The sequence below is a fragment of the Steroidobacteraceae bacterium genome, assembly GCA_041395505.1.
GTDB lineage: Bacteria > Pseudomonadota > Gammaproteobacteria > Steroidobacterales > Steroidobacteraceae > JAWLAG01.
On sequence record JAWLAG010000001.1, the window covers coordinates 1 to 57,671 of the forward strand.

General features: G+C 63.9%; 51 protein-coding genes and 1 pseudogene (1 of these 52 running past the window's edge). 21 read left to right on the forward strand and 31 right to left on the reverse strand.

Going from position 1 to position 57,671, the window contains the following annotated elements; all coding sequences use genetic code 11:
• The first annotated feature begins 135 nt into the window (after window positions 1–135).
• Window positions 136–1,122: pseudogene (locus R3E77_00005) on the forward strand (integron integrase).
• A gap of 25 nt (window positions 1,123–1,147) precedes the next feature.
• Here R3E77_00005 and R3E77_00010 read toward each other — a convergent pair.
• From R3E77_00010 to R3E77_00030, 5 genes are all read right to left on the reverse strand, one after another.
• The gene (locus R3E77_00010) at window positions 1,148–1,678 is read right to left on the reverse strand and encodes a GNAT family N-acetyltransferase (protein MEZ5497785.1); all 531 of its coding nucleotides are present in this window, start codon (window positions 1,676–1,678) and stop codon (window positions 1,148–1,150) included.
• Window positions 1,675–2,058, reverse strand: a complete 384-nt coding sequence (locus tag R3E77_00015; protein ID MEZ5497786.1) for an MAPEG family protein — start codon at window positions 2,056–2,058, stop codon at window positions 1,675–1,677. The genes R3E77_00010 and R3E77_00015 overlap by 4 nt, the downstream gene beginning before the upstream one ends.
• Window positions 2,059–2,159: 101 nt before the next feature.
• Window positions 2,160–5,576, reverse strand: a complete 3,417-nt coding sequence (locus R3E77_00020) for a M20/M25/M40 family metallo-hydrolase (GenBank protein MEZ5497787.1) — start codon at window positions 5,574–5,576, stop codon at window positions 2,160–2,162.
• A gap of 9 nt (window positions 5,577–5,585) precedes the next feature.
• Window positions 5,586–6,851, reverse strand: coding sequence for a ChaN family lipoprotein (locus R3E77_00025; protein MEZ5497788.1), 1,266 nt, complete (start codon window positions 6,849–6,851; stop codon window positions 5,586–5,588).
• A 4-nt stretch (window positions 6,852–6,855) separates the two neighbouring features.
• On the reverse strand, window positions 6,856–9,285 hold the full coding sequence (locus R3E77_00030) for a TonB-dependent receptor (GenBank protein ID MEZ5497789.1): 2,430 nt from the start codon (window positions 9,283–9,285) through the stop codon (window positions 6,856–6,858).
• Window positions 9,286–9,533: 248 nt separating this feature from the next.
• Between R3E77_00030 and R3E77_00035 the strand changes: the two genes are divergently transcribed.
• From R3E77_00035 to R3E77_00050, 4 genes are read left to right on the forward strand one after another with little or no spacing between them, the layout of a single operon-like run.
• The gene (locus tag R3E77_00035; GenBank protein MEZ5497790.1) at window positions 9,534–10,637 is read left to right on the forward strand and encodes a hypothetical protein; all 1,104 of its coding nucleotides are present in this window, start codon (window positions 9,534–9,536) and stop codon (window positions 10,635–10,637) included.
• 41 nt (window positions 10,638–10,678) lie between these two features.
• Window positions 10,679–11,563, forward strand: coding sequence for a TauD/TfdA family dioxygenase (locus R3E77_00040; protein MEZ5497791.1), 885 nt, complete (start codon window positions 10,679–10,681; stop codon window positions 11,561–11,563).
• Between the two features lie 12 nt (window positions 11,564–11,575).
• The gene (locus R3E77_00045) at window positions 11,576–12,868 is read left to right on the forward strand and encodes an MFS transporter (protein MEZ5497792.1); all 1,293 of its coding nucleotides are present in this window, start codon (window positions 11,576–11,578) and stop codon (window positions 12,866–12,868) included.
• A gap of 26 nt (window positions 12,869–12,894) precedes the next feature.
• On the forward strand, window positions 12,895–14,310 hold the full coding sequence (locus R3E77_00050; protein MEZ5497793.1) for a hypothetical protein: 1,416 nt from the start codon (window positions 12,895–12,897) through the stop codon (window positions 14,308–14,310).
• Here the strand turns inward: R3E77_00050 and R3E77_00055 are convergent.
• Complete coding sequence (locus tag R3E77_00055; protein ID MEZ5497794.1) at window positions 14,288–14,863, reverse strand: class I SAM-dependent methyltransferase; 576 nt, start codon at window positions 14,861–14,863, stop codon at window positions 14,288–14,290. The genes R3E77_00050 and R3E77_00055 overlap by 23 nt on opposite strands.
• 220 nt (window positions 14,864–15,083) lie before the next feature.
• Here R3E77_00055 and R3E77_00060 point away from each other — a divergent pair, with 220 nt between their 5' ends.
• Window positions 15,084–15,590, forward strand: coding sequence for a fibronectin type III domain-containing protein (locus R3E77_00060; GenBank protein MEZ5497795.1), 507 nt, complete (start codon window positions 15,084–15,086; stop codon window positions 15,588–15,590).
• Here the strand turns inward: R3E77_00060 and R3E77_00065 are convergent.
• Complete coding sequence (locus R3E77_00065) at window positions 15,580–16,008, reverse strand: DUF3592 domain-containing protein (protein ID MEZ5497796.1); 429 nt, start codon at window positions 16,006–16,008, stop codon at window positions 15,580–15,582. The two genes, R3E77_00060 and R3E77_00065, sit on opposite strands and share 11 nt — an antisense overlap.
• A 125-nt stretch (window positions 16,009–16,133) precedes the next feature.
• On the opposite strand from R3E77_00065, the gene R3E77_00070 reads away from it, so the two are divergent.
• Complete coding sequence (locus R3E77_00070) at window positions 16,134–17,360, forward strand: DUF937 domain-containing protein (GenBank protein MEZ5497797.1); 1,227 nt, start codon at window positions 16,134–16,136, stop codon at window positions 17,358–17,360.
• Here R3E77_00070 and R3E77_00075 read toward each other — a convergent pair.
• The gene (locus R3E77_00075) at window positions 17,344–18,519 is read right to left on the reverse strand and encodes an FAD-dependent monooxygenase (protein ID MEZ5497798.1); all 1,176 of its coding nucleotides are present in this window, start codon (window positions 18,517–18,519) and stop codon (window positions 17,344–17,346) included. The two genes, R3E77_00070 and R3E77_00075, sit on opposite strands and share 17 nt — an antisense overlap.
• A gap of 90 nt (window positions 18,520–18,609) precedes the next feature.
• Here R3E77_00075 and rimO point away from each other — a divergent pair, with 90 nt between their 5' ends.
• Complete coding sequence (rimO, locus tag R3E77_00080; GenBank protein ID MEZ5497799.1) at window positions 18,610–20,028, forward strand: 30S ribosomal protein S12 methylthiotransferase RimO; 1,419 nt, start codon at window positions 18,610–18,612, stop codon at window positions 20,026–20,028.
• Between the two features lie 24 nt (window positions 20,029–20,052).
• On the opposite strand, the gene R3E77_00085 is transcribed toward rimO, so the two are convergent.
• Together R3E77_00085 and R3E77_00090 are read right to left on the reverse strand one after the other, a co-directional pair.
• On the reverse strand, window positions 20,053–20,634 hold the full coding sequence (locus R3E77_00085; GenBank protein MEZ5497800.1) for a hypothetical protein: 582 nt from the start codon (window positions 20,632–20,634) through the stop codon (window positions 20,053–20,055).
• 23 nt (window positions 20,635–20,657) lie between these two features.
• On the reverse strand, window positions 20,658–20,864 hold the full coding sequence (locus R3E77_00090) for a LysM peptidoglycan-binding domain-containing protein (protein ID MEZ5497801.1): 207 nt from the start codon (window positions 20,862–20,864) through the stop codon (window positions 20,658–20,660).
• A gap of 184 nt (window positions 20,865–21,048) precedes the next feature.
• Between R3E77_00090 and R3E77_00095 the strand changes: the two genes are divergently transcribed.
• Window positions 21,049–21,468 (forward strand): GFA family protein, encoded by a 420-nt coding sequence (locus R3E77_00095; GenBank protein MEZ5497802.1) that lies wholly within the window; start codon window positions 21,049–21,051, stop codon window positions 21,466–21,468.
• 17 nt (window positions 21,469–21,485) lie between these two features.
• Here the strand turns inward: R3E77_00095 and R3E77_00100 are convergent, their stop codons facing one another.
• The 13 genes from R3E77_00100 to R3E77_00160 all read right to left on the reverse strand — a co-directional run bounded on the left by R3E77_00100 (window position 21,486) and on the right by R3E77_00160 (window position 36,605).
• Window positions 21,486–23,030: a carboxylesterase family protein gene (locus R3E77_00100; GenBank protein ID MEZ5497803.1), complete on the reverse strand. Its 1,545-nt coding sequence runs from the start codon at window positions 23,028–23,030 to the stop codon at window positions 21,486–21,488.
• The gene (locus tag R3E77_00105; GenBank protein ID MEZ5497804.1) at window positions 23,027–24,229 is read right to left on the reverse strand and encodes a DUF1864 family protein; all 1,203 of its coding nucleotides are present in this window, start codon (window positions 24,227–24,229) and stop codon (window positions 23,027–23,029) included. Before R3E77_00105 ends, R3E77_00100 begins: the two co-directional genes overlap by 4 nt.
• Before the next feature lie 54 nt (window positions 24,230–24,283).
• Window positions 24,284–26,119 carry a glutamine--fructose-6-phosphate transaminase (isomerizing) gene (gene glmS, locus R3E77_00110; protein MEZ5497805.1) on the reverse strand — a complete coding sequence of 612 codons (1,836 nt, stop codon included), beginning with the start codon at window positions 26,117–26,119 and terminating at the stop codon, window positions 24,284–24,286.
• Window positions 26,120–26,303: 184 nt separating this feature from the next.
• A complete protein-coding gene (pyrF, locus tag R3E77_00115) occupies window positions 26,304–27,017 on the reverse strand; it encodes an orotidine-5'-phosphate decarboxylase (protein MEZ5497806.1) in 714 nt (237 codons plus the stop codon).
• Window positions 27,018–27,047: 30 nt separating this feature from the next.
• The gene (locus R3E77_00120) at window positions 27,048–28,208 is read right to left on the reverse strand and encodes a deoxyguanosinetriphosphate triphosphohydrolase (GenBank protein ID MEZ5497807.1); all 1,161 of its coding nucleotides are present in this window, start codon (window positions 28,206–28,208) and stop codon (window positions 27,048–27,050) included.
• Window positions 28,205–29,281 carry a 3-dehydroquinate synthase gene (aroB, locus tag R3E77_00125; GenBank protein MEZ5497808.1) on the reverse strand — a complete coding sequence of 359 codons (1,077 nt, stop codon included), beginning with the start codon at window positions 29,279–29,281 and terminating at the stop codon, window positions 28,205–28,207. Before aroB ends, R3E77_00120 begins: the two co-directional genes overlap by 4 nt.
• 27 nt (window positions 29,282–29,308) lie before the next feature.
• On the reverse strand, window positions 29,309–29,845 hold the full coding sequence (locus R3E77_00130; GenBank protein MEZ5497809.1) for a shikimate kinase: 537 nt from the start codon (window positions 29,843–29,845) through the stop codon (window positions 29,309–29,311).
• Window positions 29,846–29,892: 47 nt separating this feature from the next.
• Window positions 29,893–31,383: a hypothetical protein gene (locus R3E77_00135; protein MEZ5497810.1), complete on the reverse strand. Its 1,491-nt coding sequence runs from the start codon at window positions 31,381–31,383 to the stop codon at window positions 29,893–29,895.
• A 133-nt stretch (window positions 31,384–31,516) separates the two neighbouring features.
• Window positions 31,517–33,694, reverse strand: a complete 2,178-nt coding sequence (gene pilQ, locus R3E77_00140) for a type IV pilus secretin PilQ (protein ID MEZ5497811.1) — start codon at window positions 33,692–33,694, stop codon at window positions 31,517–31,519.
• Between the two features lie 19 nt (window positions 33,695–33,713).
• The gene (locus R3E77_00145; protein MEZ5497812.1) at window positions 33,714–34,238 is read right to left on the reverse strand and encodes a pilus assembly protein PilP; all 525 of its coding nucleotides are present in this window, start codon (window positions 34,236–34,238) and stop codon (window positions 33,714–33,716) included.
• A 28-nt stretch (window positions 34,239–34,266) separates the two neighbouring features.
• On the reverse strand, window positions 34,267–34,926 hold the full coding sequence (locus R3E77_00150; GenBank protein ID MEZ5497813.1) for a type 4a pilus biogenesis protein PilO: 660 nt from the start codon (window positions 34,924–34,926) through the stop codon (window positions 34,267–34,269).
• Window positions 34,927–34,939: 13 nt separating this feature from the next.
• The gene (locus R3E77_00155) at window positions 34,940–35,539 is read right to left on the reverse strand and encodes a PilN domain-containing protein (GenBank protein MEZ5497814.1); all 600 of its coding nucleotides are present in this window, start codon (window positions 35,537–35,539) and stop codon (window positions 34,940–34,942) included.
• Window position 35,540: 1 nt separating this feature from the next.
• Window positions 35,541–36,605 (reverse strand): pilus assembly protein PilM, encoded by a 1,065-nt coding sequence (locus R3E77_00160; GenBank protein MEZ5497815.1) that lies wholly within the window; start codon window positions 36,603–36,605, stop codon window positions 35,541–35,543.
• Window positions 36,606–36,811: 206 nt separating this feature from the next.
• On the opposite strand from R3E77_00160, the gene R3E77_00165 reads away from it, so the two are divergent.
• Together R3E77_00165 and R3E77_00170 are read left to right on the forward strand one after the other, a co-directional pair.
• Window positions 36,812–39,211, forward strand: a complete 2,400-nt coding sequence (locus tag R3E77_00165; GenBank protein ID MEZ5497816.1) for a penicillin-binding protein 1A — start codon at window positions 36,812–36,814, stop codon at window positions 39,209–39,211.
• Between the two features lie 15 nt (window positions 39,212–39,226).
• Complete coding sequence (locus R3E77_00170; protein ID MEZ5497817.1) at window positions 39,227–39,850, forward strand: hypothetical protein; 624 nt, start codon at window positions 39,227–39,229, stop codon at window positions 39,848–39,850.
• 150 nt (window positions 39,851–40,000) lie between these two features.
• On the opposite strand, the gene R3E77_00175 is transcribed toward R3E77_00170, so the two are convergent.
• From R3E77_00175 to R3E77_00205, 7 genes are all read right to left on the reverse strand, one after another.
• Window positions 40,001–41,299, reverse strand: coding sequence for a citrate synthase (locus R3E77_00175; protein ID MEZ5497818.1), 1,299 nt, complete (start codon window positions 41,297–41,299; stop codon window positions 40,001–40,003).
• Between the two features lie 115 nt (window positions 41,300–41,414).
• Window positions 41,415–42,884: a M48 family metalloprotease gene (locus R3E77_00180; protein MEZ5497819.1), complete on the reverse strand. Its 1,470-nt coding sequence runs from the start codon at window positions 42,882–42,884 to the stop codon at window positions 41,415–41,417.
• A 77-nt stretch (window positions 42,885–42,961) separates the two neighbouring features.
• A complete protein-coding gene (gene rpmE / locus R3E77_00185) occupies window positions 42,962–43,177 on the reverse strand; it encodes a 50S ribosomal protein L31 (protein ID MEZ5497820.1) in 216 nt (71 codons plus the stop codon).
• Between the two features lie 335 nt (window positions 43,178–43,512).
• Complete coding sequence (gene hemW, locus R3E77_00190; GenBank protein ID MEZ5497821.1) at window positions 43,513–44,703, reverse strand: radical SAM family heme chaperone HemW; 1,191 nt, start codon at window positions 44,701–44,703, stop codon at window positions 43,513–43,515.
• Entirely contained in the window at window positions 44,700–45,317 is a 618-nt protein-coding gene (gene rdgB / locus R3E77_00195; GenBank protein MEZ5497822.1) for an RdgB/HAM1 family non-canonical purine NTP pyrophosphatase, read from the reverse strand. Before rdgB ends, hemW begins: the two co-directional genes overlap by 4 nt.
• A complete protein-coding gene (gene rph, locus R3E77_00200; protein ID MEZ5497823.1) occupies window positions 45,314–46,066 on the reverse strand; it encodes a ribonuclease PH in 753 nt (250 codons plus the stop codon). Before rph ends, rdgB begins: the two co-directional genes overlap by 4 nt.
• Complete coding sequence (locus R3E77_00205; protein MEZ5497824.1) at window positions 46,063–46,809, reverse strand: PP2C family serine/threonine-protein phosphatase; 747 nt, start codon at window positions 46,807–46,809, stop codon at window positions 46,063–46,065. Before R3E77_00205 ends, rph begins: the two co-directional genes overlap by 4 nt.
• Before the next feature lie 128 nt (window positions 46,810–46,937).
• Between R3E77_00205 and R3E77_00210 the strand changes: the two genes are divergently transcribed.
• The 8 genes from R3E77_00210 to ubiA are packed head-to-tail and all read left to right on the forward strand — an operon-like array spanning window position 46,938 to window position 54,859.
• On the forward strand, window positions 46,938–47,795 hold the full coding sequence (locus R3E77_00210; GenBank protein MEZ5497825.1) for a YicC/YloC family endoribonuclease: 858 nt from the start codon (window positions 46,938–46,940) through the stop codon (window positions 47,793–47,795).
• Between the two features lie 52 nt (window positions 47,796–47,847).
• The gene (gmk, locus tag R3E77_00215; GenBank protein ID MEZ5497826.1) at window positions 47,848–48,459 is read left to right on the forward strand and encodes a guanylate kinase; all 612 of its coding nucleotides are present in this window, start codon (window positions 47,848–47,850) and stop codon (window positions 48,457–48,459) included.
• Between the two features lie 27 nt (window positions 48,460–48,486).
• Window positions 48,487–48,765, forward strand: coding sequence for a DNA-directed RNA polymerase subunit omega (gene rpoZ, locus R3E77_00220; GenBank protein ID MEZ5497827.1), 279 nt, complete (start codon window positions 48,487–48,489; stop codon window positions 48,763–48,765).
• A 33-nt stretch (window positions 48,766–48,798) separates the two neighbouring features.
• Window positions 48,799–50,964 carry a bifunctional (p)ppGpp synthetase/guanosine-3',5'-bis(diphosphate) 3'-pyrophosphohydrolase gene (locus R3E77_00225; protein MEZ5497828.1) on the forward strand — a complete coding sequence of 722 codons (2,166 nt, stop codon included), beginning with the start codon at window positions 48,799–48,801 and terminating at the stop codon, window positions 50,962–50,964.
• A 10-nt stretch (window positions 50,965–50,974) separates the two neighbouring features.
• Window positions 50,975–51,367, forward strand: a complete 393-nt coding sequence (locus R3E77_00230) for a RidA family protein (GenBank protein ID MEZ5497829.1) — start codon at window positions 50,975–50,977, stop codon at window positions 51,365–51,367.
• On the forward strand, window positions 51,346–53,451 hold the full coding sequence (gene recG / locus R3E77_00235) for an ATP-dependent DNA helicase RecG (protein MEZ5497830.1): 2,106 nt from the start codon (window positions 51,346–51,348) through the stop codon (window positions 53,449–53,451). The genes R3E77_00230 and recG overlap by 22 nt, the downstream gene beginning before the upstream one ends.
• Window positions 53,448–53,960 carry a chorismate lyase gene (locus R3E77_00240; protein ID MEZ5497831.1) on the forward strand — a complete coding sequence of 171 codons (513 nt, stop codon included), beginning with the start codon at window positions 53,448–53,450 and terminating at the stop codon, window positions 53,958–53,960. Before recG ends, R3E77_00240 begins: the two co-directional genes overlap by 4 nt.
• A 17-nt stretch (window positions 53,961–53,977) precedes the next feature.
• On the forward strand, window positions 53,978–54,859 hold the full coding sequence (gene ubiA / locus R3E77_00245) for a 4-hydroxybenzoate octaprenyltransferase (protein ID MEZ5497832.1): 882 nt from the start codon (window positions 53,978–53,980) through the stop codon (window positions 54,857–54,859).
• Here the strand turns inward: ubiA and R3E77_00250 are convergent.
• Window positions 54,856–55,536 (reverse strand): ComF family protein, encoded by a 681-nt coding sequence (locus tag R3E77_00250; GenBank protein ID MEZ5497833.1) that lies wholly within the window; start codon window positions 55,534–55,536, stop codon window positions 54,856–54,858. The genes ubiA and R3E77_00250 overlap by 4 nt on opposite strands.
• 127 nt (window positions 55,537–55,663) lie before the next feature.
• Between R3E77_00250 and bioB the strand changes: the two genes are divergently transcribed.
• Window positions 55,664–56,656, forward strand: coding sequence for a biotin synthase BioB (gene bioB, locus R3E77_00255; protein MEZ5497834.1), 993 nt, complete (start codon window positions 55,664–55,666; stop codon window positions 56,654–56,656).
• Window positions 56,640–57,671, forward strand: partial view of an 8-amino-7-oxononanoate synthase gene (gene bioF, locus R3E77_00260; protein MEZ5497835.1) — the 5' portion only. The gene runs 156 nt beyond the window's last position; the window shows 1,032 of its 1,188 coding nt (coding positions 1–1,032); it begins with the start codon at window positions 56,640–56,642; its stop codon lies off the right edge, out of view. The genes bioB and bioF overlap by 17 nt, the downstream gene beginning before the upstream one ends.

Sequence of the window (57,671 nt, forward strand, 5' to 3'; positions counted from 1 at the left end):
GTTGTAGATGTGCGGTCCATGCCTTGTAACACTAGCACGGCGCCGGATAACACCAGTTGAGTACGTACTGCAACCGGCCTGATTTGCGGCCAAAAGGCGGTTGTAGCTGTATGCATATACAGTTATATTGGTTTCGTGAAAACAGGCGCCCGCCCATCGTTGCGCTCCACACGTCTGCTCGATCAGTTGCGCGAGCGCGTGCGTTACAAGCACTACAGCTACCGCACCGAGCAGGCCTATGTTTTCTGGGCACGGCGCTTCGTCAGGTTCCACGGGCTCAAGCACCCGCGCGATTTGCACGCGGCCGACGTCGAGTCTTTTCTCACGCACCTCGCGGTCGAAGCCAAAGTTGCGCCGTCAACGCACAGCCAGGCGTTGTCGGCGCTGCTCTTTCTCTATCGGGAGGTGCTCGATGTCGACCTGCCCTGGCTCGATGAGATCGGTCGGCCCAAACGGCGCGCGTATCTGCCGGTGGTGCTGTCGCGCGAGGAGATAATCAACCTCCTGCGTCATGTGGACCCGCATTTCCTCTGCATCGCGCAGCTTCTGTATGGCGCCGGCCTGCGGTTGCGCGAGTGTCTGTTGCTTCGCATCAAGGACCTCGACTTCGACCGGCGCGTTCTGATTGTTCGCCAGGGCAAGGGCGGCAAGGACCGCGTCGTCATGTTGCCCAAGTTGTCGGAGTCGTTGCTGCGCAGCGCGATTTCTCGCTCGCGCCATCTCTGGCACCTCGACCGCGAAGCGAGTGTCCCCGGCGTCGAACTGCCCGAGGCGCTGGCGCGCAAGTATCCACGCGCGCCTGTCAGCTTCTCCTGGCACTGGCTTTTTCCTTCGCCCACGTTGTCGGTCGATCCGCGGACCAGACAGCTGCGTCGACATCACCAGTACGAGCAGACGGTCGGTCGCGCGCTGTCGCGTGCGGCACGGGCGGCAAACATCGACAAAAAAGTATCCGCGCACACCTTGCGGCACTCCTTTGCTACCCATTTGCTCGATGCCGGTGTCGACATCCGACGCGTGCAGCAACTACTGGGCCACGCGGATGTCAGCACGACCATGATCTACACCCACATCCTCAAATCCTCCGCCGCCGGTGTCGCGAGCCCGCTTGATCACCTGCCGCTTCGCGTCGAGGACGGCGGTCCACTCACCGCCTATCGAGCGGGCACTCCAGATAGACCGCATCGCGCAGCGGGTTCGGGTAGTACGCGGCAATGCGCCGAAAGCCGAGCCCTTCGTACAGCCGAAGCGCCGGCGTCATGTGCGCAAGCGTATCGAGGCGCATGGTCCGATGGCCGGCCGTGCGTGCGATCGCCATGATCTCCAGCGACAATGCGCGCCCGAGTCCATTCTGCCGCGCACTCTGGCGCACCCACAGTCGCTTCATCTCGCACACGCCCGCTTCGAGCGGCCGCATGGCGACACAACCCGCCGCAGCCTGCTCGCCATCGGGCTCGCCGTGGCGCGGATAGGCAATCAGGAAAGCACCCGCGGGCTCCGCGTACTTGCCGGGCAGCGTCGCCAGCTCCTGCTCGAGCCCCTGGAATCCGAGATCCTCGTTGAGCCATCCGGCATATTCCACGATCAATCGGCGCAGCTGCTCGATCTCCGATGCAGCAGGACTGACGCCGCCGCGACGCAGTTCGAAGCCTCGCAGCGGCGTGTCCGACAGGATCAAATCTGGAAGTAGCTGAATATGGACCAGACCGAGGCGATCGCGATGATCAGTGCCGTGCCACCCGCGCCAACCAGCCGGAGATAGCTCTTCATTGAATCGGCTTTCAGCCCCAGTGCGTGGCAGACTCTTGCGACCACGAGCCCAGCGCCCAGGCCGTGGACCCAGCGCGTGTCGACGCCGCGCATTTCCATCAGCACGATCAGTATCAGCGCAATCGGTACCCACTCCGCGAAATTGGCGTGGCGACGCATGGCAAGCAACAGCTCCTTGTTGCCGCCATCACCGATGGAAATATCCAACTTGCCACGCAGTCCTCCGGCTTTCGCGCCGAGGACAATAGCCAGCAGGCCGAGCAGGCCGGCATACAACGCCGTAATCATGATGTGATCCCCCGTTCTCGTATTGTTATGGACGGCACAGCTTGCGCTGCCCGCACCCGGGCTGGCAAGCGGCGACGCCTGGGCTGGGGACCGGCGCGGGATCAGCGTTCGGTCAGCTCGACTTGCACGGTCCGTGGCGCCCCGCCGCGCTCGATGCGAGCGGTTACCCGGGTTCCCGGCTGCAGCGGTCGCAAGGCATCGGCAAAACCGCGCAGCGATTCGATTCGCGTCGTATCGATCTGCAGCAACACATCACCCGACTTCAGGCCCGCACGATCTGCGGGCGAGCCCGGCACGATCGACTCCGCCCGCACGCCGCGACCCTGGAATGCATAATCCGGAACGAATCCAAAGCTCACGCGCCGCGGACTGCTGCTCGCCCCGCCCCCGCCAGCCGCGCCGCCCTCACTCGCGGTGCGCCCGGCACCGGCCGATGCCGCGCCATCGATCGTCACCGTGAGCGGTTCGATGCGCTCGGCCAGATAGACAATCGTCTCCTTCGCAACCGTTGCAACCTTGACCATGCCGGCCGAATCGATCTTGTCCGCCGTATCGGTCGGCCGGTGGTAATCGAGATGCGCGGACGTAAACAGCTGCACCCCCGGGATGCCCTTCTCGATGAAGCTCATCTGGTCCGACGATTCGGCGGCTCCCGGGATGCTTTCGATCTTGATGCCGGTCGTAAAACCAACGCCACGAAAGACATGCACCCATTCGCTCGCGGTTCCTGTGGCGAGCGCCTTGATCGCCTGGTCGCCAAGCCGCCCGACCGTGTCAAGATTGACCACGGCACGAAGACCCGACATCGGCAAGGGTGTCGGATGATCCGCATAGTAGTGCGAACCGACGAGTTTCCATTCCTCGGCAGAGAAACCCGCGAACACGATGGTGCGCGGCAACGGACCACCCGCGGCAAGGTTTCGCGCGAGTTCGAGCATCACCGCAACGCCGCTGGCGTTGTCATCCGCACCCGGATGCACGCGGCCGAGTTCGTTCACCCGCACGCCCGGGCCCGAGGTACCCAGGTGATCGTAATGCGCCGACAGCAGCACCCACTGGCCAGCGAACGCCGGATTGCTCCCCGGCAGCACGCCGATCACGTTGCGGGTACTGAAGCCCTTGGCGCCTTCGCGCGCAGCGACATCAAAGGGCTGGAAATAGCCGCCATCGACACCACCTGGTTGCAGACCCATCGATTTCATCCGCGCGGCGACGAAATCACCGGCGGCTCGAAGGCCCGCACTGCCGGGGCCGCGTCCTTCGCGTGCCGGATCGGCGAGCCATTCGACATCCGCCTTCATCGCCGCGGCATCGAACACCGCGGGCAACTCGATCAACGCCTTGCGCCGAGCGCTCGCAGGCAACGCCGGCACCGCTTGCGATGTATCGCCGCGCAGATCGACCCGCAGCGGTGAATCCACCGCCGGCCAATCACCCTTTACCTTGTTATCACCTGCATCCCCGGCGAAACCAAGATAGGAATACTTGCCATAGTGCGGGAGCTTCCGTGCAACCGCGGCACTCGCCGCCGGCGATGCGGTATGTATGAATCCGATGGCATGGGTGGGATCGGCGGGGTGTCGCCGCACGATCACGGCCGAATGGCCCTCGAAGGCGATACGCTGGCCCGCCGCACTCACGCCGCCCGCATCGCTGTCGAGCCCGATGGCGGGATCGGGCGCAAGGAGCGGCGCTGCGAAGCGATTGCTCCGGCCGATGATCCACACCGAGCGATCGGTGGGCAATTGTTGCAGCGAATCATCGTTCACCACCGTGATCGAGTGCTCCGGGCCCTGCCAGAATTTCAGCATCTCGCGCCAGGCGCCGAGTTCCGCCGCGCTCGCATCGGCGGGTAATATGGCGGTGATGGCCGATTCACCGAAAATCATGCCCACCGAAGGCGCGGTTTCGCGCGCATCGAGTGCGCGGAACAGGTCGAACTCGGGATCGAGCTCGACCAGGAGCGGCGCAGCATCGGTTGCGTATTCGAACACGGCATCGCGCCCGTCCATGTGCAGCACTTCATCGCGCACGCCAGAGGCGGTGTGGATCCGGATCAGAACATCGAGTACATAGGGCTCGGCTTCCTGCAACTGGTGCACATGTCCATAGACGCGATGCGTGCCGTCGGCATTGCGCCGCGTCGGCGCCACTTCGAGCGACAGCTGTGGCGCGCCGGTGCGCGTCACCCACTGCTCGAAGAATGCGGCATCCGCCTCATGCGCCGCACGCAGGTCATCGAAACTCGCGCGCTGTCCTTTCTTCTCGCGATAAAAGCGCGCAAGTCCGCGGCGGTAGGCGTCATCGCCCTGCTGGCGACGCAGCATGTGAAAGAGCATCAGGGCCTTGCCATAGCCGACCGCCTCGGTCGCCGGACTGTGACGCGACCGAAACTCGGTCAGCGGAAAGTCGCGCGCGCTGCCCACGAAGTCCCGGTAGCGCTTGAGCGTGTCGCGCCGGTATTCCGCGCCCTGGCCTTGTTGCTCCTTGATGAGGTGATCCGCCAGATAGGCGGTGAGGCCTTCGCACCAGTTGCCGCTGCCGTAGTCGACGAAGACCGAATTGCCCCACCAGTTGTGCAGGATCTCGTGCGGATAGGACGAAGTCAGGATAAACGGGAAACGTATGATCTGGGGGCCGAGCAGCGTGAACGACGGCATGCCATAGCCCGTCTCCCAGTAATTCTCCACCAGCGCAAACTTGCCGTAGGGATAGGGCCCGATGAGCTGGCGGTACATCTCGAGGTACTGTGCCGTTGCTTCGAGGTATTTGTTGGCGAGCGCGTTGTCGGGCTTTGTCAGGTACACCAGTGCCTCGACGTTGCCGGCGGCGCGGCTGTAGCGCGTCAGCGGACCACCGACCAGGTGCAGCTCATCGATGGGTAGCTCGGCGCTCCAGTGCGCACGGCCCTCGGCATCGCGCGACGTGCCGTTGCCCGGGCTGATCAGCTGCCAGCCATCCGGTACCGCTGTCTTCAGGTCAAATGTGAACAACTGCTCGCCGAGGTAGGGATACCACAGCGTGCTGCCGGCGAGATAAACGCCCTGCTCGCCGATCTGGCCGGCGGTTTCGCTGAAGCCGCGGGCGTATTCCTGCTCGGGCGTGGTCAGCGGATAGTTGATGACCCCGCGATAGCGCAGCGTGAATTGATTTACGCCCTTCGGCAGCTGCAGACGATAGCGACGTGCGTGGCCCGACTGGGTGAGCGCCGCACTCGAGCCGTTGATGCCGCTGAAGCCACCGGTGGTTGCCGCGGCGAGTGCCGTGGCACGCGGTCGGCTCGAGTCGATCTTGAGCGGCTCAGCGAGCAGGAATTCCACACGCTGTCCCGCCATCGCCGCGGGCAGCGTGACGGTCGCCTGCACGGTGATTTCGTGACTTGCCGGCGCGAGCGTTGCGTCGATGGCGATATGCGGCCAGGTATCCGTCGTGTTGATCGCGGCAGCGACAGCCATTGGGTTCTGCGCGCACAGCCATGCGACGAGCACCGCGGGCATGCAGCGTAAAAGCATTCTCATTCTGGCTCCTTAATGTGCGGCGGGAGTTGGTCGACGAAACACCAGCTCCAGCGTCCGGGTCTCACCGCCACGTTCGATCACGACGGGTACGGCTTCGCCCCAGCGATAATCGGCACAAACGCGTTGCAGCGCGGCGTTCGAGTCGATCGTCTGGCCGCCGAGCTTGCGTAGGATGTCGCCCACTTTGAGACCCGCCGCAGCGGCGCTGCTGTTGCGGTCCACGCGAATGAGTTTGGTCGGTTCCTTGCCGACGCTGCCCATCAGCGACACGCCCAGCTCCGGTAGTCCCGGGCCAGCGGTCGGCGGCACACCCCAGACGTAATCCGCGTAGGACGCGCGCACCGATGCGACCGGCGTGCCATCCTCCTCGCGCACCCATACCGGGATCAGCGTCGCAATACGCTCCTTGAAGTGCGGCCGGATCTGGCGGACGGAGCCGAGGCCGAAGGCCACGTGGCCCGAGCCGATGAACACCACCATGATGGCATCCTTGCCGCCGTGCGCCTGCAATGCCTTCATGGCATTCCAGGCCATCGCGCCGTCCCAGGTCGTCTGCGCCTGGTACATGCCTTCGAGCGCCTCGGGCGACATCTGGCTGTGCAATGCATCGTCTTCATCGAAATAAGCGCGAAACAACTTGCGGTGATCCGCGCTGGTGATGTCGATGTGCGGCGGCATGTGTTGCTGGGCTTCCGACTCGAGCGCAGCAAATCCTTTTGCGCGTACCGTGCGCACGACCTCGCGTGGCACATTGATGCCATACATCGGAATGTGCTGGTCGCGGGCGTAGGCGAAGATGTCGCGGTAGTAGCCCCACTGGTGCGACCAGACTTCGTACCATTTCGATTCCGATGGAAAATCCGCGAGTGCGATTTCACCCGCATTCCAGCGATCGAGCATCGCCTGGTCGGTATAGCGGAACATCTCGAGACCGATCAACACCTCGCGGCCCGCCTCGTGCAAGGCGCGAATGACTTCGAGCTGCACGCGATGGAACTCGAAGTTAGTGTGTTCCTCGCCTATGAACAGAATGCGCGCGTTGGCGAGCGATCGGGCGAGACCCGCTGGCGAGAGTGACTCGCCGCTGTCGCTCGCCGTGATGCCATCGAGCTGCACGGGTGCCAGGCGCTGCGCCCGGTCGGGATCGCCGAGACGCATCTGGTAGACCGGCTCGCGCGCCATCGCGAGACCGGCCAAAAGCAGCGCGCCCGCCAGTGCCAGGCACTGACGGGCGCGATTGCATTTCCGCTGGCTTCCCTTGCGGGAATCGTTCATCGCGTCAGAACTTCAGACGGAAGGTCAAGCCATAGGTCGTCAGGCGCGGATGCGAGACCGTCCAGCGGAACGGGAAGAACGTGCCGCCAGAGTTCGCGCCGCTCGGCAATGTGTTCGTGAAATATACATCGCGGAACGCTCCTGTTGGCGCATCCTCGTGAGTAAGATTGCGGCCCCAGAGTTCGACCTGCCAACGTTCGTTCTCCAATCCCAGTGACATGTTGAGATTGAGCGAGGACGGCACAATGGTCTGGTTCGAGGCATCGGCGAACTGCTTGCCGCGATAGGCCAGATCGCCGCGCACGTACCAGTCGGTCGATTCGTTCACAGCGAAGCCGTAACGCGCCGTACCTGTCGCCTGCCAATCGGACTGACGCAGGACCTTGTTGCCGGACACATCGCCGGTCGGCGCATAGGTCGGGAACTGCGTGAAGGTGGTGAGCGCCGCACGGTCATAGGTCGCGTCGATATAGGCCACACCAAGACCCAGACGCAGGGTGTCGATCGGCCGGGCGTCGATCTGGAACTCGAAGCCCTTGATGGTGGCATCACCCGCGTTCACGCTGAATGCGGTGGGCGTGATGATGTCCTGGCCGTTGACTTGCGACACCACTTGCGGAATGACGATGTCCTTCCAGTCCATGTGGTAGACATCGATCTCGGTGTTGAAGCGCCCGTCGTTGAACTCGCCCTTGAAGCCGATTTCGGCGCTGACCAGCTTCTCGGGATCGAACGATCCGGGAATAAATACATCCACACCCGGATTGCTGACGAACTGCACCGTCGCCGAATCGAAACCGCCGGACTTGTCAGAGCTGGCGAGTGCCGCGAACCAGCTCATGTTGTCCGTGGGCTTGAAACGCACGAACCCACGCCAGCTCACCAGGCCCCAGCTGTCTTTGAAGTCCTCGGCCGAATCGCGGTTGATGGAGCGGCGTTCTTCATCCGTGTAGCGCGCTTCGATACCGCCCGTCCAGCGGTCGCCGAAATCGTACTCGGTCTGAAAGAAGCCCGAGATTGCCTGTTGCTTGCTGATGAAAATATCGGCATAGCGCGACCCGCCGGCCGGGTCGGTGAACCACTCCAGAAACGTCGCATTCCCCGCGAAAGGTGCAAAATCGACAACTGTCGTGAAGGTTGGTGGGAACGCGACGCACACCAAACAAAATGATCCAAAATTGGCGGGCAATGGCCGTGTTGCGATCACGCCATCCTCACCGGCCTTGGACTCGGTATCGTAATAGTACGCACCCAATGAGTAACGGAAGCGCTGCTCGCGATCGCTGTTGAAGCGCAGCTCCTGGCTCAGCTCCTTGGTGTGCGAGCCGCCACCGATCTGCAGCAAACCGGTGGTAAATTGTTGAACTGGGCCGGAGACCGTACCCCCAAAAGTTGGGTTGAACGGCGCGGGCGCCGGCTGGTAGGTGAAAATTGTCGTCTCGCCCGAATTGCGCGAACCGTCGACGAAGAACGACTGGTCGAGCTTCGAGTAGCCGGTCAGGGCATCCAATGAATGCGCGCCGATGTTCCAATGCAACTTGAGGTGCGAACGAATGAGATCACGATCTTCGCCGGTTGCACCGGTTACAGCATTCAGGCTGTCGGAATTCACCGTCGGCAGCTCGCCACAGTAGTTGAGCAAGCGGCTGGAGAGGGTCGGCACGGCATCGCGCCGGTTTTCGCAATTCGCTGCAACGGCGGACAACGCCGAATTGTCGATCTGGTCATCCGACAGGTACAACGAAAGTTCGCCCTCGAAGGTTTCGCTCGGCGCAAAGACCAGCATGCCCTGGGCGGTCTTGAACTTGGCACCGCCGAGATCAGCACCGTTTGGGTTCTGGTTGTCGTAGGAGCCATCCCAGTCGTCGGCAAGCAGCGCGACCCTGCCACGAAGGGTCGATGTAAGCGGTCCGCTGAACGAAACGCCCATGCTGCGCTTGCCGCGATTGCCAACCGTGAAGTTGGCCTTGCCCTCGAACTGCTCGCTCGGGCGCTTGGTCACGTAGTTGATGGCGCCGCTGAAAGCATTTCGTCCATAGGCCGCTGCTTGTGGCCCCTTCAGGACCTCGATGCGCTCGAGGTCGAGGAAATTGAAGTTGATGCCCTCGCGTCCGGAGACATAGACACCATCGACGAACACCGCTGTGTTAAGTTCCGCAAGAATGTCGATGGGCGCTACGCCGCGTATCACCGGCGCCGGCAGGAACTCGCCGATGACGTTGGAGAATTGCAGGCCGGGCGTCGCGGCAGCGATGTCATCGAGGTTCGCAATGCCACGCGCTTCGATCTCCGCCGTACCAATGGCGGTCAAGGCCGCTGGCACGTCGATGAGTTTTTCCTCGACGCGCCGGGCCGTCACGACGATTTCGGTCAGACGGTCGAGCTGGTCCTGGCTTGACTGCGCCCCCGCAGGCGTCGCCACAAGCGCCGCCACTGCGGGCACTGTTGCGAACAAGCAACGAAAAATCCCCCTGCTGTTCATAAAGGCCTACCTCTTTAATGGAGTCTTGTTGGGCAAGTCTTACAACATTACATCCGGTCCAGGCAAAGTGCCAGCATTGGCGCCCTGTTTGTCTGCGTCGCAACCACGGCGTGGCGACGTTGACAGAATCTCGTCCCCGGACTGCCATTGCCAGCTGCTTGCTGATAAAAAAGCAACATCTGACGTTGGGGGATAACACCATGCCGAGGCGAAGCTGCGAGTCATTCTCATTGTGTACCGTTTGGGTCCTTGCGAGCCTTGCGGGCTGCAGCGGCATGGAGACACAACCAGCCGCCGAGTCCACGCCGGCGCCGCTCGCAGTTCCTGCGGGCGCGAAGCAATTCACGGCTGAAGGCGAACTGCCATCGTGGGAAATTCCGAACATGCCGGAAGCGGCGGAAGCCTATTACGGTCCAGACAGCCAGCACCTCATCGCCCAGGTGCAGAGCGACAAAGCCATCAAGAGCGCCCGCGGGAGCGCCGGTTTTCTTACCCAGACCTTCAAGGATGACGGCACGGACATCGTGCTCGTCAACGACCATGGCTGGGATGCCTGCTCGTACTTTTTTCCCGACGGGAAGAAACTCATCTGGACGTCCATCAAGGATCGCCTCGACATGGACATCGGCAGCTGGTCCGACTGGCGTCGCTACCCGCAGGGCTCGGAGCTCTACACGTCGGACCTGAAAGGTGGCCACGTACGCCGCCTGACCAACAACGAATACTACGAAGCCGAAGTCACGGTATCGCCCGACGGCAAGTGGATCGTGTTCGGCCGGCAGATCAAGGGCAACATGGATCTGTGGCTCATGCGATCGGATGGAACCGATGAGAAGCAGCTCACCTTCACGGACGACTGGCAGGAGGGCGCGCCCTATTTCCTGCCCGACAGCGAGACCATCATCTTCCGCGCCTGGAAGGCGAGCGAATACGGCCAGCGGCCGACGCCGATGACCATCTTCACCATCAAGCGCGACGGCAGCGGACTCACACCGCGCACCTTCACCCATGACATGAACTGGGCACCCTATCCGGCGCCCGACGGCCGCCACTTCGTCTATGTGCGCATCGTCGATGGCAACAACTGGGAAGTATTCATGAGCGATATGCAGGCGGGTGAAGCCGATGTGCCGAAGCGACTAACCTTTGACCCCGGATTCGACGGTTTCCCGTCGATCTCGCCCGATGGTCGCAAGATGGTGTGGACCACTTCGCGCAGCGGTGGTGGCAAAGGCTTCATGCAGGGTCTGCGGTTGCATGTCATGGACATCACCTCGCTCGGCGTGGGGCCGCGCACGAAATAACGCCGATTCAACCGGGCAGCAACTGTCTCAAGGAGCACGCCATGTCGAGTGCCGCAATGAAAGCGAGCGCGAGCCAGCGCATCGAGGTTCGCCCGCTTACCGGCGCACTGGGCGCGGAAATCTTCAACGTCGATCTTGGCGAGCTGGACAACGAGGAATTTGCCGTCATCCACAAGGCCTTCCTCGATTACCAGGCGCTGATGTTCCACGACCAGGAACTGACGCAGGAACAATTCGCCGCGTTCGGCAAGCGCTTCGGCAAACTCGAGGAAGAACCCTTCCTGCCGCACAAGGCCGATGTTCCTGGTGTCTATTACCTCAAAGGCGCGCCGAAGGACGCGAAGCAGCTTTCGACGCAGAATCTCGGTTGGCACGCCGACCACACCTACCAGAAGAATCCGAGCCTCGGCGCCATGCTCTATGGACTCAACGTGCCGCAGGCCGGCGGCGACACGCTCTTTGCCAGCAACTATCTCTCCTACGACGGCCTGTCGGAACCGATGAGGGCTTTTCTGGATGACAAGATCGCCATCCACGACGTGCTGCAATATGGCCTGAACTCCGGCCATCATTCCACCGCGACGGCGCGCGCACTCGGGATCCTGACCGCGATGCGCGAGAAATTTCCGCAGATGGAGCATCCGCTCGTCTGCAAGCATCCGGAAACTGGCCGCAAGATGCTCTATCTCAACCAGGCCTGGACGACGGCCATCAAGGGCCTGCACCACAGCGAGAGCCAGGCCCTGCTCGAGATGCTGAAGCGACATTCAGTGCGCGACATTTACTGTTGCCGGTTCCGCTATCGCAACAAGTCGCTGATGCTCTGGGACAATCGCGCAGTGCAGCACAGCCCCAATTCCGACTACACCGGCGAGCGTCTGATGATGCGCCTCGCCATACACAGCGACTGGCAACCCGGCAGCTAGCCGGACTCGCCAATGACCGGTCAGGCCGGCGCGCGTTTCGGACCCATTGCGCTTGCGCCCGGCGTGGCTCCGCGCCATGTCGCGACCAAGCTCGCGGCATCGTTCATTACGATCGGCGCACTCAGCGGCATGGCGATCCTGCAGAGCTACATCCTGAGCGAGCATCTGCATGTGCCGCGCGCCATCCAGGGCCGGGTATCGGGCGACCTCGCATTCTGGACCGAGGTCGTCGGTCTCGCGTTGTTCCTGCCTTTTGGCATGCTCGCCGATCGCATCGGGCGTCGGCCGGTTTTCGTCTTCGGCATGCTCTGCCTCGCGGCAGGTTGGGCGCTCTACCCGTTTGCGACCTCGCTCGATCAGTTGCTCGCCTTTCGCCTCGTATACGCCGTGGGAGCCGCGGCGACCGCGGGCATGCTCGCGACCCTGGTCAACGACTACCCGCTAGATCGCTCGCGCGGCAAGCTGATCGGCTTCACCGCGGTGATGAATACGCTCGGCACCATGTTCGTCGCTGGCGCCATCGGCCGCTTGCCGGCGTGGCTGTCCCAGCACGGCTATTCCGGTGTCGACAGCGGTACGCTCATGTACCTCGTGGTCGCGGGGCTGTGCCTCGCGATGGCCATCATCGCTGCACGCGGCTTGATGGCCGGACGGCCGCCCGGCGCGGGCCAGCGACCGGACGCCAGCGAACTCGCAGCAACGGCGGCGCGCGCGCTTCGCAATCCGCGCATTGCGCTCGCCTATGCCGGCGCCTTCATCGCGCGCTCGGATGTCGTCATCAAGGGCATGTTCCTGGGGCTCTGGGCCGTGCATGCGGGTCGCGACAGTGGCATCGGTGCGGGCCGCGCCATGGCTGCGTTTGCCACCATGGTGCTCATCATGTATTTCGTGTCGCTCATTTCGGCGCCCTTGTTCGGCTGGTTCATCGATCGCGTCAATCGAGTCACCGCCATGATCGTCGCGCTGGCGATAGCGTCGGCCGGTTATCTCGGCATGCGCTGGCTCAGCTCGCCCATCGACATGCAAATGACTCCGCTGCTGATACTGCTCACACTCGGCACCGGCTTCGTGGTGAAGGCCTCGATGGCACTGATCGGCCAGGAGGCGCCGCCGCGTGAGCGGGCCACGGTGATCTCCGGCAGCAGCATCTGCGGCGCCGCAGGCATCCTGCTGTTCACGGCCATCGGCGGCAGGCTTTTCGATGCCTGGGGACCCTGGGCGCCGTTTGTCATCGCCGGCGGCTACCAGGCGTTGCTGCTGCTCGTTGCCATTGCCGTGCGCCTGCGCGCGCCGGGACCGCATTGAGCTGGTGGCAACAACACTGGAGCGCGGTGGCACTGCTGTCGTTCTATGCGCTGATCATCTTCTGGCACGGCATCGCGGGCTGGCGACGATCACACAGCGTTGGCGATTACTATGTGGGCGGCCGTCGGATGAGCGGCTTTGCCATCGGCATGTCCTTCTTCGCGACCTATCTCAGTACCAATACCTTCATCGGACTCGCCGGCCAGAGCTATAGCTACGGGCCCTGGTGGTTGCTGTTCACCGTGTTCTTCGTGGGCTTTTCGCTGATTGCCTGGTTGTTGCTCGCCGAGCGATTGCGGCGCATGACCGATGAGCTCGGCGCCGTCACCGTCGCGGATTTCATCGGCCTGCGCTATGGCAGTGAATCCGCGCGCTACGTTGCGGCTATCGTGATCGTGATCGCGAGCGTGCTTTACATGACGGCGATCTACAAGGGGATCGGCACTGCGATCGAATTTTTCTTCGACATCCCCTACACCAGCGCGTTACTCGGCATGCTGCTCGTGACCATGCTCTATACCGCTGTGGGCGGCTTCGTCTCCGTCGTTCGCACGGACGTCGTGCAGGGCATCATCGTCATCATCGCCGCGGCGGTCATGTTCAACGGCGCCGCGGAAGCCGCTGGAGGCGTTGCCGCACTCGCGGAGCTTCGCGGACGCGAAGGTGGTGAGCAGCTGTTCACCCTGGGCGGCCCGGTGCCGGCCCCGGTCATGTTCGGCATTTTCATCGCCGGTGCCATCAAGTTCCTGGTAGACCCACGGCAATTGTCGCGACTATTCGGAATCGCACCAGGGCGCGACATTCGCATCGGCATGTGGATCTCGACCGCGGGGTTCCTGATTGCATTTGGCTTGTTGTTGCCACTCGGTCTGTTCGGCCGGCTGTTGCTGCCCGAGAGCGGGTTGCACGACACCGATCGGGTGATACCGGCGCTGCTCGCAAGCGGCATCTACAGCGCGCCGGTCGCGGGTTTCCTGCTGGTGGCCCTGATCGCCGCCGCCATGTCATCGCTGGACAGCGTCCTGCTGGTGACTGCAACCACGTTTTGCCGCGATCTCCTTGCCAGCGCGGGTCGTAGCCACTGGAGCGATGGACGCATGATCGGCGCGACGCGCGCGGCCGTCATCGGATTTGCCGTGATCACCGCAGTCATCGCCTGGCAACCACCGGCCAGTATCGTGCGCCTGACAACCTGGTCGGGAAGCCTCTTCGCGGCCTGCTTCTTTCCGGCCATGCTGTTCGGCCTGTATTCGCGGCGTGGCAACGGCAGGGCCGTAGTCGCATCCTATGTGGCCGGGGTTGCCGTGCTGATTGCCTGGGGAACGAGTCCATGGGCGAAATGGCTGCACGAGATTTTTCCAGCCGTTGCGGCCTCGCTCCTCGCCTTCGCAGCATTCACGCTGGCGCCCGCCAGGCAGTCTATTCCAGCGCCCACAGAGTGATCGGCGCGCCACGGCGCAGCCACAGCCCCATGCCCACTTCGCGAAAGTTTCGCTCGAGCCGGCTGCGATACCAGGACGCGGGGCGCAGATTCACATCGCCATCGGTGCGGCTGCGGTCGCAGTTGTGGCGCCAGTCCTCGCGGGTGAGCGCGCTGAAGTAGAGCGCGCCGCGGGTCAGGCGCGCGAGATTGGCAAGTGCGCGAGACGCATCGCGCTCACCGAGGTACTGGAGCACGTCGTAGCAGATCGTCAATTCGAAAGGGCGCGCATTGCGATAGCTGGCGATGGAACCGCGCTGCCAGCCATAGCGTTCGCAAAGATAAGCGCTGTATTCGAGGCCGGTGTAGTCGGCTCTTGGCAACGCGCGCAACAGGGGCTTGCGCATGAGCCCGATTCCGCAACCGGCATCGAGAATGCGCCGCACCGGCAAACCCGCGTGATCTGCCCAGGCGGCGATGAAACGGGCGCGCGCGCGCATCTCGGCGCCGGAGGTTACCGCGCTGCGCGGATCGAAGTAACGCTTGCGGTAATAGTCGCGATCGAATTCAGTCATTTTTTCGTCACGTATTTCGTAGCAGCTTGGCGACAAAACAAAACGTTGTCCATCAAGCACCTGCGCGAAACCCTCTCTGGGATGTCGGCATTGACGCACATGTCGGCAAATCCGCACAGCGAAAATCCCGCGGAAAAGGCCATGTCGGCGGAAGTTGCGCGCTGGCACGCAATTTGCTCCATGCCGTTGCGGTACCTACAACGATCCTTGGGGTTTCACATTGTACTGTTCACGCCTCACAGCGGTGGCGCTGTGTGTACTTACGCTCAACGCTTGCGGAGGTGGCGGCGACAGTACGACGAACGCTCGCGTCACCAAGCGCTTGCCGGGCGACAACACGATCTACGCCACCCATCCGGCGCAGCCGGTCGCGCCGACCACGCCTACAAAGACACCTTCGGCCACACCGACGACGACAACGCCAGCTACCGGCGGCGCACCGACCACCAACAATCTCCCCGGCGCCGGCACGGGATCCGCGACGCTTAGCTGGCAACCCCCGACCACCAATACCGACGGATCAGCGCTGACCAACCTTCGGGGTTACTACGTCTATCAAGGCAACGCGCCATCGCAACTTCGCGTGCTGGTCCGTCTCGACAATCCGGGACTGACGCGCTACCAGATCGACGGACTGGCGCCTGGCCGGCACTATTTCGCGCTGACTGCGATAGGCGGCAACAGCGAAGGGGTACTGTCAGCCATCGTCTCGAAACTCATCGAGTAGGGGCGCGCCGCAGCAACCAGGCTGCCAGCGCGCACAACACACCGAGTACGGTCGCAACGGTGACCCCGAGCGCGGCCGCTGCGAATTCGCCGAGCCGCGCAACCTGCGGCGTCGATGCCAGATACCGCACACGCACTGTCGAACCGATGGCGTAAGGCTGACCGGGCAAGGTCAGCTGCCCTTCGAATTCGTGAATCGAACCGTTGCCCGTCGTGAAACGCACGCGCGGTGTGAACAGGTTGCGGCCATCGCTGGCGCGACTCTCTCGATAACCAACGACCTCGCCCCGGCCCTCGATGACGTCGGGTGTCAGATACAGGGATTGCCTGGCCAGGTAAGCGGCCAGTACAAGCGAAACGATCGCGAGTACTGCGAGCGCACTACCGGCGATACCGAGAATGCCGTGGGCCAGTTTCATGGCCCGGCACTATATAAGGATGCGCCGGGTCTGCCCAAGCACCCCAAGCATTCTGTTGCGGTGCGTGGGCCCCACGGTTAGGCTTCACTCGGCGCAACGGGTCGCCGTCCGGCGGAAGCTGGCCCATGAACATTTTCGATGCCGTCAAAGCACAGCTGAGCGATCAGGTCGTCGGCGCATTGGCTACCACCATCGGTAGCGACGCGACGAGCACGGGCCGCAGCGCAACTGAAGCGGCGTTGCCCGCGGTGCTCGGCGGACTGGTCAGCAAGTTCGCCGGCTCGAGCGGCGCGGCTGCCCTGTCGGATCTGCTGCGCAATGGTGGATTCGACGGCAGCCTGCTCGACAATCTTGGCGGAGCACTGTCCGGCGGTCGCCAAACCACGCAGCTCATGGATGACGGCAAGGCGCTGACCGACAACATCTTCGGCGCCCGTTCCGACGCAGTGACGGAATTTCTCGGCGGCTTCGCCGGACTTGGCCGGCAAGGTGGCAGCAAGTTGCTGTCGCTGATCATTCCCGTCGTGCTGTCGGCGCTCGGCCGCGAAGTTCGCGCCTCGAATCTTGGCGCAAGCGGCATTGCGGGCATCATCGGCGGGCTTGCCGCTATGCTGCCGCGCATATCCCCTCCCGGCCTCGCCGCCGCGCTCGGTCAGGGTGCCGGCGCAACCGAAGCGCAGGCTGCGACCACGGCTGCATCGGCCGTGGACCGGCGCGCCATCTGGCCCTGGATCATTGTGCCGCTCATTGCATTCGCGCTATTCCTTGTCCTGCGCAAATTCTCACAGGTGCCGGCGCCTGCGGTCGAACCGGCGCCCGCGCCCGGGATCGAAGCACCCGCGCAACCTGCGCCCCAGGAGGAAACGATTGTCCCGCCCGCCGACGAGCTGTCGACAACCCAGGCGGTGGACATCAGCGACCTGACCGCTGGCATGCCTGCCGATTCAGTTGCCTTCGAGCTGGGGCAATATCTCGCGGATCCGTCGAGTGAAGCCGGGCGCAGCTTCGTTCTAGCGGGACTCAATTTCGATAGTGGCACGGCGGTCCTGCAGGCCGGATCCGCTGCAACACTCGATGATGTCGCGCGGATACTCGATCGTTTCGGCGACGTGGAACTATCGCTCAACGGCCACACCGACGCGAGCGGCAACGAATCCGCAAACCAGCGGCTGTCCGAACAACGTGCCAACGCCGTCATGCAGGCGCTGGTCGAGCGCGGTATCGCTGCTTCGCGCATGAGCGCGGCAGGACTGGGCTCGAGTCAGCCCATCGCCTCGAACGATGATGCCGATGGTCGTGCGCGCAACCGGCGCACGGAACTCATCGTGACTGCGCTCAAACCGGCTGGGTGACCGGATTGTAGGCGAACAGTCCGCGGCCTTCGTCGGCCGCCCGGTTGCGCGCGCGCTCCGGGTAGGATTCCGGGTCCGCGGCGTGAAATTCCTTGCCCGCCTTGCGCGACTCACGGACCACATGCGACGCCCGTTCGATGCGCGCGTCCTGGAAACGCTGCAGCGCTTCTTCGGGTGACTCGGCCGCCTGGAAGGCGCGCGCCAGGACCACGCCATCTTCGATGCCAAGCACGGCGCCGTGGCCGAGGAATGGCAGAATCGGATGCGCGGCATCGCCCAGAAGTCCCACGCGGCCACGGTACCAGTGCTCGAAGGGCTCGTGATCGAACATGCCCCATTTGAACAACTGATCCGGCGGTGTGGCCGCCATGAAAGTTAGTACATCGGAATGCCAGCCTTCGAATTCGCGCAGGAGTTCTGCGACCGTCGAATGAATTGACCAGCCTTCGGCCGTCCAGGCCTCGCGCTCGGCAAATGCAACGAAGTTGAGGAGCGTCCCGTTGCGTACCGGGTAGCGATTGACCATGTGGCGCGGTCCGATGAACAAGCCCGAGGGCGGATCGAGTATGTCCGGCGGAACGCGATCCATGGGCACGAGGCCGCGCCAGGCGATATAGCCTGTATACACGGGCGAGCTTTCGCCGAAAAGACAAGTGCGCACGACCGAGCGCGAGCCATCGGCGCCGATGAGAACATCGGCATTGATCGTCTCGCCATCGGCGAATCCGACTTCGACGATGCGCCCGCGTTGTGTGACCGAAACGCAACGCCGATTGACGAGAATAGCCTCGGGATCGTTGGCGCGCACGGCTTCGGCTAGCGCACCGTGCAGGTCGGCACGATGAATAACATAGTAACGCTCGCCGTAGGCATCGAGCAGCGCCTTGCCGCGATTCACCCGCTGCAGTACCCGGCCGTCCTTGTAGTGGCGCACGGCCTGGTCATCGGGCTTGTAGGCCTTTTCCTCGAGCATGGGCTTCAGGCCGAGATAGGTCAGGGCATGGGCGGCGGTTGGGCTCAGCGACAAGCCGGCGCCGACCTCGCCAAGCTCGGGCGCCTGCTCATAAATACGAACCTTGAATCCGGCGCGCTGCAAGCCGAGCGCGGCACTCAATCCGGCTATGCCGGCTCCCAGCAAGGTGACTTCCATCGTTTGCATCAGACCCGCCTAGTTCGACTCGACCCCCGTGACGGGCAGTCTAGGCGGAGCCCACCCCATGACCGTTAGTGTGTGCGGTGCTTCGGTCCAATGAGCGGACAGTCACTGGTGCGCCCGCACGAGGGTCCCGCTACCATGCGCGCCATGCCACAGCGAGCGCCCAGCGTTGGATTCGTCAGCCTTGGATGTCCCAAGGCCCTGGTCGATTCGGAACGCATCATGACGAACCTGCGCCAGCGTGGCTACGCGCTCGCTCCGGATTATTCGCAGGCGGATCTGGTTGTCGTCAATACCTGCGGTTTCATCGATTCGGCGATAGAAGAATCGTTGCAAGCCATCGACGAAGCGTTGAACGAAAGCGGACGCGTGATTGTCACGGGATGCCTCGGTGCCAATGCAAAGCGCATACGTGAGCAATTCCCTGCGGTCCTCGAGATCACCGGACCGCACGCCTATGATGAAGTGACCGCAGCGGTCGACCGGCATCTACCCATGCCGCACGATCCCTACACCGACCTGGTACCGCCGCAGGGTCTCAGGCTTACGCCGAGACATTACGCTTACCTGAAGATTTCGGAAGGCTGCAACAACCGCTGCAGCTTCTGCATTATCCCTGCCCTGCGCGGGCGCCTCACCAGCCGACGAATCGACGACGTCATGAGCGAAGCCGAGACACTCATCGCCGCCGGCGTGCGCGAGCTGCTCGTCATCTCGCAGGACACGAGTGCCTATGGCGCGGATATCCGGTACGCCCAGGGCCGCTGGCGCGACCGGAATTACGACAGCCGGATCGTCGATCTCGCGAAGGCGCTGGGCGAGCTTGGCGTCTGGATACGACTGCACTATGTGTATCCATACCCGCATGTCGATGAGCTTTTGCCGCTGATGTCCGCCGGGCGCATCCTTCCCTACCTGGACATTCCGTTTCAGCACGGCAGCCCTGCGGTACTGAAACGTATGCGACGTCCGGCCCATTCCGAGGACACGCTGCGGCGCATCGCCGACTGGCGGTCGGTTTGCCCGCAGCTCAGCTTGCGCAGCAGTTTCATCGTTGGCTTTCCGGGCGAGACGGATGCCGAATTCGAAGAACTCCTGCAGTGGCTCGAAGCCGCGCAACTCGATCGCGTGGGCTGCTTCCGCTACTCGCCGGTCGATGGTGCAGCCGCCAATGCGCTTGGGGCGCAGGTCGATGCGGACGTGGTCGAGGAGCGATATGCGCTTTTCATGCAGACGGCGCAACGAATCAGTCGCGCGCGCCTCGCCCGGCACATTGGCGAGCGCATCGAGGTACTGGTCGATGCACATGAAGGCGATGACGCATTGGCACGAAGCCGCGGCGATGCGCCGGAAATCGACGGCATCGTTCGCATCGTGGGTGGTGCGAGGCTGCCGGTTGGCGAATTCGCCAACGTCGAAGTGACCGCCGCCGATGACTACGACCTGCTGGCGCGTCCCGCCAGGGCGAATGACAGCAACAAAAAAAGACCCCGGCGCAGGCCGGGGTCGTGATCGAATGACGGTTGTTATTCGCGATTAGCCTGCGGAACTCAAACCAAGCAGCGACATGACTTCCTCGCCCTTGGCCTTGACGGCTTTGGCGCCATCGATGGCGGCAGTGAAATCGCCCGATCCCGCAGCAGCGCTGGCGTCGGCCCACTTCGAATTGATCATCTCGAGCCCGGCCTTGGCGGTATCGAAGGATTCCTTGCTGATATTGGCCGGCAGCCGGCGCGACTGCGACAGGATATCAACGCGGCTCTTGATGGCATCGACCATCATCGGCAGGTTGCTCGAGTAGTCGGTCCAGGTCGCCTCGAGCTCGGCTTTCTTGGCAGCGATGGCATTCTTCAGGCCATCGATAGCCGACGTGGCCGCCGGCGCGGCCTGCAGCACCTTCGCGTACTCGCCTTTTGCGAGCGAGTCCTTGAGCTTGGTGATGGTGTCGTTGACGCCTGCCACCTGGTCCGGAACGTACTTGTTGGCTTCGTCCTGGACGGCAGCGAGAGCCGCCTCGACACCGGCCACGGCCTTGGTGGCGGGTTCTTTCTGACTTGCGCAGGCGCCGATGAGCAGAGCGGCCGTGAACGCCGCAAGCCACGCGGTTTTCTTGAGCATGTTCGATCCCCTGTTAGCGGTGTTTAAGGAATTCTGAGTTTCTGACCCGGCTTGATCCTGTTCGGGTCGGAGAGAATGTCACGATTGGCATCGAAGATTTTCGGGTACAGCATCATGTCGCCATAGTAGTGTTCGGCAATCTTCGACAGCGTGTCGCCCTTCTTGACGACGTGGTACTGCGCGAAAGGATTATCCACCGGCTTGCCGTCCGTGGATTTAGCGTCAACCATGTGGCCTCCTTAGAGCCGCCGCGAAAAGCGGGTAGGCTAGCAGAGTTGACGGCAGGCGGCAGCTGCTGCGGGAAATCGCGCTCCGAGCGACCCGTGGCGACCGAGATGTCGCAGGTCGGATCTCTCGTAATTTATTGTTTTTCAAGGCTATATTCGGCCTGCAACCCTGCCCTGGAGTGATGCCATGAGAATCGACGGCCGTTGCCTTTGCGGATCGGTGACCTATGAGGCCGAAATCGACCCCGCCAAGGTGCTCATCTGCCACTGCAGCGACTGCCAGAACCACTCCGGCAGCGCCTGGCGGGTGGTGGTCGGCGCGCGAGCGGACAGTTTTCGCCTGCTGAGCGGCGAGCTCAGGCACTTTGAAAAGATCGCGGACAGCGGTCGCTTGCGCTCGCGCAGCTTCTGCCCCGTTTGCGGTACGAACATCTACGCCTGCACGCCCGGCGATGACCGCCAGTTCTTCGGGCTGCGTGTCGGCACGGTCAATCAGCGCAAGGCGTTGCGCCCGAGTTCGCAACTGTGGTTGCGTTCCGCGTTGCCATGGTCCTGCAACATCAGCGATCTACCCGGCGTCGAGCGTCAGCTCGATCTGACACGCTAGTACCGCGCCGCCGTCGCCTACCTGTTCCCTGTCGCCAGCAGGTCGGCATAGCGGCGCATTTGCAGCTGCATGCGGCTGGGATAAGGGTCATCCAGGCGGCGCGCCTTCGTATCCAACTGCATCAGCACCGGCCGCTCGAGACGATGGGCGGGCCATTTCGCTGCGCCTGCCAGGCCGGGTTGGCCGCTTTTGGCGAACTGCACCCATATCGCGCGCAGTTGATCCCCCATGCGACGATCGGCAACGCTTGCCGTCTCGCCGCGCCACTCGGTGCCAAAGATCCGCGGCGTCTCGGAACAATGATAGGCGCCTGGATTGCTGCCACGCTGCGCCTCGTTGATGTATGTGTATTCGTAGAGATAGCCGCGTTGGCCAGTGCGAGCCATCTGCGATGTCAGGAAATACGCCGAGGAGAGAAACAGGTTGTCTCCGAAGAAGACGTCCTTGAAATGCTTCTCATCGGCAATCCGGTAGGCCGCTTCCGCTTCGCCACGCGGGATACCTGCCAGAATGGCCACAAGGGGCAGATTGAAAGCCTGGATGAGACTTGCCTCGAAGCTCGCAGCGCCCGACATGAATGGCACAGGTGCCTGTTCGCCGCGCGCAAAGACTCGCGCGGGATCATCGACGATCAACCTGCCGTCGACCACGGGCTGCATGGAGAAATCCTTCCGCGGGTAGGAGATGACCTCGTCCGCGGTCAAGGCACGCAGTTTTGCGGCCGTGTCCCGGTCTTCGGCGATCCCGAAATGCGCGGCGAATTCCCGGCCGTCCTGCAGGAGCGAATCGAAACGACCGACCTTGCGGTCGATGCGCCGCTCCCCTTCCGGCACGACCGATCCGCTCTGCGCGATGGCGCGCTGGAAAAGTCCGCGCGCGCCCGGCGCTGCCATCAGAAAGTCCACCGACACGCCGCCTGCAGAGCAACCGAAAATCGTTACCCGCTCGGCATCGCCACCGAAATCCGCGATGTTCTGTCGGACCCACTGTAGAGCGGCAACCTGGTCCAGCAACGCGTAGTTGCCGCGTGCCTCATCGCCCTGCGATGGGTAGAGCGCGGGATGTGCGAAGCGTCCGAAGCGATCGAGGCGGTAGTTGATCGCTACCAGGACCACGCCGGCACGCGCGAGCGCAGCGCCGTCGAAGGCCGGGTCCATCGCGCTGCCCCAGCGAAAGCTGCCGCCGTGGATCCACACCATCACCGGCAGCGCCGTGCCGCGCTTGGCCGTGGCAGGCGTGAACACATTGAGGTAGAGGCAATCTTCAGAGGTGCCTCGCGGGAATCGCTCGGCGCCGCGCACGAGTTGCTGCGCACATGCCGCGCCCGGCGCGGTCGCGTCGCGGATACCGGGCCAGTTCGGCGCGGATTTCGGCGCGCGCCAACGCAATTCGCCGACTGGTGGCGCTGCAAATGGAATGTTGTAAAACACCCGGGTCGACCCACGGACGGCGCCGCGCAACTGACCTTGTGGCAGCGTGACCACCAGCGATGCCGCAACAGCGGTCTGGATGGCCGTCAGCAGGACAACGGCCAGACAGCGCACGAGGCCAGACGGCGTCATCCGCGCACACTTCCAGCCGCCAGGTCGCAACCAATGCTTGTACGCAATCGCTCGAGGTCCGCGTATCGGCTTGGGATGTCGCTACGATCCGTCGCGGCACGAAGGTCTGCGAGTTTGCGGAGTGATTTCAGCAACACCGGCAAAGGCGGACCGCTCGCGGTCATGTCTTTCTGGTTCGCGAGACCCTTGTTGAGTGCCGGATCCTCGATGAATTTCCTGACCAGTTTCTCATGGTGCTGCAACGCAGCCTTGCCATGGGCCGCGCAGACCTCGAGGAAAAGTCGCGTGTTCCTCTGGTACCACTCGCTCGCCGTGTCCGTACCTGCGTATTCGAGCAGGCTGTCGAGGAGGCTCTTGCGGCGCATGCAGTCGCGCAGCACCAGCTGATCCTCGGGGCGCATGAACAGGAACTTGTCGATAAGCAATTGCGAATAGAACGCTTCGTCCGCGCGGCAAACGCCGAGCAGCAGGTCGATGACATTGATGCCCGCGAAATCGCCGGCATTGGCGCCGCGATACTCGTGCAGACCGACACGATGCGGCTTGTAGTAGGTGCGCACACAGTGAAAGAAGCGCTCCATGTCGAGTTCATCGAACAGCTTGTCGTTGGAGCGATAGACATCCTCGAGCGCATCGCGAGCGGCGATGAGCAGATCGGCCGTGACCGGATGCGACACGCCAAGCGGCAGGACGTGCAGCAACGACTCGGCCGCCCGGATGTAGGCAAGTGCCGCCCGGGTGTTATAGGCGATGAACAATTGCTCGTCGCGCAGCGATGTGAAGGTCTTGAAAACTCCGTTGATCGCAAAGTTGTGCGTTTCGAGGTGCGAGGAGACGAAACGTGGCACCATGCCGATCGATGCGCCGACCTGCATGGCGAGCGCCGAGGCCTCGATGAGCGGCGAGCGCGTCTCGCGCGTTGGTTCGGTGATGAGATGGCGCCGGCAAGCCGCCATGTACAACCCGATATTGCCCATCAGGTTGAAATTCGCCTCGAAGCCCTCGTCGGTGTTGCCTTCTGCCAGCAACGCTACGATGTGATTTCGTCCCGCATCGACCAATCGGCGCTTGAGATCGGTGCCCACCGACTCGATGTCCTCGCGATCATCGAGCGCGAAGTAGAGCTCCTCCAGTTCCGTATTGAGGGCGACGAAGTCGGTTCTGATCCACCCGTCGAATTGGCTGGCCCTTGCGGTCATCACTCACTCCTCGCGTGAATGGAACGCAATGTTAGCCGTGCGGATCCGGTGACGCTATTCGACGGTGACGCTCTTGGCAAGATTGCGCGGCTGGTCGACGTCAGTGCCCTTCAGCACGGCGACATGATAGGCGAGCAACTGCAGCGGAATCGTGTAGACGCAGGGCGCCTGGAAGTAACTGATGTGGCGCGGCATTTCGATCACGGTAACGCCATCGCTCTCTTCGAAGCCGGACTCCGGATCCGCGAATACGATCAGTTCGCCGCCGCGGGCACGCACTTCCATGAGGTTCGATTTGAGTTTCTCGAGCAGATCGTTGTTCGGCGCGACGGTGATGACGGGCATGTCCGCGTCGACGAGTGCCAGCGGCCCGTGTTTCAACTCACCCGCCGGATAGGCTTCGGCATGAATATAGGAAATTTCCTTGAGTTTGAGCGCGCCTTCGAGTGCCACGGGATAGAGCGCGCCGCGACCGAGGAACAGGGCATGGTGTTTTTCGGCAAATCGCTCGGCGAGCTTGTGTATGACCGGATCGAGTGCCAGGGTTTTTTCGATGAGACCGGGCAATTCAACCAGTCGCGTAACGAGGCCGCGTTCGCGTTCGGCATCCGCGCCGTGATGCTTGGCGAGCGCCACCACCAGCATGCCGAGCGCGGTTAGCTGGGTAGTGAACGCCTTGGTCGAGGCGACGCCGATTTCCGGGCCCGCCCGGGTCAGCATCACGAGGTCTGATTCGCGGACCAGGGAGCTCTCGGGTGCGTTGCAGATGGCGAGCGAGGCGAGGTAGCCCGCCTCCTTGGCAAGGCGCAGCGCCGCCAGCGTATCGGCGGTTTCGCCCGATTGCGAGATGGTCACGAACAGCGAGTTCTTCGGCACGACGGCATTGCGGTAGCGGTACTCGCTGGCGATCTCGACCGTGCACGGCAAACGGCAGATCTGTTCGAGGTAATAGCGCGCCACGGCACCCGCGTGGTAGCTGGTGCCGCAGGCGACGATGCGCACGTGCTCGGTGCGCCTCAGGATTTCCGTTGCGGCGGGCCCGAAGGCCGCTTCCAGCAACCGGCCGTTGGCGACGCGCTCGAGCAGCGTGTTCGACACCGCGCGCGGCTGCTCGTGGATTTCCTTGAGCATGAAGTGCCGGTACTGGCCCTTCTCAGCTGCATCCGCGGACAACTCGCTCTCGCGGATTTCGCGTTCGACGGAATTGCCCTCGACGTCCAGTACCTTGATGGCGGTGCGGCGCACCTCGGCAACATCGCCTTCTTCGAGGAACATGAACCGGCGCGTCACCGGCAGCAGCGCAGCAACGTCGGAGGCAACGAAATTCTCGGCGACACCGACGCCGATGACCACCGGGCAACCCTCGCGGGCGAGAATCAGGCGGTCCGGATCGGCTTCACTCACGACCGCAAGCGCATAGGCGCCTTCGAGTTCGGCAACCGTTGCGCGCACGGCTTTGAAGAGATCGCCGACGCGGCCCAGGTGGTAGTGGATGCGATGTGCGATGACTTCCGTGTCGGTCTCGGAGCTGAATTCGTATCCCGCGGCGATAAGCTCGGCGCGCAGCTCGGCATGATTTTCGATGATGCCGTTGTGCACCAGCGCGATGCCGTCCCGGGAAATGTGCGGATGCGCATTGCGTTCGCTCGGCACGCCATGCGTTGCCCAACGCGTGTGTGCGATGCCGAGCTGGCCATGGGTGGGCGAAGCTGCAATGGCGGATTCGAGTTCGCGGACCTTGCCCTGCGTGCGCAGGCGTTTGAGTTTGTCGGTGCCGTTCAGGACGGCAATGCCGGCGGAGTCATAGCCGCGATACTCCAGCCGCTTCAGGCCCTCGATGAGAATCGGAACGATATTGCGCTCTGCAACCGCGCCCACTATGCCGCACATGGCTTCGACGTCCTTCTGGTATCGCCGGCGCCGCCGCACCGGCGGGGCGGGGACACCTGATTTGGCGCGCTAGTTTGCCTCAACGGCGCCCCGTCTGCCGCGCCGGAGCGCGCAATTCGTGACGCCACTCCGGGGTCCTGGTCGGCACCTGGCATGTTATGCTGCAATGCAGCAAAATGCCCGGTCAATCCTTGATGGCGGCCCGGATGCTGGCCTGGATGCCTTCCGCGGCAGCGCGGGGATCGGCCGCATCGCGTATGGGCCGCCCCACGACGATGTAATCGGCGCCGAAATCGAAAGCCTGCTCGACCGAGACGACCCGTTTCTGGTCATCGACAGGACGATTGTCGACCGGCCGGATGCCGGGAGTTACCACGAGCAGCCGCGCATCGATGTATGCGCGCAACTGACGCGCCTCGAGTCCCGAGGAGACGACACCGTCGCAGCCCGCCTCGAGCGCCCGGCGCGCGCGCGAGAGCACCAGCTGCTCGACATCGCAATGAAAACCGAGGTCATCGAGGTCACCGCGATCGAGGCTTGTCAGTACCGTTACCGCGAGGATGCGCACGTCGCCCTTGGCGGCAGCCGCAGCCTCCATGATCGACTGGTTGCCATGCACGGTCGTGAAGTAGACGCCCCGTCCCTGCAGCTGGCGAACGGCTGCGGCGACTGTCGCCGGCACGTCGAAGAACTTGAGGTCCGCGAATATCTTCTTGCCCCGCGCGGCGAGCCAGTCGAGCAGTTGGAAATACTGCCCGCTCATCGCGAGCTCGAGGCCGAGCTTGTAGAAGGTGACGGCCGGTCCGAGCTGCTCGACCAGTTGGCGAGCCGCATCGACATCGGGTACATCGAGGGCGAATATCAGTCGGTCTTCAGGGGCGATGTTCTTGGCTGGCATCGAGCGGCTCTCAAACGGTCAGGAATGATTTCAGATTCGTGCACCGGGCTCGAAGATTCGGCGATGCTCGAGCAGTGCATAACGATCGGTCATGCCGGCGATGTAGTCGGCGACGATCCGCGCCTTGCCTTCATCGCCTTTTGCAGCGGCCGCGGCGAGCGCGGCCGCGCGATGCTCGTCAGGCATCAGCTGCGGCGTTGCCATGAAGACGCCGAACAGCTCCTGCACGACCCGTGCTGCCTTGGAGGTCATGCGCAGCACACGATAGTGCCGGTAGAGATTTTCGCGCAGGAAGCGCTTGAGGGAGCGGTGCTGCTCGGCAATGGTCTCGCTCATCGCCACCAGCTCCGGCAGCCTGCGTACCGCGTCCATGTCCTCGGGCGCGGCATCGTCGATGCGGCGACTGGTCTCCTCGATGACGTCGGTCACCAGTCGATTGATCATGCGGCGGATGACCTCGTGCAGCGCGCGCTTGCCGCCAAGCTCCGGGTAGCGTCGCCTGACCTCCTGGTGTTCGCGCTCGAACAAGGGTTCGGCGGCAAGCGCCGTCACGTCGATGAGGCCAGCGCGCACACCATCGTCGACATCGTGATTGTTGTAGGCGATCGCATCGGCGAGATTGGCCAGCTGCGCTTCGAGGCCGGGTTGCTGTCGATCGAGAAAGCGCTGCCCGACATCACCCAGTTCGCGCGCATTGCGCACCGAACAGTGCTTGAGGATGCCTTCACGGCATTCGAAGGTAAGGTTCAGACCCGGGAAGTCGGCGTACTTTTCCTCGAGCTCGTCGACCACGCGGAGCGATTGCAGGTTGTGCTCGAAGCCGCCGTAGTCGCGCATCGCGTCGTTGAGCGCATCCTGCCCGGCATGGCCGAAAGGTGTATGCCCAAGGTCGTGCGCAAGGCAGATCGCTTCCGTGAGCGGCTCATTGAGGCGCAGTGCGCGCGCGATGGATCGCGCAATCTGCGCCACCTCGAGCGAGTGGGTGATGCGGGTGCGGTAGAGATCACCCTCGTGATTGACGAATACCTGGGTTTTGTAGACGAGGCGACGGAAGGCATTGCTGTGCACGATGCGATCGCGGTCGCGCTGGTATTCGCTGCGATTGTTCGGCGCCTCCTCCGGATAGCGCCGGCCGCGGCTGCGGCTGTCGTGTGCGGCATAGGGCGCGAGGTCGCGTTCCGTCTGGCTCATGCGAAATGAGCGCGCACGGTCGCGCGCAGGGAGGCAGGGGGATAGTCGTCGCTGATGACCGCCTTGCCAATGCGACGCAACAGAATGAGTCGATTGCGACCATTCTTCACTTTCTTGTCGATGCGCATCAACTCGAGTGCGCGGGCAGCACTCACCTCGCGGGCGGCGGTTGGCAATCCGGCCCGCTCCAGCAGATTCACGATGCGCACCGCAGCGGCCGGCGACAGTCCCTGGGTTCGCACCGATAGCGCAGCTGCCATGGCAAGGCCTGCCGCCACGGCTTCACCATGCAACCAGCTGTCATAGCCGGTGGCGGTCTCGATGGCATGACCAAAAGTGTGGCCGAGGTTGAGCAAGGCGCGCTCGCCGGATTCCCGTTCGTCGCGACCGACGATCGCGGCCTTGATTCGGCAGCTGCGCCGGATGGCCGCCATCAATGCTTTTGGGTCGAGCGCCAGGAGCGCATCGAGATTGCGCTCGATCCAGCCGAAGAAATCCGCGTCGGCGATCAAGGCGGACTTGATGACCTCCGCGAGTCCCGCGCGCAATTCCCGGCTCGGCAGCGTGGCCAGGGTGTCGACGTCGGTGATGACCGCGCGAGGTTGATGAAAGGCGCCGATGAGGTTCTTGCCGCCCGGGTGATTGATGGCCGTCTTGCCGCCCACGGACGAATCGACCTGCGAGAGCAGCGTGGTCGGCAGCTGCACGAAGGACACACCGCGCTGGTAGCTCGCGGCCGCGAATCCGGCGATGTCGCCGACCACGCCGCCGCCCAGGGCAATGACACAGGCGTCGCGGCTGAGCCGATTGCTCACCATGACATCGAGAATGCGCAGGTACATCGCGGCGCTCTTGTGCGCTTCGCCGGCCGGCAGGACGATTTCGACGATGCGGCGGCGCCCCAGCGACCGGCACAGCCGGGCCAGGTAGAGCGGCGCGACATGCGTGTCGGTGATGACGGCGAGGTCCTGTTGCGGCACGTGGCGGCGCAGCAGCGCGCGGTCGGCCAGCAATCGCGAGCCGATCAGGATGGGATAGGAGCGGGAACCGAGATCAACGCGCAGTCGTTGCACGACTTGAATTATACGTGAGCGCCGTGGCTACTGCTCTGCGGCGCCGCCGTCGGCATCGCTCGCGCGCAGACGCTCGAATATCGACTGCGCGACGGTTGGCACGCGCCGCCCGTCCGTGGGCACGACGATATGCGCGGTGTCGAGATAAAGCGGCTCGCGCTGTTGCAGAAGTTCGGTCAGTCGTTCCTGGACGGGGCGCCCGGCAACCATGGGTCGGCTGGCGCCGTCGCGAACGCGCCGCGCCTGCTGTTCAACGGAGGTCTGCAGGTAGACGACCATGCCACGCTCGCGAAGGATCGCGCGGGTTGCGGCGCTCATGATCGCGCCTCCGCCGGTGGAGAGCACCGTATGGTCAAGCTGCGAGAGCTCGGCGATCACCGCCGCTTCGCGGACGCGAAATCCGCTCTCACCCTCTTTTTCGAAGATGAAGGGAATATCGACGCCTGTGCGACGCTCGATTTCGGCATCGGAGTCGAGGAACTCCCAGTCGAGCAGGCGCGCGAGACGCTTGCCCACGGCGGATTTTCCAGAGCCCATCGGGCCGATCAGAAAGACGCGTCGCATGAACCCTGATGATAGCGAAATCGCGCGATCGTGCCCGGCGCCGTGGCTCAGCTGCCTGACGGGCGCTGTGTGGTAATGGCTGCCGGTTGGCCCTCGCTGGCCGACTCCAGTTGCCGCAGCAAACGCAGCAGGGACTGGCGTTGTTCGGAATCGCGTGATTTGAGCACGGCCTTTTCGATGTGAAAGCGCGCCTTTCCGAGATTGCCCTGGGCGGCGTAGATCCGGTAGGCGTCTTCGCGCAACAACATCGAACTCGGCAGGATTGCCAGAGCGTCCTCGAGTTGCGCGAGCAGCCCCGCGGGTGCGGAATCGTTCGGATAGGTCAGAGCGAGCGAATGCACGGCTTCGAAATTCGCCGAGTTGACGGCGAGCGCACGTTCATAGAGCCGCCTGGCCTCGAGCGGATGATCGCTCACCAGTTGCGCGTCGCCGCATAGCACCAACGCCTTGTCATCAGCAGCAGATTGTTCCGCGAGCGTCACGCAGCGGGCGAGCCAGGGCACTGCCGGCGATCGGGAGCCATCGGTTTTGACGGCCAGCCAGGCCTCGAGCGCAACGCGTCGGGGCGGGAGTTCCGGCGAGTCGGCGGGTAATGGCTTGCCCAGTAGCGCCGCAGCTGTCTCCAGGCTCTCTTGCCCACCGCGACGTGCCAGCATGAGCGCGAGTTCGTACTTCGCTTGCTCGTCGGACAGAGTCTGCAGTTCGACCGCGGCCTCCGGGGGGCGCGATTTCAAAGTCAGATAGGGCTTTGAACGGCGGTCACTATAGGATTTGAGGTTTCTCTCGAGCTGATCGAAGGTTGATCCCGGAAAGACCTGCTCGAGCGCTTCGCCGACCGACAGACCTGCGTCCTCGAGCGCCAGCAAATGGCTGAGTCGGCCAAGCAGTTCGGGTTGAGCAATGGTTGCGTAGTGCATGAGCAACCACGATTGCGCGACAATGGCATCCGAATAGCCGTCCCAGACATCGCCGTTGCTGGGCCGCACTGCAGCGAAGACTTCGCGCATGGGTCGCCAGACCTGTATCTGCAGACTCTCCCAACGCAACCTGTTCGGCAGTCCAACCAGCACCTTTCCGTTCAGCATCTGGGTGGTGGCAAACAGTTCCGCTGTACCTTCATCGTACCAGTAGGGGAGAGCGCTATCGCTTGCAAGGTGTAGATAGAAATGGGTCAACTCATGCTGCGCCACGAATTGCCGCGAAACAGATTTCGATCGATCAATGAACGCATCGGCCGAGAACTCGCCGCGTCTGACGAACCCCATGAAGGTGCGCGACCGGGTCCCAAAGCGATCGAAATAATTCGGCGTCAAAACAAAGATGGTTGGCCGGATTGGCGCAGGCTTGACCAAAGTGGGCTGGGTCTGGCCGAGCGCATACCGGTAGACGTGGATGCTTTCGGCAATCTTCCGGGTCTCGTCGGAAGTACCGTTGCTTACGATGCGGAAATCATCCAGATCGACGAGGTACCAGCTTTCCGCGGCCGGCAGCAGGGACGGAACGAACAGCAGTAGAAGTGTCAGCCAGCGAAGAGGCACGTCCTGCACCTGATTTCGGCCTCGAGACAAAGCCAAAACTATCGCAGCTTGTCATTGCCGACAAGCTGCGATGACTGAGGACAGCGCTGGATGAGGTGCCGCCCGGCCGGATCAGGCCGGGCAGCACCGCGTCTTAGTAGACGTTGACACCTTCACGCAGGATCTTCGGAGTTACGAAGATCAACAACTCGTCCTTGTTGTTGGTGTCCTGCGTGGTCTTGAACAGGCGACCGAGCACGGGGATGTCGCCGAGGTAGGGTACCTTCGTCGAGGTATCCCGCCTTTCGGTTTCTAGAATGCCGCCGAGCACAACAGTCTGGCCGTCGTTGACCAGCACCTGGGTCGTGATCTCGCGCGTGTCGATCGAAGGCACGTTCACGCCGCCCGAAGCCACGACCACCTGACCGACGCTGTCTTTCTTGACATTGAGGTCGAGGATGATGCGGTTGTCCGGCGTGATCTGCGGGGTGACCTTGAGCGAGAGCACGGCCTTCTTGAAGGAGATCGTGGTGGCGCCGCTCGACGCCGATTCCTGATACGGAATCTCCACACCCTGCTCGATGCTCGCCTCTTTCTGGTTCGCGGTGATGACGCGCGGCGAGGAAATGATTTCGCCACGGCCCTCGGATTCGGCCGCCGAGAGCTCGAGGTCGACCACGTAGTCGGAGCCGAGCACCATGAACGCGAGTCGTCCAGCCGGATTCGAGACCGGCAGGTTCACGTTGTAGCGGTTCGTGGCGCCGGCACCGGTCGGAATTTCGATTGGATAGGGCGAGGTGCCACCATTGTTCTGCAGGTTGTCGAGTGCCGAGGCGAGGCCGACGTCGGTTGCCTCCAGCGAGCCCGAGGTCTGGATGATGCCATCCGAGCCATTGTCATGGATCGCGGTTACGCCGGCGCGCACGCCGAGTTCACGCTCGAAGTCGTCGTTGACGATGACGATGCGCGCTTCGATGAGCACCTGTCGCACCGGAATGTCGAGGTTGCCGACCAGGCGGCGTATATCGGCGAGTTTCTCGGCCGTATCCTGCAGCAGCAGCGTATTGGTGCGCTCATCGACCGCCACGTTGCCGCGGCCCGACAGGAGCGATCCACCCTGCGACTTGATGAGGTCGGCGAGATCCTGCGCCTTGGCGTAGTTCACCTGCAGGTATTCGAAGCGCAGCGGCGCGAGTTCCTCGATGTCCTTCTTGGCGGCGAGGTCGGCTTTCTCGCGTGTTGCGAGCTCGTCGGCCGGCGCCACGATGATGACATTGTCCTGCTTGCGCTTGTCGAGACCCTTGGTGCGCAGCACGATGTCGAGCGCCTGGTCCCAGGGAACGTTCTGCAGGCGCAGCGTGACGCTGCCGGAGACCGAATCGCTCACTACGATGTTCTGGCCGCTCGTGTCGGCGAGCAGCTGCAGCACGGCGCGGGTCTCGATGTCCTGGAAGTTGAGCGTCAGCCGCTCGCCCGTGTATTGCGGCTTGTCCTCGTCACGCAGATCAGCCTTGCGGGCGGGCTGGATCTCGACGACGTACTGATCGTCGGATTGATAAGCAAGTTGCTCGTAATCGCCGGTGGCGTTGATGACGATGCGCGCATCGCTGCCGACGCGCATCACATCGAAACCGCTCACGGGGGTTGCGAAATCCATGGCGTCGTAGCGGCGTACGAGGCTCGAGGCGACCTCCGCTCCGGCGAAGTCGAGTACGACCTGATTGCCGAGCTGACGCAGGTTGATCGGCGTGCGCGGATCGGTCAGGTTGACGACCACGCGGCCGGCGCCGCCGGTGCCGCGACGGAAATCGATGCTCTTGATGGCGCGCGGACCACTCGGTGCCGCCACGCGTCCACCCGACGACTGCGCGGTGCTGACGCCGGCGGCCGAACCGCCACCATCCTGCACGCTCGTGCCGATGGTCATGACGATGTCATTGCCATTGACGACCGTCTTGTAATTCATCATGTGATCGAGGTTGAGCACCAGGCGCGTGCGGCCTGCCGCTTCGGCGGCGAGTATGCTGTCGACGCCCGCGGAGCTCACGTCGATACGTCGCGAGGGCAACGCCAGCGCGGTATCGGCGAGATCCATGGAGATGCGCGCCGGGTTGTCGATGGTGAAGGTCAACGGCTCGGGCGCGGCAGCGGCCAGATGCAAGGTCACCTGCACCTGCTGGCCCGGCAGCGTCTGCACGTCGACGGACTCCAGTTTGTTGGTTGGATCCGCGGCGGGCGCCGGCATTGCTGCGAAAAGCGCCAGCAAAAACGCGGCCACGAGCCACTGGCTGAGGCTCGGTGTAAGGTTGGCGACGCTGATTCGTTTGCTCACGATGATCTCCCTGCCGAAACTAGTTGCTCAGAGCGAGCGACGCGGGTCGCTCCATGTATCCACCGAGCCCATCCGGCACGATTTCTACCAAACTGATTTGCGATGACTGGATCTGGGTGACACGGCCATCGGCCTGTCCCATGTAATTGCCCGGCAATACGCGATGCACGAGGCCGTCCTTGGTCTGCACCAGGCCGAAGTTGCGGCCGCCCAGGTTGAGCGTGCCGACCATCCGCAATGTGTCGAGCGAAAATTGTTCGAGGAATTCGCGATTGCGCTTGGAATCCGGGCGCAGGCCCTGGTTGGCGCTGTTGCCACCGGAACCACCGGGCACGAAGGGCGAGCGCATGAATTGCACCGCGTAGGCAAAGCTCTCGTAGGGCTTGACCTCGGGTAATGGCTCGACGCGACCACCCGGCGACTGTTTGGTCGTGGCGATGAACTGGTCGAGCTCGGAGTCGCGGCTGGAACAACCGGCCAGCGCCGCGAGCGCGCCAGTCAGCACGATCGCCGCGGCCAATTTTGGATGAATCGACTGGAACATCTTGCGCACCTGTGCCTGCCTTGCCCGCTCAACCCTGCGGCCGGCGCACGGCCGACTGCTGCTTCTGGCGCTCCGCTTCGGCGGTCGCGATTTCTTCTTCGTCCAGGTAACGATAGGTCTTGGCGGTCAGATCCAGCGTCAGCTGGTCGTATACGTCCTTGGAGTCGGGTTTGATCTCGATGTTGTGCAGCGTGACGATGCGCGGCAGCGCCGCGATGCCGCTGACGAAAGCGCCGAAGTTGTGATAGCTCCCCGTGAGCGTGATCTTGATCGGCAGTTCCGCGTAGAAGTCCTTGCGCTCTTCGGCGCCCGGCTGGAAGAGTTTTTCGTCGAGCCCCGCGGCCAGACCGGTCTGCGAGATGTCAACCAGGAGGTTGGGCACCTCGGTGCGGCCCGGGAGCTGGCGCAGCAAGGCACCGAAGGAGCGCTCGATGTCGGCCAGCTGCTGCTGGTAGACCTCGAGGTTGACCGCCTTGCTGTGCTTGGCCTGGAAGGTTGCGCGCAACTGCTCTTCTTCGCCGCGCCGTTGCTCGAGTTCGGGTTTCTGGTTGTTCCAGACGATGACGTAGAACAGGATGATCGACAGCAGCACGAAGGTGGTCGCTACGGCGCCGATGCGTATGGGCAGCGGCCAACGGCCCGGGTCGCTGGGATCGAGGGAGCGCAGTTCTTCGATGACGTTCTTCATGATTGCTCCGCCCTCAGCGCGCCGCGCTGGCGACGCGCGTGGCTGTCTGGCTGGCGTCCCCGCTGTCGTCCTGCACCGTCGAGACCTGCTCCGCGTAGAGCGTGAAAGTCGAGCCCAGCAATTCGCCCTTCTTGGTGGCGACCACCTCGAGCTCGGGGTTCTTGAGCCACTCGCTGCCGTCGATGGCGCGCATGAAGGCTGACACGCGCGTGCTCGACTGGGCGACACCGGTGATCTTCAGCCGCTTGTCGGTCTGCTTGATTTCGGTGAGGAACACGCCGTCGGGCAGCGTCTTGACCAGCTGGTCGAACAGATGCACGACTTCGGGGCGCGAGCGCTGCAGCTTCTCGATGATCTGCATGCGATCGATGAATTTCTTTTTCTGCTGCTCGAGGTCGTTGATCTTCTCGATCTGTTTGTCGAGCTCGGCAATTTCCATCTTGAGGCGATCGTTGCGCGACTCCTGGCTCGAAATCATCGAACTGAACGCGCCGTAGGAGGCGAGCGTGACGACGCCGGCAGCCACTGCGGCGCCGCCCAGCGCCACCAGGAACTGCATTTTTCGTTCGCGCCGTTGCTCCTCGCGCCACGGCAGTAGGTTTATGCGAGGCATGTCAGTCGAAGCTCCTTAGCGCGAGTCCACAGGCCGTCAGCAGTGCCGTGGCGTCGCGCTGCACGGCCTGGGCCTTGGAGCGCGACGAGAGTTTCATCTGGCCGAGCGGATCGCCCTTCTCGGCGGCGATACCGACGCGGCTCGCGATCACATCGCCAACGCCTGGGATGTTCGCGCAACCGCCGCAGACCAGGATCTTCTCCGGCTGCTCGCGGCCCGAACCCGAGGCGAGGTAGAACTGCAGCGAGCGGCTGACCTGCTGGGTCATGTCGTCGATGAAAGGATCGAGTACTTCGGACTGATAGTTACCCGGCAGGCCGCCTTCTTTCTTGGCGCGGCCCGCTTCTTCCATGGACAGTCCGTAGGTGCGCATGATCTCTTCGGTGAGCTGCTGGCCGCCGAAGGGAAAATCACGCGTATAGATGACGCGAAGATTGCGCAGCACGCTGAAGGTGGTGCTGCTCGCGCCGAAGTCAACGACCGCCACGGTGCGATCGATGCCGCCGTCGGGCATCTGGTGGGTCATGAGTTTGCAGGCGTTCTCGAGGGCGAAGGCCTCGACATCGACCACGCGCGCGTTGAGACCCGCTGCCTTGACCGCGGCCTGGCGCTGATCGACGTTCTCGGTGCGCGTTGCCACCAGCAACACGTCGTTGGTGTCTGCGTCTTTCTCGGACGGCCCGAGGACTTCGAAATCGTAGCTGACTTCGTCCATCGGGAAGGGGATGTACTGATCGGCCTGCATCTCGACCTGGGCTTCGAGCTCGGCATCGCGCAGGTTGCGCGACATCTGGATGACCTTGGTGATGGCCGCATCGCCGCTGATGGCGATGGCGACTTCGGTGGCGCGCGCGCCGGCGCGCTTCGCGGCGCGGCGTATTGCCTCGCCGACTGCTTCGGCATCGACGATGGCCTTTTCGTTCATGGCATTCAGCGGGGTGGGTTCTGCAGCATAGGACTCGACGCGATACTGACCGCCGGCCATCGCCAGCTCGATCAGTTTCACCGACGACGTGGTGATATCGAGACCCAGCATGGGACGGTACTTACGTGCGAATAGGAACATTAATTATCCTTTGCTTTTCAGTAAGATACGCCCAAAAGCCGCAATTGCATGCAACCACTCGGCCAACTATATATCAGTGCACGGTTAAATTGAACGTGAGAACTCTCACGATTCACAACGAATCTGTAATTTGCCCGACCGATGCCACAAACGGACGGTACTATGCATAGCGGCTCTGGGGCCTGCAAGCTCATGAAAGTGGTTCTGTGAAACGCCGATACATTTGGCTTTTCAGCGGCCTGGCTGCGGGTGTGATCTGCATCACAGTCGCGGTCCTGTATGCGCTGATCTGCGCCTATCTTTATGTCGCACCGAACCTCCCGACGGTCGAGGCGATGCGCAATACCGAGTTCCAGGTGCCACTGCGCGTCTACGCAAGAAGCGGCCAGCTGATCGCGCAGATCGGCGAGCAGCGGCGCATTCCCGTCAGTGCCGCGGAGATTCCCGATCTGGTGCGCAAGGCGTTCATTGCGGCCGAGGACGACCGTTTCTTCAAGCACAGCGGCATCGACTACCTGGGTGTGCTGCGCGCGGCGCTGGTCAACCTCGTCTCGGGTTCCAAGACGCAGGGCGCGAGCACGATCACCATGCAGACTGCGCGCAACATGTTCCTGACGCTCGATCGCACCTACAGTCGCAAGCTCCAGGAAGTGTTCCTCACGTATCGCATGGAGCACGAGTTCACCAAGGACGAAATCCTCTCGCTCTACCTCAATGTCATTTTCTTCGGCCAGAGAAGTTACGGCGTGGCTGCCGCCGCCGACGCCTACTTCGGCAAACCGCTCGACAAGCTGAGCGTCGCCGAAGTTGCGACCCTCGCCGGGCTCCCGCAGGCGCCGTCGCGATTCAATCCGATCACCAATCCCGAAGGCGCCGGTGCGCGGCGCGCCTATGTGCTGCGCCGCATGCGCGAACTGGGTTACATCGATGCCGAAACCGCAGAGGCGGCAAGCGCCGAGCCTGTCAAGGTAAGAGCCGGCGCCCGCAGCTTCGATGTCGAGGCACCCTATGTCGCCGAGCTCGCGCGCCTCGAGCTGGTGCGTCGCTTCGGCGCCGCCGCGCAGAACGAAGGCTACAAGGTCGTCACGACCATCGACAGCCGCCTGCAGGCGGCCGCCAACCGCGCCGTTCGCCTCGGGCTCCTCGAATACGACCGCCGCCATGGCTGGCGCGGCCCGGTGAGCCAGGTGAGTATCGAGGCGAGCGCGACACCGGCGGGTTTCGAGGAATTGCTGGCGGAGTTCCCGCAGGTGGGCATGCTGCGGCCGGCGCTGGTTACGGCGGTCGCTGGCCAGACCGCCAAGCTGTTCGTCAAGGACCTCGGCCGGCGTTCGCTCGAGTGGGAGGCCATTTCATGGGCCCGGCCTGCAGTCGGTGAGGTTGGCGTCGGCCCCGAACCCCGGAGTGCGGCCGATGTCCTCGGGGTCGGCGACGTGGTCTATGTGGTGGCGAGCGACAATGCCCGTGTTGGCGCCGAACTCGTACAGGTGCCGGAAGCGGAAGCGGCACTGGTGTCACTCGATCCGCGCGATGGCGCCGTCGCAGCCATGGTGGGCGGCTTCGATTATTTCGACAAGGCGCAGGGCAAGTTCAATCGTGCCACCCAGGCCGAACGCCAGCCGGGTTCCTCGTTCAAGCCCTTCCTGTATTCGGCGGCGCTCGAGGACGGCTTTACGCCCGCGAGCATCATCATGGATGCGCCGGTGGTGATGGAGGGCGACAATCTCGAAGAGGATTGGCGACCCGTCAATTCCGGTGGCCAGTTCTATGGCCCGACGCGATTGCGCGAAGCGCTCGTGCGCTCGCGCAACCTGGTCTCGATCCGCATCCTGCGTGATCTCGGCATTCCGGCTGCGATCGATCACGCCACGCAATTCGGTTTCGTGCGCAGTACCCTGCCCAACAACCTGACGCTCGCGCTCGGCACGGTGCAGATCACGCCGATCAACCTGGCGGCACGCTTCGCCACCTTCGCCAACGGCGGTTATCGAGTCGACCCCTATTACATCGACCGCATCATCGCGCCCGATGGCAAGACGGTCTGGCAGGCCGAACCGCGCATGGTTTGTCCCGATTGCGAGTTCCTGCCCGAGAAGCAGCGCGCCGAACGCGCGATCAGTGCCGCCAATGCCTGGCTGATGGACGACATGATGCGTGACGTCGTGCGCCGCGGCACCGGTCGGCGTGCCATGGCGCTTGGGCGCAATGACGTCGCCGGCAAGACCGGCACGACCAACGAGGCCAAGGACACCTGGTTCAATGGTTTCACTCCGGATGTCGTCACGTCGGTGTGGGTCGGCTATGACCAGGCGCGGCCACTCGGCGCGGGCGAGGAAGGCAGCCGTACGGCGTTGCCGATCTGGATCGAGTACATGCGGGAGGCGTTGCGCAACCTCCCGCAGCACTGGCCGGACATGCCGGGAGGCCTGGTGCGACTGCGCATCTCGCCATCGACGGGTGCGCCAGCGTCGGAGGACGACCCCGATGCCATCGTGGAGACCTTCCTCGAAGGGCATCTGCCGAATGGCGAGCAGCCGGTGGAAGGTATGCCGCAAAGCACCGTCGGCAGTGGCAACGATGGCGGCTCGGGTGAACCCATTTTCTGATCGACGGACCGGCGCATGGTGAAGCAGCTATCGCCCCGCAGCGCAAATCTCAAGCGGGCGCTTGCCCAGGAAGCGGCACGCATCATGATCGAGCATGGCATCGCGGACTTCCTGACCGCCAAGCGCAAGGCTGCGGAGCGTTTCGGTGTCAGCGACCAGGGCGCATTGCCCAAGAACCGCGAAATCGAGCTCGCACTCGCCGAGCACCAACGCCTGTTCGGTGCCGCCGAGCACGAACGCCAACTGCGGCACAAACGCGATACGGCGGCAACGGTGATGCGGCTCCTCGAATCCTATCAGCCGCGGCTGGTCGGCGCGGTGCTCGCCGGTACGGCGAGTGCCCACTCGGTCATCGAGCTGCACCTGTTCGCCGAGCGCGCGGAACTCGTCTCGATCGCGCTGCTCGATGCAGACATTGAATATGAAGTCGTGACCCGCAGGATCCGCATGGGCGGGGATCATCAGGCCGAGGTTCCGGCGCTGCGCTTCGGGTTCGATGACGAGGAATTCCTCGCGCTGGTGTTTCCGGTCGACGGGCTACGCCAGGCGCCATTGAGCGCAGTGGACGGCCGCCCGATGCGGCGCGCAGGTGAAGCCGAAGTCACGGCCTTGCTCGCCGCGGCGCCGGCCGCGCTGTGAGCAACGCGCAAGCTGATGAGTGGGCCTGCGCGTTTTGGCCTATTTCCAGGATCGTGCGCGCCAGGGATGGATTTACGGCGGTCCTGGAAATAGACCGAAACGTGCAGGCCCGCGCATTATTGCGCGGGCGGTCGCCGCGAGAATCGCGGGCTAGCGGCGAGCGCCGACCGCGACGTAGTCGCGGCGAGTGGCTCCGGAGTACAACTGGCGCGGCCGCCCGATCTTGTTGGCAGGGTCCGCGATCATCTCCTGCCAGTGCGACACCCAGCCGGCGGTGCGCGCGATCGCGAACATCACTGTGAACATCGAACGCGGAATCCCGAGCGCGCTGTAGATGATGCCCGAGTAGAAATCGACGTTCGGGTAGAGCTTGCGCGAGACGAAATATTCGTCCTTGAGGGCGATTTCCTCGAGGCGCTGCGCGAGTTCGAACAGGGGATTGTCGCTGCGCCCCATGTTGGCGAGCACCTTGTGGCACATTTCGCGAATGATCTTGGCGCGCGGATCGAAATTCTTGTAGACGCGGTGACCGAAACCCATGAGCCGCACGTTGGAGTTCTTGTCCTTGACCTTGTCGAGGAACTTCGGCACGGCTTCGGCGGAGCCGATGCCCTCGAGCATCTCGAGCACGGCCTCGTTGGCGCCGCCATGTGCCGGCCCCCACAATGCGGAGACGCCTGCGGAAATGGCCGCGTAAGGATTCGCGCCGGTGCTGCCGGCTAGACGCACGGTCGAAGTGCTGGCGTTCTGCTCGTGGTCCGCATGCAGGATCAGCAGCAGGTCGAGCGCCTTGGCGGCGAGCGGATCGACTTCGTACTTCTCGCAGGGCACGGCGTAGAACATGTGCAGCAGGTTGCTGCAGTAGTCGAGGTCGTTGCGCGGATAGACATAGGGCTGGCCGAGCGCGTGCTTGTAGGCCGCTGCGGCGATGGTCGGGATCTTGGCAATGATGCGGTGCGCGAAAATCTCGCGATGGCGCGGGTTATAGATGTCCATCGAGTCGTGATAGAAGGCGGACATCGAGGCGACGATCCCCGAGACCATGGCCATGGGATGCGCATTGAAATGAAAGCCATTGAACATGCGCAGCAGCGACTCGTTGATCATCGTGTGCCGCGAAATGTTGAGCGTGAATTCCTCGAGCTCGCCGCGCTTGGGCAGCTCGCCATTCAGCAACAGGTAGGCGACTTCCAGGAAACTCGATTTCTCGGCCAGCTGATCGATCGGATAGCCGCGGTAGAGAAGAATGCCTTCGTCGCCATCGATATAGGTGATCTTGCTCTCGGTGCTCGCCGTCGCCATGAAGCCCGGGTCGAAAGTCCACACGCCGTGGTTCTTGTTGAGCGCGGCGATGTCGAGTACATCGGGACCGATGGTGCCGCTACGCACGGGCAGCTGTGATTCCTTGCCCGTGGCGTTGTCGGTGAGTTTGAAGGTCTTGGACGTCATGGTGGCAGTGCTGTAGCGAAATGGATCAGGCAGAGCGTTACACGGCGGCGCAGCGGAATCAAGGCGCTGCCTCACGCAACGCCTTGCCGCAGGTCCCAGATCCTGTTATCGGACGCTACTCGACAGTCTTGAACAACTGACCGGGCTTGAGATTGCTGTCCGGGTAGACGCCGTTGATGAGCTGCAGCTCTTCTTTCTTGTATTTCTCGACAGGCACGTCGCTGGCGTATTGGTCGATGCTCTGTGGACCATCGGCGGCGCGGATCTTCAGCCGGTAGGGTTCGGCCAGCGGAAACTCCGAGGGCTTGAGGCTACGCAATGTCTGCGCGACCGACACGAACAGGCCATCGGCTTCGGGACGGCCCTGGTTCGCCGACTTGCTCGCGCCGCCGAACACGAAGGCACTCTTGTCCCTGTAAATGACGGTCCAGCGCACCGGCCCCTGGCCATTGTCGAGCGGCGAACCCGTGCGTGCGAGCAGCGTGTAGCCGTCCATGCCATTCGAGCTGATCGCTTCGCCGCCTGCGAGACTCGCGCCTTTGAGTTTCTCGAGCAGGAACTCGCGCGGCGCCTTGTTCTCCGGGCGCACCTCGGACGTCAACTGCATGACGCTGTCCTTGTTGACGGTATAGGCGAGCAGGCGATCGCGCATGTTCTCCACCGTCCAGCCCCTGGGGAAGGCGAGCGTGATGCCCATGCCGGCGTGATAGAAGCGATTTTCGCGCACGATGCCCTGGGCGCGGCTCGAACCATAGGGCATGCCATCGAGCATGCGCAGGTAGCGGTCGTGGTTCTCGACCCAGCCGCCTTCGGGTGTCCCGCCCTGGAAGGCCGCGGCGCCCTTGGCGGCTTCGAAGGCGCGGGAGTCCGGCGCCGGATGGGAGGAGAAAACCCCATGGTAGATCTGCGGCTCGCGCCCTTCCTCACGGGCACGATCGCGTTCGAAGCGCTCCTGCGCCTTGAACATCTCGAAGGTGCGCGCCATGGCCTCGGGCTGGTAGCCGGCCTTCGCCGCGTATTTCAGTCCATAGCGATCGGCTTCGGCTTCGCTCTCGCGTCCATAGCCCTGCACCCATGCAGCCGCGCCGATGTTCGCCATTTGCGCCACGGCCTGTGATCCGGTGGCGATCGCAGCGCCGACCGAGAGGATCGAGGCCAGCATGCCGCGTGATTGGCGGCGGGCCGGATGGCGCAACGTGACGTGCGCGATCTCGTGGCCTATGACCGACGCGATCTCCGCTTCGGAATTGAGGTGGGTCAGGAGACCACGGTGCAGGTAGACATAGCCACCGCCGGTCGTGAACGCGTTGACGGACTCGTCGTCCAGCACCACGAATTTCCATTCCTCATCGGGCAGGTCGCTCTGCCTTGCCACGCGCTGGCCGATTTCGTTGATGTAATCCTGGACGGCCTGGTCCTCATAGGCCCCGTAGAACTTGATGATTTCTTCATAGGCGCGTCGCGCGGACTCGCGCTCGCTTTTCATCGAACTGAGCACGACATTCTGCTTGCCGGTCGCCGGGTTGGTGGCGCAGCCGGCCACCGCCACGGCGGTCAGCAGCATCAGGACGAATTTCTGGATCATGCGCAACTCCCAGCCGATAGGTCGCAGCCGGCCCCCATATTAAATGGTAGAGCCGGGCCGGGCAGCTGAAGTTCCGGCTAGCGGGCGCCGGTCTGCTGGGCGTACTTGCGACGGAACTTGTCGACGCGACCCGCGGTGTCGACGATTTTCTGCTTGCCCGTGAAGAACGGGTGGCAGTTGGAGCAGACTTCGACGGCCAGGTCCGTGCCCAGGGTGGAACCCGTCTTGAAGGTATTGCCGCAGCTGCAGCTAACGGTAATTTCCTTGTAATCCGGATGGATGCTGGCTTTCATGGCGGTCCTGCAGTGGCTGGTTCGGCTAACGGCGACCCCAGGGTCGCGGGGCCGCGCAGTCTAACGGGACAGGCGGCCCGGCTCAAGGGTCGGCCGTTATCCACAAAATCTGTGGATAACTCTGTGGCTAACTCGAGGGCCGGGGTCGTTTGCGGGCCCGAAAAAACCATAATTGTTGGCTTGGTCAAAAAATGACCAAAACATTATATATATATAAAACAATCGGTTACGTGACTCTCATTGTGTCATTTGGGTTAAATAGGATGTAACCCGCTCATTTTCGCTCGCCGGCCGCGAGCTGTGCATAAACCAGCGGCGGTCCTCGCGATTCGAGCTTAACCCACGGTCTTTTCTTGGTTTTTTTTCGCCGTGTAGGGGCCATGATCGTCCGGCAGAAACGGCAGCAGCGCGTCGTTCAGAAAACCAAGGCCTCTGGCAGTGGGGCGAATCCGGCCATCTTCCCGCGCAACGAGGCCGCGCGCGGCCAACATGGACCATTGCGCGTCACAGCTGCCGAGCGCAAGCCCGGTGCGCGCGGTGAACAGCGGCTCCTCGAAGCCATCGACCAGTCGCAAGGCATTCAGCATGAACTCGAACGGCAGCTGGCGACTGTCAACCGCCTGCTCGTCACGCCAGCGCTCGACGCGCGCGATGTAGCGACGCGGGTCACGCACCCGGGTACTGCGGTGCACGGCGAAGGGGTCGAACCCGGTCCGCTTGCCATGCGCGCCGGCACCGATGCCGATGTAGTCGCCAAATTGCCAGTAATTGAGGTTGTGCCGGCATCGCGCGCCTTCCTGCGCATAGGCGGATACTTCATAACGAACGAGACCCGCCGCCCTGAGCCGGTGCTGGCATTGCGCCAGCATTTCATCAATCACGGCCTCATCGGGCAACCGTGGCGGATGCGCAGCGAACACAGTGCCGGGCTCGAGGGTCAGTTGATAGTGCGACAGGTGTGGCGGTGCGTAAGACAGCGCGGTTTCGATATCCCGAAGCGCCGCTGCCGTGTCCTGCCCGGGCAGGCCATACATCAGATCGAGATTGAAATTGGCGATACCGGCGGCGCGAATCTCGTCGATCGCGAGCGCAGTATCGAGCGGTGAGTGAATGCGCCCAAGCCGCTCGAGCGCGCCGGCGTCGAAACTCTGCGCGCCGAGCGAGATCCGGTTGACGCCCGCAGCAGCGTAGTCGGCGAAACGGCCTCGCTCGACAGTGCCCGGGTTGGCCTCGAGGGTCACCTCGACATCATCGGCGAGAGCGAGTGCGGCGCCTGCTGCCGCGAGCACGCGCTCGATGCTTGCCGCACCGAACAGGCTCGGCGTACCGCCGCCGAAGAAGATGCTCTGGATCGCACGCCCGCCCGCCTGCTCGGCGCTCCTCGCGAGATCGTCGATCAGCGCATCGACATAGATGCGCTCCGGCAGGTCGCCCTTGAGCGCATGTGAGTTGAAATCGCAGTAGGGACATTTGCGCACACACCAGGGCATGTGCACGTACAGGGCGAGCGCCGGCAGTGCATTCACTGTGTGGCGAGCCAGGCGGGCAGCCGGGCGGCCAGCTGCATGAGCGCCAGCGCGCGGTGACTTTGGCGATTTTTCTCTTCGAGCGGCAGTTCGGCGGCCGTGCGGCGATCGCCCGCCGGCACGAACAACGGGTCGTAACCGAAGCCGCCCGTGCCCCGCGGCGTTTCGAGCAGATGTCCTTGCCAGCTCGCTTCGCAGACGAGGGGCGGAACCCCGCCGGGCGCTGCGCAGGCGATGGCACAGTGATAATGCGCCGCGCGCGCGCGCGTCGGCACGCCGGCCAATTCCTCGAGCAATCGCCGGTTGCGCCCGGCGTCGTCGAGGCCGGCGCCGCCGTAGCGCGCCGAGTACACGCCCGGCCGCCCCTGCAGGGCGTCGACACACAGTCCCGAGTCGTCCGCAATGGCGATGAGACCACTTGCGTCGGCCGCATGGCGGGCCTTCAGCAGGGCGTTGCCGGCAAACGTGGCGGCCGTCTCCTCGGCATCGTCGATGCCGAGTTCGCGCTGGGGCAGCAGGGTGTAGGCCGCAAGCGCGGGCAGTGCAGCGAACTCGCGCAATTTGCCCGCATTGCTGCTCGCGATCACGATGCGCCGGCCCGGCGGACGGTTCAAGCGCTCGTGGCGCGCAGTGCCGCGCGCTGCAAGGCGCAGATTTCCGTCGTGCCCTTGCCCGCGAGTTCGAGCAGGCGCTGCAGTTCATCGTGGCGAAACGCGTGGCCTTCCGCCGTGCCCTGCAACTCGATGTAGCCGCCACCGTCGTTCATGACGACGTTCATGTCGGTCTCCGCCTGTGAGTCCTCGTCGTAATCGAGGTCGAGCACCGGCTGGCCCGCGAAGATGCCGACGGATACCGCGGCGACCTGGCCATGCAGGGGATCGCTTTGCAGGACGCCGCGCCGGCGCAGTGCGGCGATCGCATCGCAAAGCGCGACATAGCCGCCGCTGATCGAGGCCGTGCGTGTTCCGCCATCGGCCTGCAGCACATCGCAGTCGATGGTGATGCTGCGCTCGCCGAGGGCACGGAGATCGACCACGGCCCGCAACGAACGACCGATCAGGCGCTGGATCTCCTGTGTGCGGCCGGATTGCTTGCCGCGCGCTGCCTCGCGGGCCGAGCGCGTATGCGTCGCGCGCGGCAACATGCCGTACTCGGCCGTGACCCAACCCTGGGATTTGCCGCGCAGGAAAGGCGGCACGGATTCTTCGACGCTCGCCGTGCACAGGACCCGGGTGGCGCCGAACTCGACCAGAACCGAACCTTCCGGGTGACGGGTGAACTCGCGCTGGAAGCGCACTGCGCGCAATTCATCGGATGCGCGTCCGCTCGGGCGCCGCCACGGCGATGCGTTTGAGTGCGTCATGGGCCGAGCCAGCGCATTACGACGGCTGAGGTATTGTCGCTGCTGGCGCCATTGGCCTCTACCGCACGTTTGGCAAGGCCGCCCAGTTGTTTCGCGAGCGCGATGTCGGTGGTTGCGAAACTCGCTGCGACGTCCTCGTCCTTCAGCGAACCCCACAGGCCATCGGTGCAGGCGAGCAGTACATCGCCTGGTTCCAGCTTGCGCCTGCCGCTGGTGCTCATCTGCGGCAACAGGGTTTCGCCGCCGATGCAGGACTCGACGAAATTTCGCATCGGGTGCGCGGCCGCCTGCGCCGGCACGATGACCCCTTCGCGCAAAAGGTTCTCGACATGGCTGTGGTCGCGGGTACGCGCGACTATCGCACCACCTCGAATCAGGTAGACGCGGCTGTCGCCGACATGGGACCAGTAGGCATTGCCGCGTTGCACGAGACAGACCGCGCAGGTTGCACGCGGGCGCTGCTCCATCGGGCGATCGCGGCCATAGCTGACCACGGCTTCGTGCGCGGCGCCGAGCGTCAGGTGCAGGAAGCCGATCGGATCGAAAGCGGGCAGCGGCGTGTGCCAGAACGCCTCGATGAGTGTTTTCTGCGTCAGCTCGGCTGCGCGCGCACCGTCGGCATGGCCGCCCATGCCGTCGGCGACCAGGAGCAGCGCGGCTTCCTCGGCGACCGCGACGGCAACGCGATCCTCGTTGCGCTCGCGCGAACCGATCAGACTGATTTCAGCGTATTCGACCCGCAATTCGAGCCTGGCCCGGTGGTTGCGCTAAACTGGGCTGTCTTATATCACAGGCCGCGTCGCCGCCGGATCGCCAGGTTGCGGCAGCGCGGAAGAATTCAAGCCGACGACACCCCGCCATGATCCTCAGCATGACCGGCTTCGCCCGCCGCGAAGCCACCGACCGCTTCGGTACCCTCGCCTGCGAACTGCGCAGCGTGAATCACCGCTACCTCGAAATCAGCCTGCGCCTGCCGGAGGAGCTGCGCTCGCTCGAGCCGCAATTGCGGAGTCGCCTTGGCGCGAAGCTCAAGCGCGGCAAAATCGACTGCAGCTTGCATCTCAAGCGCGGCTCGGGCGCAGCCGCCTCGCAGGGAGTCGACGCCGCCACGCTCGATGCGATCATCCGGCAAGTCACCGAGATCGCGTCACGCTTGCCCGCCCCTCAGACCCGCATCGACGCCATGGACGTCCTGCGCTTCCCGGGCGTCATTCGCGAAGACGAAAGCGCCGTCGATAGATTGCGCGCGAGCTTCGATGAGCTGTTCGAGGCGACTCTCGACGAACTCGTCGCGGCCCGGCAGCGCGAGGGCGAGCACCTGCGCGGCGCGATCCTGCAGCGCTGCGAGGCGCTCAGCGAGCTTGCTGCAGGCGTCGAGCAGCGCCTGCCGCAGCTGCGCCAGGAGCAGCTGCAGCGCTTGCGCGAGCGCGTCGCAGAGCTTGCCGCGGAAGTGAACGCGGAGCGGCTCGAGCAGGAAATCGCACTCGTCGTGGCGCGCAGCGACGTCGCCGAGGAAATCGACCGGCTGCGCGGTCATGTTGCCGAGGTCCGGCGCGTCGTCAGCGCCGGCGAGCCCGCGGGCCGGCGGCTCGATTTCCTGATGCAGGAACTCAATCGCGAAGCCAACACGCTTTCATCCAAATCGCCCGATCTGGAACTGACCCGCTGCGCGGTCGAAATGAAAGTCGCCATCGAGCAGATGCGCGAACAGGTGCAGAACATCGAATAGGCGGCGACCAGGACTCGAGGCAATGGCGCACCCCTCCGCAAAAAAATTGTTTGTGATCGCAGCGCCCTCGGGCGCGGGGAAGACGAGCCTTGTAAAGGCGTTACTCGCGCGCCGGCCGGGGCTCGCCGTGTCGGTCTCGCACACCACCCGGCCGCAGCGCCCGAGTGAGGTCGCGGGCCGCGATTATCATTTCGTAACCGTCCCGGAGTTTCTCGCCGAACGCGATGCGGGCGGCTTCCTCGAATACGCCGAAGTGTATGGCAACTACTACGGCACGCATCGCGCCGAGGTGGAGCGCTCGCTCGCCGAGGGCCGCACCGTGATACTCGAAATCGACTGGCAGGGCGCCGAGCAGGTGCGGCGCAGCTGGCCCGGCTGCACCAGCATCTTCATCCTGCCGCCCTCGCGCGCCACTCTCGAGGCGCGGCTGCGAAACCGGCGGACCGACAGCGACGAAGTGATCGCCCGGCGCCTGGCGGTGGCCGAGCAGGAAATGAGCCACTTTCACGAATTCGACTGCGTCATCGTCAACGACGATTTCGAGCAGGCAGTCGAGCAGCTGCTCGGGGTCCTGGACGGCCGGACCGCGGACCTGGGTCCGGACCGGGCACAGCTTGCGCCCCTGTTGGCCGGGCTTCTGGCCGGGAATGCCGCAATGCGCTAAAATGGTCGGCCCTGTGGCGAGGTTTCCATGGCACGCGTAACCGTCGAAGACTGTCTGCACAATGTCGATAACATTTTCCAGCTGGTGCTGCTTGCGGCCCAGCGGGCGCGTCGCCTCGCCAACGGCGCCGAAGCAACCGTGCCCTGGGAGAACGACAAACCCACCGTCGTCGCCCTGCGCGAAATCGCCGAAGGCACCATAACGCCGGAGATGCTGGCCGAGCCCGAGCCGACGCCCGAGCTTGCCATTCCGGATCCGGACAGCGATTCACTGTTTCGCGCCCCCCAGTTCGGCCTCGACGACTAACCGGGCCGCTACGCGGTACCATGGCTCGTCGCCATGGACTACGCGTCTTCGCTTCGCACCCTGTTGCCAGCCCCCTGGCGTACGCCAGGTCAACGTGCATTGCTGCAGGAGTGCGCGAAGTATCTGCCCGAGGAGCAACAACAGCGCGTGCGTTCGGCCATCGATTTTGCAATCGATGCGCACGAGGGGCAGAAGCGTCTGTCCGGCGAACCCTACATCGCCCATCCGCTCGCGGCCGCCAACGTGCTGGCACAGCTGCGCGCCGATCCCGACACCATCATTGCCGCCATCCTGCATGATGTCATCGAAGACACGGCCATCGACAAGGATGCGCTTGGCGAACGTTTCGGCGCGAGCGTCGCGGAAATCGTCGACGGCGTAACCAAGCTCGACCAGATCCGCTTCCGCAGCCGTGCCGAGGCGCAGGCGGAAAGTTTTCGCAAGATGGTGCTCGCGATGGTGCGCGATCTGCGTGTCATCCTGGTCAAGCTCGCCGACCGCCTGCACAACATGCGCACGGTTACGGCATTGCCACCGCGACGGCGCATGGCCATGGTGCGCGAAACCCTCGAGATCTACGCACCCATCGCCGAGCGGCTCGGCCTGTACAACATCAAGCTGGAACTCGAGGACCTGGGATTCCAGGCAGGTTACCCGCGCCGCTACAAGGTCCTGCAACGTGAATTGCGCCGCGCGCGCGGCAACCAGAAGGAATTTCTCGGCAAGATCACCACGAGCCTGCGCGCCGCATTGCAACGTGGCGGCCTCGAAGCGACGGTCGAGGCACGCGAGAAGCACCTGTACAGCATCTACAGAAAAATGCGCCGCAAGCGTGCGCCGTTGGGCGAAATCGTCGACGTCTACGGCGTGCGCATCATTGTCGAATCGACCGACGAGTGCTACCGCGCGCTCGGCATGGTGCACTCCGTGTATCGGCCGATGCCGGGACGATTCAAGGACTACATCGCCATTCCCCGCGTCAACGGTTACCAGTCATTGCACACGGCGCTGTTTGGACCGAATGGCATCCCCATCGAAGTGCAGATTCGCACGACGGAAATGCATCGCGTGGCCGAGATCGGCATCGCAGCGCACTGGAAATACAAATCGGGCGAGGGCGAGTCGGGCGGCGGCGCGGACCGCGCACGCGAGTGGCTCTCGAGCCTGGTTGAGATCCAGTCCGGAAATACCTCGGAGGAGTTCCTCGAGAGCGTGCGTGTCGACCTGTTTCCCGACAAGGTCTACGTGTTCACGCCGAAGGGCGAGATCATGCGCCTGCCGCGCGGCTCGACGGTGATTGATTTCGCCTACGCCGTGCACACCGGCGTCGGCAATCGCTGCGTAGCCGCGAAAATCGACCGCAAGCTCGCGCCGCTACGCACCGTGCTGCGCAATGGCCAGACGGTCGAGATCATCACCGCCAAGGGCGCACGGCCAAACCCTGCCTGGGTGAGTTTCGTAGCTTCGGCCAAGGCGCGCGGCGCGATTCGCCAGTATCTCAAGAGCCTGCGGCGCACCGAAGCCGTCGAGCTAGGGCAAAGACTGCTCGAGCAGGCGCTCGCGGAACTCAAGCTCTCGCTCGAGACTGTCCCGGAGGCAACGCTGGCGCAGATCATTGGCGAACTCGGCATGCGCGATCGCGACGAACTGCTCGAGAAGATCGGGCTCGGCGAACGTCTCGCGCCGCTCATCGCACGCCGGCTGCTGCCTGCGGAGCGCGGCAGCGACACAGCCGGCGGCATGACGCCGCTCGCGGTCGCGGGCACGGAAGGATTGCTCGTGACCTATGCGCGTTGCTGCTATCCGCTCCCGAACGATCCGATCATGGCCTACCTCTCGACCGGTCGCGGTGTCGTGATCCACAGGGAAACCTGCGTCAACGTCGAAGACTACCGCAAGCATCCGGAGAAGTGGCTGGCGGTTCGCTGGCAGGAGGGCGGCGAGCGGCGCTTCACCAGCGAGCTGCGCGTGGAGGTTGCCAACCGCATGGGCACGCTCGCCAAGATCGCCGCCGCGATTGCCGATACGCAGACCAACATCGACCATGTGCTTTTGCAGGAGCGCGATGGCGGCACGTCGGTAATCACCTTCCAGGTACAGGTACTGGATCGGCGGCAGCTGGCACGGGTCATGCGTGCGATACGCAGCATTGCCGACGTCAGCCGCGTCTCGCGTACAATCGCGCGTCACGTCAAGTAGTCAGGCCGCCATGGGTTCCAAGCAACGCCAGTACATCAACACCAGGGATGCGCCGCAGGCCATCGGCACTTACTCGCAGGCCGTGCGCATCGGCGACACCGTGTACGTATCCGGGCAGATCCCGCTCGATCCGGCGACCATGCAGATGGTCGCCGGCGACATCGATGCCGAGATCCGCCGCGTGTTCGACAACCTCGTCGCAATCTGCAAAGCCGCCGGGGGCACGCTGCAGGACGCGGTCAAGGTGACGGTCTTCCTGACCGACCTCGGCCACTTCGCGCGCGTCAACGAGATCATGGCGCAATACTTCGCCCAACCGTATCCGGCCCGCGCTGCCGTCGGGGTGCGCGAGTTGCCGCGTGGCGCTCGAGTCGAAATGGAGTGCGTGCTGCAGCTGTCGTGACCGCGCGCGATGAGTCCGTGGCGCCGGCGGCGATCACCAGCCTGCCAGGTGTCGGCGCTGCGCTTGCGGCGCAACTGGCTGACATCGGCGTGCACCAGATCGAGGACCTGCTGTTCGTGCTGCCGTTGCGCTACGAGGATCGCACGCGCTTGAGCCGCATGGGCTCGCTCGTTACCGGGCAGCGGGCGGTGGTGAGCGGCGAGGTGCAGCTTGCCGAAGTCGTGTTCCGCCGCCGCCGGCAGCTCCTGGTGCGCATCGACGATGGCAGTGGCAGCCTGACCTTGCGATTCTTCTATTTTTCGAATGCGCAACGTGACGGTTTCGCCAGGGGCAGCCGCATTCGTTGCTATGGCGAGGTGCGCCGCGGTCCTTCCGGCTTCGAGATGGTCCACCCCGAGTACCAGCGCCTCGGCGAGAATCCGCCGCCCCTGCCCGATCGTCTGACGCCGGTCTACCCGAGCGTTCCCGGCATCGCGCAGGGCCGTTTTCGTCGCCTGATCGATCTTGCGCTGCAGGCGGTGGCTCGCCGTCAGGTGCATGACTGGCTGCCGGCCGAGATCAGCGCTCCGCTCGAGTTGCCGGGTCTCGGCACGGCGTTGCGCGAATTGCACCACCCGCCGCTCGACCTGTCGCTCAACGAACTCGCTTCGGGCCGCCATCCCGCCCAGCGGCGCCTCGCATTCGAGGAATTGCTTGCGCAGCATCTCGCCCTGCAGGGCATCAGGAACAGGCTACGCCAGCGCAATGCGCCCGCCCTTGTGGATACTTCGCAGCTCGCCGCGCGCCTCGCGCGGTCGCTGCCATTTTCGTTGACTGGCGCCCAACGCCGGGCACTCGATCAGATCTGTGCCGACCTTCAGCTCAACACGCCCATGGCGCGGCTCCTGCAGGGCGATGTCGGCAGCGGCAAGACGGCGGTCGCCGCAATCGCCTGCGCGCAGGCGATTGGCAGCGCCGGCCAGGCGGCGCTCATGGCGCCGACCGAATTGCTCGCCGAACAACACTGGCAGACCTTGCACGACTGGTTCGCTCCACTCGGTGTCACTGTGACCCTGGTCACCGGCACGTTGCCAGCGGCGGCGCGGCGAAAAGCGTTGGCCTCGATCGCCGACGGCAAGAGCCAGCTGATCGTCGGCACGCATGCGCTTTTTCAGCAGGGCGTGGCGTTTGCCCGGCTTGCCCTGGTGATCGTGGATGAACAGCACCGATTTGGCGTCGATCAACGCTTGCAGCTCGCCGAGAAAGCTGCCGCCGATGCCTCGGTGCACCAGCTGATCATGACGGCAACGCCCATCCCGCGCACACTGGCGATGACGGCCTATGCCGATCTCGATGTCACGGTGCTCGATGAGTTGCCGCCAGGGCGCACGCCGGTGCGTACGGTCGTGCTGCCCGAGACCCGACGCGCCGAGGTCGTCGAGCGCATCGCCGCGGCCTGCGCGGGCGGCAGCCAGGCTTACTGGGTCTGCTCGTTGATCGAGGAATCCGAGGAACTCAAGGCGCAGGCCGCGCAGGATACGGCCGCCGCCCTCACCGAAGCCCTGCCGCAACTGCGCGTCGCCCTGGTACATGGACGGCTCAAGCCGCGTGCCAAGGAGAAGGTCATGCGGGAGTTCAAGGCGGGCGAGATCGAGCTTCTGGTTGCGACGACCGTAATCGAGGTCGGCGTCGACGTGCCGAACGCCACGCTGATGATCATCGAGAACGCCGAACGCATGGGGCTTGCGCAGTTGCATCAGTTGCGCGGCAGGGTCGGGCGCGGGCGACGCGAAAGCAGTTGTGTGTTGCTCTACCGGGCTCCGCTTGGCGAGACCGCTCGCGAGCGCCTGAACGCCCTGCGCGAGACCAATGACGGTTTCGTGATCGCCGAGCGCGATCTGCAATTGCGCGGCGCCGGTGAATTGCTCGGCACCCGGCAGACTGGCCTTGCGCAACTTCGGGTCGCCGATCTTGCCAGGGATGTGGCGATGCTGCCGCAGGTGCAACGCGCGGCAACGGTCATGAACGAGCGATTTCCAGGATCGATCGCACCGCTGGTCGCGCGCTGGGTCGGCGCCAGCGCGCAGTACGGTCGCGTTGGATGAACGACATCGGCGCCAATCGCTGGATCGACGCCGCGCAGCTGGCCGAGCACTGCGAGGATGCGCGGCTTCGCTCCTGGCTGCTGACGCCTGGACTGATGACCGAGCGCATTCGCGCCGCCTGCGGCGAGCGGTTTCGGTTTCGCCTGCGATCCCAGACGGTCGCCGCCGAAGGTCTTGAACGGGAAATCGAGTTTCGCCATGGCCACGAACTTTGGCTGCTGGCGCGCACCCGGGTGCCGCGCGTCATGCTCGATGCCGAACCCTGGCTGCTCGAACTCGATGCGAAGCCGCTCGGCGGTACGCTGGCCGCACATGCCGGCGTGCGCCGGGCGCCACCCGATTTCAGCCTTGCCTCCCCCGACGATCCGCTGGCGAGGCACGCGCTTGCAATTGCCGCCCTCGCCCCGCAATGTCTGTGGCAGCGACGAACACGTTTCGTCATCAACGACCACGCCATGATCCTGATCGAGGTTTTTCTGCCAGCCATCGGGCGCGAGGAACCGCTTTGAGCCGGGGTGCCCTGGACATGCGACCCACCGATCCGTGGTGGGTGCGGCGCTGGCGCGATTCGATGCAGCTGATGCGCTTCGACAAGCCGATCGGGATCTGGTTGCTGCTCTGGCCCGTGCTCTGGGCGCTGTGGGTGGCGGGCGAGGGCCATCCGAACGAGACGATATTCGTCATTTTCGTCGTGGGCGCCGTCGTGATGCGCGCCGCGGGCTGCATCGCCAACGACCTGACGGATCGCAATATCGATCCCTTCGTACGCCGCACCCGCGATCGTCCGCTCGCCGCGCGCAGGCTCTCGCCGTATGAGGCGATGTTGATGCTGGCGCTCCTGGGCGGCGTCGCGTTGTATCTCGTCGCACAGCTCGATCCGCTCACCTTGCGGCTCGCCTTCCTGGGCGCGGCGCTGACACTCGCCTATCCGTTCTTCAAGCGCTTCTTCCCGGCCCCGCAACTGGTACTCGGCGTCGCCTTTGGCTATGGCGTACCGATGGCGTTCGTTGCGCAGTATGGCAATCTGCCGCGCGTCGGCTGGCTGTTGTTCATCGCCGCGATCTTCTGGGCGCTCATCTACGACACCGAATACGCGATGGTCGATCGCGATGACGACCTGAAGATTGGCGTGCGCTCGACGGCGATCATCTTCGGCGATCTCGACCGCCTCTTCGTTGCCGCGTTGCAGCTGCTCATGCTGACGACGCTATACCTGGCCGGCACCAGCATGCGTTATGGCCATTGGTATCAGGCCGGCCTGGTCTTCGCCGCCGGTTTTTTCGTCTATCAGCAGTGGTTGATCCGCCGCCGCGATGCCGAGGGCTGCTTTCGCGCCTTCCTCAACAACAACTATGTCGGCATGTGCATCTTTGCCGGCCTGTTGCTCGAGTACAGCCTCTCGGGCTAGCTGCGGCACGCCGTCCAGGTCCGCACCGACGCGGCGCCCGCACCGAGGAGCGCCTGCGTGCAGGCGCTAGCCGTCGCACCGGTGGTATGGACATCGTCGACCAGCGCCAGTGTCTTGCCACGTACACTGCCTGCGGCCGCGAACGCGCCGGCGACATTGTGCAGGCGTTCGCGGGCTGCCAGCCGCGTTTGCGCCGGGCTATGGGTGACCCGGCGCAGCCAATGCGGACGCACCGGGCGATCTAGCAGCAGGGCGCATTGGCGCGCGATCAGCAGCGACTGGTTGTAGCCGCGCTCGGCGAGGCGCCGCGGGTGCAGCGGCACCGGCACCAGTGCATCCGGCAGCCGATCGCCCGCCGCCAGAACCGATCCCGCGAGCAGCGTGCCGAGTAGCCTGCCGGCCACGCGGTCGCTGTTGAATTTCAGGCGCCGCACCCAGTGGTCGGCGGGGAAGGCGTAGCCGAGCGCCGCGATGAGCGGCGTGCCAGCCTGCGCCAATGGCTGCAACGGCAGTATCTGCAGGCAAGCGTCGCACAGATCGAGCCAGGGATGGATGGCCCGCCGCCGGCAGATCACGCAGATGGGCGGAAACAGCCACGCCGCGAGCGCGAGATCCATGCCGTGGCGCAGGGGCGAGATGGGCCTGAGGCCGTGGATGATTGTCAACCAGAACGCCATGGGAAAAGTTGACAATTCGCGGCTCCGCACAACACCATGCCGGGCAACAGCATGCCCGCAGCGGCCCCGTCCGGCAGCCGCCGAAAGCGTGTGTATTCGCAGGAAATAGCGACAGCGAGGACTCGCCATGACCGAGTGCAGCAGCAACGCGGTGCGTCACGACTGGAGCGCGGCAGAAGTGGCCGCACTCTTTGATCAGCCGTTTGCCGATCTGATCTTCGTGGCGCAAACAGTGCACCGCCGTCACCATCCAGCCAATCAGGTGCAGCTTGCCACGCTGTTGTCCGTCAAGACCGGCGGCTGCCCGGAGGATTGCGCCTACTGCCCGCAGAGCCTGCGCCATGACACGGGCGTCGATCGCGAGCAGACCCTGCCGCTCGAACTCGTCCGCGAACGCGCCAGCGCCGCGAAGGCAGCCGGTGCGACCCGATTCTGTATGGGCGCGGCGTGGCGTTCGCCGAAGAAGAAGGACCTCGAGCAGATGTGCGCGATGATTCGCGAAGTGCGCGCGCTCGGTCTCGAGAGTTGCGCAACGCTCGGCATGCTCGATTCCGCGCAGGCGCAGCAGCTGAAAGATGCCGGGCTCGATTACTACAACCACAATATCGACACGTCGCCGCAGTTCTACGGCAACATCATCACCACCCGCGATTTCAGCGACCGCCTCGATACTTTGCGCGCCGTGCGCGCGGCCGGCCTCGGCGTCTGCTGCGGCGGCATCGTCGGCCTCGGCGAATCGCGCGGCGATCGCGCCGAAATGCTGCGTACGCTCGCCAACCTCGAGCGTCATCCCGAGAGCGTGCCCATCAACCAGCTGGTGGCGGTACCGGGCACGCCGCTCGCCGATGCACCGCCCGTCGACCCACTCGAATTCATTCGCACCATCGCGGTGGCACGCATACTCATGCCGGCAAGCGCGGTGCGCCTGTCGGCAGGTCGCGAGAATATGTCGGACGAGCTGCAGGCGCTCGCCTTTCTAGCCGGCGCGAACTCCATTTTCTATGGCGAGAAACTCCTCACGACGGGCAATCCGGATGTTGAGCGTGACCGCGGACTGCTCGCGCGACTTGGCATGCAGGTCGCCGGCCAGACTGCGGCCGAACATGCCGGAGCGCACTGACGAGCTGCAGCGCTCGCTCGCCGCGCTGTCCGGCAAGGGGCTGCGACGCGAGCGCGTCATCGCCCGGCATGACAGCACGGGCGGATCGAAACGGTTGCGTGTGGACGGCCGCGACTTCGTCGCTTTCTGCGACAACGATTACCTGGGGCTCGCCGGCGATCCGCGACTTGCCATCGCATTTCGCGAGGCCAGCGCACGCACCGTGGGGAGCGGCGCCTCCCATTTGATCACCGGCCACGGCCCGGAGCACGCCGCGCTCGAGGCCGAGCTCGCCGCCTGGCTCGGACGTGAACGAGCGCTGCTCCTGTCGACCGGCTACATGGCTAACCTCGCGGCACAGTGTGCACTCGCCTCGCGCGGCAAGTTGCTCCTTGCCGACCGGTTGAATCACGCCTCGCTGATCGACGGCGCGCGTTTGTCCGGCGCGCGATTGCGTCGCTATCGCCACCTGGACGGCGCCCACGCCGCGACACTGGCCGACGCGGACAGGGCGCCGCTGCGACTCATCGCGAGTGACGGCTTGTTCAGCATGGATGGGGACATTGCACCGGTCGCTGAACTCGCGACACTCGCCAATCGCCATGACGCGTGGCTACTCATCGACGATGCCCATGGCCTCGGGGTGGTAGGAGATGCAGGGCGAGGCACACTCGAAGCGGCGGGTTGCGAAACAGCGGCGCGCTCACTCGTGCTGGTCGGTACGCTCGGCAAGGCTTTTGGCTGTTTCGGCGCGTTCATCGCCGGGGAAGCCGCGATGATCGAGTGGCTGGTGCAATCGGCGCGCACCTATATCTATACGACAGCGTTGCCGGAAGCCGTGGCCGCCGCCGCACGTGCGGCGCTCAAGCTGATCATCGACGAACCCTGGCGACGTGAACGACTGCAGGCGCTCACCGCGCGGTTTCGCCGCCGCGCCCTCGCAGCCGGTTTGCCCTTGAGTGCGAGCACAACTGCCATACAACCGCTCATCATCGGCTCCGCCGCGCGCGCGGTCGCTGCCAGCGCGGCATTGCGC

What these genes read in the sequence shown, in the direction of transcription:
- R3E77_00015 (MEZ5497786.1), bottom strand. Translation starts at nt 2,058, where the DNA reads ATGATTACGGCGTTGTATGCCGGCCTGCTCGGCCTGCTGGCTATTGTC.
- R3E77_00020 (MEZ5497787.1), bottom strand. Translation starts at nt 5,576, where the DNA reads ATGAGAATGCTTTTACGCTGCATGCCCGCGGTGCTCGTCGCATGGCTG.
- R3E77_00025 (MEZ5497788.1), bottom strand. Translation starts at nt 6,851, where the DNA reads ATGAACGATTCCCGCAAGGGAAGCCAGCGGAAATGCAATCGCGCCCGT.
- R3E77_00035 (MEZ5497790.1), top strand. Translation starts at nt 9,534, where the DNA reads ATGCCGAGGCGAAGCTGCGAGTCATTCTCATTGTGTACCGTTTGGGTC.
- R3E77_00040 (MEZ5497791.1), top strand. Translation starts at nt 10,679, where the DNA reads ATGTCGAGTGCCGCAATGAAAGCGAGCGCGAGCCAGCGCATCGAGGTT.
- R3E77_00045 (MEZ5497792.1), top strand. Translation starts at nt 11,576, where the DNA reads ATGACCGGTCAGGCCGGCGCGCGTTTCGGACCCATTGCGCTTGCGCCC.
- R3E77_00055 (MEZ5497794.1), bottom strand. Translation starts at nt 14,863, where the DNA reads ATGACTGAATTCGATCGCGACTATTACCGCAAGCGTTACTTCGATCCG.
- R3E77_00065 (MEZ5497796.1), bottom strand. Translation starts at nt 16,008, where the DNA reads ATGAAACTGGCCCACGGCATTCTCGGTATCGCCGGTAGTGCGCTCGCA.
- R3E77_00070 (MEZ5497797.1), top strand. Translation starts at nt 16,134, where the DNA reads ATGAACATTTTCGATGCCGTCAAAGCACAGCTGAGCGATCAGGTCGTC.
- R3E77_00075 (MEZ5497798.1), bottom strand. Translation starts at nt 18,519, where the DNA reads ATGCAAACGATGGAAGTCACCTTGCTGGGAGCCGGCATAGCCGGATTG.
- rimO (MEZ5497799.1), top strand. Translation starts at nt 18,610, where the DNA reads ATGAGCGGACAGTCACTGGTGCGCCCGCACGAGGGTCCCGCTACCATG.
- R3E77_00085 (MEZ5497800.1), bottom strand. Translation starts at nt 20,634, where the DNA reads ATGCTCAAGAAAACCGCGTGGCTTGCGGCGTTCACGGCCGCTCTGCTC.
- R3E77_00090 (MEZ5497801.1), bottom strand. Translation starts at nt 20,864, where the DNA reads ATGGTTGACGCTAAATCCACGGACGGCAAGCCGGTGGATAATCCTTTC.
- R3E77_00095 (MEZ5497802.1), top strand. Translation starts at nt 21,049, where the DNA reads ATGAGAATCGACGGCCGTTGCCTTTGCGGATCGGTGACCTATGAGGCC.
- R3E77_00100 (MEZ5497803.1), bottom strand. Translation starts at nt 23,030, where the DNA reads ATGACGCCGTCTGGCCTCGTGCGCTGTCTGGCCGTTGTCCTGCTGACG.
- R3E77_00105 (MEZ5497804.1), bottom strand. Translation starts at nt 24,229, where the DNA reads ATGACCGCAAGGGCCAGCCAATTCGACGGGTGGATCAGAACCGACTTC.
- glmS (MEZ5497805.1), bottom strand. Translation starts at nt 26,119, where the DNA reads ATGTGCGGCATAGTGGGCGCGGTTGCAGAGCGCAATATCGTTCCGATT.
- pyrF (MEZ5497806.1), bottom strand. Translation starts at nt 27,017, where the DNA reads ATGCCAGCCAAGAACATCGCCCCTGAAGACCGACTGATATTCGCCCTC.
- R3E77_00120 (MEZ5497807.1), bottom strand. Translation starts at nt 28,208, where the DNA reads ATGAGCCAGACGGAACGCGACCTCGCGCCCTATGCCGCACACGACAGC.
- R3E77_00130 (MEZ5497809.1), bottom strand. Translation starts at nt 29,845, where the DNA reads ATGCGACGCGTCTTTCTGATCGGCCCGATGGGCTCTGGAAAATCCGCC.
- R3E77_00145 (MEZ5497812.1), bottom strand. Translation starts at nt 34,238, where the DNA reads ATGTTCCAGTCGATTCATCCAAAATTGGCCGCGGCGATCGTGCTGACT.
- R3E77_00150 (MEZ5497813.1), bottom strand. Translation starts at nt 34,926, where the DNA reads ATGAAGAACGTCATCGAAGAACTGCGCTCCCTCGATCCCAGCGACCCG.
- R3E77_00155 (MEZ5497814.1), bottom strand. Translation starts at nt 35,539, where the DNA reads ATGCCTCGCATAAACCTACTGCCGTGGCGCGAGGAGCAACGGCGCGAA.
- R3E77_00160 (MEZ5497815.1), bottom strand. Translation starts at nt 36,605, where the DNA reads ATGTTCCTATTCGCACGTAAGTACCGTCCCATGCTGGGTCTCGATATC.
- R3E77_00170 (MEZ5497817.1), top strand. Translation starts at nt 39,227, where the DNA reads ATGGTGAAGCAGCTATCGCCCCGCAGCGCAAATCTCAAGCGGGCGCTT.
- R3E77_00175 (MEZ5497818.1), bottom strand. Translation starts at nt 41,299, where the DNA reads ATGACGTCCAAGACCTTCAAACTCACCGACAACGCCACGGGCAAGGAA.
- R3E77_00180 (MEZ5497819.1), bottom strand. Translation starts at nt 42,884, where the DNA reads ATGATCCAGAAATTCGTCCTGATGCTGCTGACCGCCGTGGCGGTGGCC.
- rpmE (MEZ5497820.1), bottom strand. Translation starts at nt 43,177, where the DNA reads ATGAAAGCCAGCATCCATCCGGATTACAAGGAAATTACCGTTAGCTGC.
- rph (MEZ5497823.1), bottom strand. Translation starts at nt 46,066, where the DNA reads ATGACGCACTCAAACGCATCGCCGTGGCGGCGCCCGAGCGGACGCGCA.
- R3E77_00210 (MEZ5497825.1), top strand. Translation starts at nt 46,938, where the DNA reads ATGACCGGCTTCGCCCGCCGCGAAGCCACCGACCGCTTCGGTACCCTC.
- rpoZ (MEZ5497827.1), top strand. Translation starts at nt 48,487, where the DNA reads ATGGCACGCGTAACCGTCGAAGACTGTCTGCACAATGTCGATAACATT.
- R3E77_00225 (MEZ5497828.1), top strand. Translation starts at nt 48,799, where the DNA reads ATGGACTACGCGTCTTCGCTTCGCACCCTGTTGCCAGCCCCCTGGCGT.
- R3E77_00230 (MEZ5497829.1), top strand. Translation starts at nt 50,975, where the DNA reads ATGGGTTCCAAGCAACGCCAGTACATCAACACCAGGGATGCGCCGCAG.
- R3E77_00240 (MEZ5497831.1), top strand. Translation starts at nt 53,448, where the DNA reads ATGAACGACATCGGCGCCAATCGCTGGATCGACGCCGCGCAGCTGGCC.
- ubiA (MEZ5497832.1), top strand. Translation starts at nt 53,978, where the DNA reads ATGCGACCCACCGATCCGTGGTGGGTGCGGCGCTGGCGCGATTCGATG.
- R3E77_00250 (MEZ5497833.1), bottom strand. Translation starts at nt 55,536, where the DNA reads ATGGCGTTCTGGTTGACAATCATCCACGGCCTCAGGCCCATCTCGCCC.
- bioB (MEZ5497834.1), top strand. Translation starts at nt 55,664, where the DNA reads ATGACCGAGTGCAGCAGCAACGCGGTGCGTCACGACTGGAGCGCGGCA.